The 55,856-nt window shown below is 60.5% G+C and carries 55 protein-coding genes and 1 pseudogene (2 of these 56 only partly in view); 19 read left to right on the plus strand and 37 right to left on the minus strand.

The window, feature by feature from the left end; genetic code table 11:
* The 7 genes in view from flgA to JL2886_RS11560 are tightly spaced (at most 26 nt apart) and all read right to left on the minus strand, a layout consistent with a single transcriptional unit that may run on beyond the window.
* On the minus strand, positions 1–172 hold the beginning of the coding sequence (flgA, locus tag JL2886_RS11530) for a flagellar basal body P-ring formation chaperone FlgA (RefSeq protein WP_065272135.1). It extends 248 nt beyond the left edge of the window; only the first 172 of its 420 coding nucleotides appear in the window; its start codon is at positions 170–172; its stop codon lies beyond the left edge, outside the window.
* A complete protein-coding gene (gene flgG / locus JL2886_RS11535; RefSeq protein WP_065272136.1) occupies positions 172–957 on the minus strand; it encodes a flagellar basal-body rod protein FlgG in 786 nt (261 codons plus the stop codon). The genes flgA and flgG overlap by 1 nt, the downstream gene beginning before the upstream one ends.
* A 10-nt stretch (positions 958–967) precedes the next feature.
* The gene (locus JL2886_RS11540) at positions 968–1,681 is read right to left on the minus strand and encodes a flagellar hook-basal body complex protein (protein WP_065272137.1); all 714 of its coding nucleotides are present in this window, start codon (positions 1,679–1,681) and stop codon (positions 968–970) included.
* The gene (gene fliQ, locus JL2886_RS11545) at positions 1,681–1,953 is read right to left on the minus strand and encodes a flagellar biosynthesis protein FliQ (RefSeq protein ID WP_065272138.1); all 273 of its coding nucleotides are present in this window, start codon (positions 1,951–1,953) and stop codon (positions 1,681–1,683) included. Before fliQ ends, JL2886_RS11540 begins: the two co-directional genes overlap by 1 nt.
* Before the next feature lie 3 nt (positions 1,954–1,956).
* Positions 1,957–2,253, minus strand: coding sequence for a flagellar hook-basal body complex protein FliE (gene fliE, locus JL2886_RS11550; RefSeq protein WP_065272139.1), 297 nt, complete (start codon positions 2,251–2,253; stop codon positions 1,957–1,959).
* 26 nt (positions 2,254–2,279) lie between these two features.
* The gene (flgC, locus tag JL2886_RS11555) at positions 2,280–2,672 is read right to left on the minus strand and encodes a flagellar basal body rod protein FlgC (RefSeq protein WP_065272140.1); all 393 of its coding nucleotides are present in this window, start codon (positions 2,670–2,672) and stop codon (positions 2,280–2,282) included.
* A gap of 15 nt (positions 2,673–2,687) precedes the next feature.
* On the minus strand, positions 2,688–3,077 hold the full coding sequence (locus JL2886_RS11560) for a FlgB family protein (protein WP_065273662.1): 390 nt from the start codon (positions 3,075–3,077) through the stop codon (positions 2,688–2,690).
* A gap of 87 nt (positions 3,078–3,164) precedes the next feature.
* Between JL2886_RS11560 and JL2886_RS11565 the strand changes: the two genes are divergently transcribed.
* On the plus strand, positions 3,165–4,496 hold the full coding sequence (locus JL2886_RS11565; RefSeq protein ID WP_065272141.1) for a FliI/YscN family ATPase: 1,332 nt from the start codon (positions 3,165–3,167) through the stop codon (positions 4,494–4,496).
* A gap of 123 nt (positions 4,497–4,619) precedes the next feature.
* Here JL2886_RS11565 and JL2886_RS11570 read toward each other — a convergent pair whose 3' ends face one another.
* The 6 genes from JL2886_RS11570 to JL2886_RS11590 all read right to left on the minus strand — a co-directional run bounded on the left by JL2886_RS11570 (position 4,620) and on the right by JL2886_RS11590 (position 9,856).
* Positions 4,620–5,435, minus strand: a complete 816-nt coding sequence (locus tag JL2886_RS11570; protein WP_237028363.1) for a DUF1217 domain-containing protein — start codon at positions 5,433–5,435, stop codon at positions 4,620–4,622.
* Positions 5,432–5,836 (minus strand): flagellar biosynthesis repressor FlbT, encoded by a 405-nt coding sequence (gene flbT / locus JL2886_RS11575; protein ID WP_065272142.1) that lies wholly within the window; start codon positions 5,834–5,836, stop codon positions 5,432–5,434. Before flbT ends, JL2886_RS11570 begins: the two co-directional genes overlap by 4 nt.
* Before the next feature lie 3 nt (positions 5,837–5,839).
* Entirely contained in the window at positions 5,840–6,211 is a 372-nt protein-coding gene (gene flaF / locus JL2886_RS19230; RefSeq protein WP_082996068.1) for a flagellar biosynthesis regulator FlaF, read from the minus strand.
* An 82-nt stretch (positions 6,212–6,293) separates the two neighbouring features.
* Positions 6,294–7,118 (minus strand): flagellin, encoded by an 825-nt coding sequence (locus JL2886_RS11580; RefSeq protein ID WP_065272143.1) that lies wholly within the window; start codon positions 7,116–7,118, stop codon positions 6,294–6,296.
* 352 nt (positions 7,119–7,470) lie between these two features.
* A complete protein-coding gene (locus JL2886_RS11585) occupies positions 7,471–8,295 on the minus strand; it encodes a flagellin (RefSeq protein ID WP_065272144.1) in 825 nt (274 codons plus the stop codon).
* Between the two features lie 736 nt (positions 8,296–9,031).
* On the minus strand, positions 9,032–9,856 hold the full coding sequence (locus JL2886_RS11590) for a flagellin (RefSeq protein WP_065272145.1): 825 nt from the start codon (positions 9,854–9,856) through the stop codon (positions 9,032–9,034).
* A gap of 502 nt (positions 9,857–10,358) precedes the next feature.
* Here JL2886_RS11590 and JL2886_RS19855 point away from each other — a divergent pair.
* A pseudogene (locus JL2886_RS19855) lies at positions 10,359–10,527 on the plus strand (integrase core domain-containing protein); the annotation flags it as partial.
* Here JL2886_RS19855 and JL2886_RS19455 read toward each other — a convergent pair.
* The 7 genes from JL2886_RS19455 to JL2886_RS19725 form a co-directional block, all read right to left on the minus strand.
* Positions 10,517–10,765: a hypothetical protein gene (locus tag JL2886_RS19455; protein ID WP_133245356.1), complete on the minus strand. Its 249-nt coding sequence runs from the start codon at positions 10,763–10,765 to the stop codon at positions 10,517–10,519. The pseudogene JL2886_RS19855 and the gene JL2886_RS19455 sit on opposite strands and share 11 nt — an antisense overlap.
* Before the next feature lie 57 nt (positions 10,766–10,822).
* Entirely contained in the window at positions 10,823–11,647 is an 825-nt protein-coding gene (locus tag JL2886_RS11600; RefSeq protein WP_065272147.1) for a flagellin, read from the minus strand.
* 442 nt (positions 11,648–12,089) lie between these two features.
* Entirely contained in the window at positions 12,090–12,914 is an 825-nt protein-coding gene (locus JL2886_RS11605) for a flagellin (protein ID WP_065272148.1), read from the minus strand.
* A 496-nt stretch (positions 12,915–13,410) separates the two neighbouring features.
* Complete coding sequence (locus tag JL2886_RS11610; RefSeq protein ID WP_065272149.1) at positions 13,411–14,244, minus strand: flagellin; 834 nt, start codon at positions 14,242–14,244, stop codon at positions 13,411–13,413.
* Positions 14,245–14,987: 743 nt separating this feature from the next.
* Positions 14,988–15,821, minus strand: a complete 834-nt coding sequence (locus tag JL2886_RS11615; protein ID WP_065272150.1) for a flagellin — start codon at positions 15,819–15,821, stop codon at positions 14,988–14,990.
* A gap of 214 nt (positions 15,822–16,035) precedes the next feature.
* Positions 16,036–16,395, minus strand: coding sequence for a flagellar export chaperone FlgN (locus tag JL2886_RS11620; protein WP_065272151.1), 360 nt, complete (start codon positions 16,393–16,395; stop codon positions 16,036–16,038).
* Positions 16,392–16,685, minus strand: a complete 294-nt coding sequence (locus JL2886_RS19725) for a rod-binding protein (protein ID WP_065272152.1) — start codon at positions 16,683–16,685, stop codon at positions 16,392–16,394. Before JL2886_RS19725 ends, JL2886_RS11620 begins: the two co-directional genes overlap by 4 nt.
* 369 nt (positions 16,686–17,054) lie before the next feature.
* On the opposite strand from JL2886_RS19725, the gene JL2886_RS11630 reads away from it, so the two are divergent.
* The 3 genes from JL2886_RS11630 (at position 17,055) to JL2886_RS11640 (ending at position 20,174) form a co-directional block, all read left to right on the plus strand.
* Positions 17,055–18,542 carry a flagellar hook-length control protein FliK gene (locus tag JL2886_RS11630; RefSeq protein ID WP_065272153.1) on the plus strand — a complete coding sequence of 496 codons (1,488 nt, stop codon included), beginning with the start codon at positions 17,055–17,057 and terminating at the stop codon, positions 18,540–18,542.
* A gap of 3 nt (positions 18,543–18,545) precedes the next feature.
* The gene (locus JL2886_RS11635; protein ID WP_065272154.1) at positions 18,546–19,226 is read left to right on the plus strand and encodes a FlgD immunoglobulin-like domain containing protein; all 681 of its coding nucleotides are present in this window, start codon (positions 18,546–18,548) and stop codon (positions 19,224–19,226) included.
* 171 nt (positions 19,227–19,397) lie between these two features.
* Positions 19,398–20,174 carry a phosphotransferase family protein gene (locus tag JL2886_RS11640; protein ID WP_082996070.1) on the plus strand — a complete coding sequence of 259 codons (777 nt, stop codon included), beginning with the start codon at positions 19,398–19,400 and terminating at the stop codon, positions 20,172–20,174.
* On the opposite strand, the gene JL2886_RS11645 is transcribed toward JL2886_RS11640, so the two are convergent.
* The 5 genes from JL2886_RS11645 to JL2886_RS11665 form a co-directional block, all read right to left on the minus strand.
* A complete protein-coding gene (locus JL2886_RS11645) occupies positions 20,147–21,469 on the minus strand; it encodes an NAD(P)/FAD-dependent oxidoreductase (protein ID WP_197492314.1) in 1,323 nt (440 codons plus the stop codon). The two genes, JL2886_RS11640 and JL2886_RS11645, sit on opposite strands and share 28 nt — an antisense overlap.
* Positions 21,469–22,284, minus strand: coding sequence for an ABC transporter permease (locus JL2886_RS11650; protein WP_065272157.1), 816 nt, complete (start codon positions 22,282–22,284; stop codon positions 21,469–21,471). Before JL2886_RS11650 ends, JL2886_RS11645 begins: the two co-directional genes overlap by 1 nt.
* Positions 22,281–23,162 carry an ABC transporter permease subunit gene (locus JL2886_RS11655; RefSeq protein WP_065272158.1) on the minus strand — a complete coding sequence of 294 codons (882 nt, stop codon included), beginning with the start codon at positions 23,160–23,162 and terminating at the stop codon, positions 22,281–22,283. Before JL2886_RS11655 ends, JL2886_RS11650 begins: the two co-directional genes overlap by 4 nt.
* Complete coding sequence (locus JL2886_RS11660; protein ID WP_065273664.1) at positions 23,162–24,289, minus strand: ABC transporter ATP-binding protein; 1,128 nt, start codon at positions 24,287–24,289, stop codon at positions 23,162–23,164. The genes JL2886_RS11655 and JL2886_RS11660 overlap by 1 nt, the downstream gene beginning before the upstream one ends.
* 111 nt (positions 24,290–24,400) lie before the next feature.
* Positions 24,401–25,486 (minus strand): polyamine ABC transporter substrate-binding protein, encoded by a 1,086-nt coding sequence (locus JL2886_RS11665; protein ID WP_065272159.1) that lies wholly within the window; start codon positions 25,484–25,486, stop codon positions 24,401–24,403.
* Positions 25,487–25,627: 141 nt separating this feature from the next.
* On the opposite strand from JL2886_RS11665, the gene JL2886_RS11670 reads away from it, so the two are divergent.
* The 6 genes from JL2886_RS11670 to JL2886_RS11695 all read left to right on the plus strand — a co-directional run bounded on the left by JL2886_RS11670 (position 25,628) and on the right by JL2886_RS11695 (position 33,397).
* Positions 25,628–26,314, plus strand: coding sequence for a GntR family transcriptional regulator (locus JL2886_RS11670; protein WP_116560328.1), 687 nt, complete (start codon positions 25,628–25,630; stop codon positions 26,312–26,314).
* A 65-nt stretch (positions 26,315–26,379) separates the two neighbouring features.
* Entirely contained in the window at positions 26,380–27,774 is a 1,395-nt protein-coding gene (locus JL2886_RS11675) for an aspartate aminotransferase family protein (protein WP_065272160.1), read from the plus strand.
* Between the two features lie 347 nt (positions 27,775–28,121).
* Positions 28,122–29,222: an ABC transporter ATP-binding protein gene (locus JL2886_RS11680; RefSeq protein ID WP_065272161.1), complete on the plus strand. Its 1,101-nt coding sequence runs from the start codon at positions 28,122–28,124 to the stop codon at positions 29,220–29,222.
* 84 nt (positions 29,223–29,306) lie between these two features.
* Positions 29,307–30,407 carry an extracellular solute-binding protein gene (locus tag JL2886_RS11685; RefSeq protein WP_065272162.1) on the plus strand — a complete coding sequence of 367 codons (1,101 nt, stop codon included), beginning with the start codon at positions 29,307–29,309 and terminating at the stop codon, positions 30,405–30,407.
* A 129-nt stretch (positions 30,408–30,536) separates the two neighbouring features.
* The gene (locus JL2886_RS11690; protein ID WP_065272163.1) at positions 30,537–32,216 is read left to right on the plus strand and encodes an ABC transporter permease; all 1,680 of its coding nucleotides are present in this window, start codon (positions 30,537–30,539) and stop codon (positions 32,214–32,216) included.
* 5 nt (positions 32,217–32,221) lie between these two features.
* Positions 32,222–33,397: an ABC transporter permease gene (locus tag JL2886_RS11695; protein ID WP_065272164.1), complete on the plus strand. Its 1,176-nt coding sequence runs from the start codon at positions 32,222–32,224 to the stop codon at positions 33,395–33,397.
* 77 nt (positions 33,398–33,474) lie between these two features.
* Here the strand turns inward: JL2886_RS11695 and JL2886_RS11700 are convergent, their stop codons facing one another.
* From JL2886_RS11700 to dapE, 5 genes are all read right to left on the minus strand, one after another.
* The gene (locus JL2886_RS11700; RefSeq protein ID WP_065272165.1) at positions 33,475–34,821 is read right to left on the minus strand and encodes a lytic murein transglycosylase; all 1,347 of its coding nucleotides are present in this window, start codon (positions 34,819–34,821) and stop codon (positions 33,475–33,477) included.
* Positions 34,822–34,952: 131 nt separating this feature from the next.
* Complete coding sequence (gene rnr / locus JL2886_RS11705; protein WP_065272166.1) at positions 34,953–37,238, minus strand: ribonuclease R; 2,286 nt, start codon at positions 37,236–37,238, stop codon at positions 34,953–34,955.
* A gap of 50 nt (positions 37,239–37,288) precedes the next feature.
* A complete protein-coding gene (locus JL2886_RS11710; RefSeq protein WP_065272167.1) occupies positions 37,289–37,909 on the minus strand; it encodes a TIGR04282 family arsenosugar biosynthesis glycosyltransferase in 621 nt (206 codons plus the stop codon).
* Between the two features lies 1 nt (position 37,910).
* Entirely contained in the window at positions 37,911–38,336 is a 426-nt protein-coding gene (locus tag JL2886_RS11715) for a GNAT family N-acetyltransferase (protein ID WP_065272168.1), read from the minus strand.
* The gene (gene dapE / locus JL2886_RS11720) at positions 38,333–39,478 is read right to left on the minus strand and encodes a succinyl-diaminopimelate desuccinylase (protein WP_065272169.1); all 1,146 of its coding nucleotides are present in this window, start codon (positions 39,476–39,478) and stop codon (positions 38,333–38,335) included. Before dapE ends, JL2886_RS11715 begins: the two co-directional genes overlap by 4 nt.
* 364 nt (positions 39,479–39,842) lie before the next feature.
* Here dapE and JL2886_RS11725 point away from each other — a divergent pair, with 364 nt between their 5' ends.
* Entirely contained in the window at positions 39,843–41,414 is a 1,572-nt protein-coding gene (locus JL2886_RS11725; protein WP_065272170.1) for a Hint domain-containing protein, read from the plus strand.
* A gap of 168 nt (positions 41,415–41,582) precedes the next feature.
* A complete protein-coding gene (locus tag JL2886_RS11730) occupies positions 41,583–42,611 on the plus strand; it encodes a transporter substrate-binding domain-containing protein (protein ID WP_065272171.1) in 1,029 nt (342 codons plus the stop codon).
* A 21-nt stretch (positions 42,612–42,632) separates the two neighbouring features.
* On the opposite strand, the gene JL2886_RS11735 is transcribed toward JL2886_RS11730, so the two are convergent.
* Entirely contained in the window at positions 42,633–42,980 is a 348-nt protein-coding gene (locus tag JL2886_RS11735; RefSeq protein ID WP_065273666.1) for a hypothetical protein, read from the minus strand.
* Positions 42,981–43,166: 186 nt separating this feature from the next.
* Between JL2886_RS11735 and JL2886_RS11740 the strand changes: the two genes are divergently transcribed.
* Positions 43,167–44,738, plus strand: coding sequence for a choice-of-anchor L domain-containing protein (locus JL2886_RS11740; protein ID WP_065272172.1), 1,572 nt, complete (start codon positions 43,167–43,169; stop codon positions 44,736–44,738).
* Between the two features lie 15 nt (positions 44,739–44,753).
* Here the strand turns inward: JL2886_RS11740 and JL2886_RS11745 are convergent, their stop codons facing one another.
* Both JL2886_RS11745 and JL2886_RS11750 read right to left on the minus strand, forming a co-directional pair.
* Positions 44,754–45,455: a GntR family transcriptional regulator gene (locus tag JL2886_RS11745; RefSeq protein WP_065272173.1), complete on the minus strand. Its 702-nt coding sequence runs from the start codon at positions 45,453–45,455 to the stop codon at positions 44,754–44,756.
* A gap of 77 nt (positions 45,456–45,532) precedes the next feature.
* Entirely contained in the window at positions 45,533–46,900 is a 1,368-nt protein-coding gene (locus JL2886_RS11750) for a formimidoylglutamate deiminase (protein WP_065272174.1), read from the minus strand.
* 74 nt (positions 46,901–46,974) lie between these two features.
* Between JL2886_RS11750 and hutI the strand changes: the two genes are divergently transcribed.
* Genes hutI through hutU form a run of 4 tightly spaced genes read left to right on the plus strand, consistent with a single transcriptional unit; the run spans position 46,975 to position 52,152 of the window.
* Positions 46,975–48,189: an imidazolonepropionase gene (gene hutI / locus JL2886_RS11755; RefSeq protein ID WP_065273667.1), complete on the plus strand. Its 1,215-nt coding sequence runs from the start codon at positions 46,975–46,977 to the stop codon at positions 48,187–48,189.
* Complete coding sequence (gene hutH, locus JL2886_RS11760) at positions 48,186–49,709, plus strand: histidine ammonia-lyase (protein ID WP_065272175.1); 1,524 nt, start codon at positions 48,186–48,188, stop codon at positions 49,707–49,709. The genes hutI and hutH overlap by 4 nt, the downstream gene beginning before the upstream one ends.
* Positions 49,706–50,488, plus strand: coding sequence for an N-formylglutamate deformylase (hutG, locus tag JL2886_RS11765; protein ID WP_065272176.1), 783 nt, complete (start codon positions 49,706–49,708; stop codon positions 50,486–50,488). The genes hutH and hutG overlap by 4 nt, the downstream gene beginning before the upstream one ends.
* Complete coding sequence (hutU, locus tag JL2886_RS11770) at positions 50,485–52,152, plus strand: urocanate hydratase (RefSeq protein WP_065272177.1); 1,668 nt, start codon at positions 50,485–50,487, stop codon at positions 52,150–52,152. The genes hutG and hutU overlap by 4 nt, the downstream gene beginning before the upstream one ends.
* Positions 52,153–52,207: 55 nt before the next feature.
* On the opposite strand, the gene dapD is transcribed toward hutU, so the two are convergent.
* From dapD to JL2886_RS11785, 3 genes are all read right to left on the minus strand, one after another.
* Entirely contained in the window at positions 52,208–53,035 is an 828-nt protein-coding gene (dapD, locus tag JL2886_RS11775; RefSeq protein ID WP_065273668.1) for a 2,3,4,5-tetrahydropyridine-2,6-dicarboxylate N-succinyltransferase, read from the minus strand.
* Positions 53,036–53,143: 108 nt separating this feature from the next.
* The gene (locus tag JL2886_RS11780) at positions 53,144–53,743 is read right to left on the minus strand and encodes a GntR family transcriptional regulator (RefSeq protein WP_065272178.1); all 600 of its coding nucleotides are present in this window, start codon (positions 53,741–53,743) and stop codon (positions 53,144–53,146) included.
* A gap of 38 nt (positions 53,744–53,781) precedes the next feature.
* Positions 53,782–54,711 (minus strand): threonine/serine dehydratase, encoded by a 930-nt coding sequence (locus JL2886_RS11785; RefSeq protein ID WP_065272179.1) that lies wholly within the window; start codon positions 54,709–54,711, stop codon positions 53,782–53,784.
* Positions 54,712–54,856: 145 nt separating this feature from the next.
* Between JL2886_RS11785 and JL2886_RS11790 the strand changes: the two genes are divergently transcribed.
* On the plus strand, positions 54,857–55,705 hold the full coding sequence (locus JL2886_RS11790; RefSeq protein ID WP_065272180.1) for an LOG family protein: 849 nt from the start codon (positions 54,857–54,859) through the stop codon (positions 55,703–55,705).
* A 65-nt stretch (positions 55,706–55,770) separates the two neighbouring features.
* Here the strand turns inward: JL2886_RS11790 and JL2886_RS11795 are convergent, their stop codons facing one another.
* Positions 55,771–55,856, minus strand: partial view of a hypothetical protein gene (locus JL2886_RS11795; RefSeq protein ID WP_065272181.1) — the end only. 133 nt of this gene lie beyond the right edge of the window; 86 of the gene's 219 nt are visible here — the last part of the coding sequence; its start codon lies beyond the right edge, outside the window; the stop codon is at positions 55,771–55,773.

The following is a 55,856-nucleotide window of genomic DNA, read 5'->3' on the forward strand; positions in this document are numbered from 1 at the left end:
GACCGATCACCTCTTCGGGGTCGGACAGGGCACCCAGAACCTCGCCGGGTTTGAGCGCCAGATCCGATGCCGTCAGAATTTCCTTGGGGCGCACCGTGCGGACCGGGACCAGGATATCGGCCCAGGCGGTCTGCGCGATCAGCGTCACAAGGAGGGCGAGCTTGAGTTTCATCAGCGGACCTGTGTGGTTGCGCCCATCATCTGGTCGACTGCGGAGATGACCTTGGCGTTCATTTCATAGCCGCGCTGCGCTTCAATCAGTTCGGTGACTTCGCGCACCGCATCGACCGAACTGGCCTCCAGATAACCCTGGCGCAGGGTGCCAAGACCGTCTTCGCCTGCGGTGGCAACCAGAGGTGCCCCGGAAGCTTCGGTCTCAGTGAAGAGGTTGCTGCCGATCGCCTCCAGTCCCTTGGGGTTGGAGAAACCCGCGAGGGTCAGCTGGCCCAGGATCTGACCTTCGGCGGTTTCGTCGAAATAGGCGTAAACTTCACCTTCGGCGTTGATCGAAATGCTGCGGGCATCATCGGGAATGGTGATTTCAGGAGAAACGGTATAGCCGTCAGAGGTGACGATCAGCCCTTCTCCAGATTGTTTCAAGGCACCATCGCGGGTGTATGCGGTCTGACCAGAGGGCAGGGTGACTTCCAGATAACCTTTGCCGTCGATGGCCACATCCAGGTCATTGTTGGTTTCCTGCAGCGGCCCCTGCGACAGATGAACCGAGATGGCAGCGGGACGCACACCAAGGCCAACCTGAACACCGGTGGGAAGAACGGTCCCATCCGAGGCATTCACCGTGCCCGCCCGCGACACCTGCTGATAGTGCAGGTCGGCGAACTCCGCCCGCCGCGCGTTGTAGGCGGTGGTGTTCATATTCGCGAGGTTGTTCGAAATGGTTTCGACACGCAGCTGCTGCGCGCTCATACCGGTGGCCGCGATTTTAAGGGCACGCATGGTGTTTCTCCTACTTGATCAGGTTCTTGATGGCGGCGCGGATGCGCTCGTCTTCGGTTGTCAGAAAGCTTTGGCCCATTTCATAGGCCCGTTGGATTTCGATCATGCGCGACACCTGTTGAATGGCATTCACGTTCGATCCTTCGAGAAATCCTTGCAGAACCCGGCCTTCAAGTGCGGGTTCGATTTCGCCATCGACGCGGAACATCACCCCGTCTTCGCGGGACATGGTGTGCATCTCGACCGGCTTGAACAGACCGATCTGGCCCAAGGGCTGGCCATCGGCACTGAGCGTGCCGTCAGAGCCGACCTGGAAGGATTCGGCATCCGTCGGCACAAACAGCGGTGCGCCACCGGCATCCATCACCCGGTGGCCATCCATGGTGACCAGATCCCCCTGGGCATTGGATGAAAACGCGCCGGAGCGGGTCAGCCGCTGACCTTGCGGGGTTTCGACCATGAAGAAGGCATCGCCTTCGATCGCAAAATCGAAGGTGCCGTTGGTCTTGGTCAGCTGGCCCTGCTCCATCGAGGTGTTGTGAATATTCGCGCGTGCCATCGACATGGATTGCTGCCCTGGCGCTGACTGCACGTATTCCGAAAAAATCAGCCCTTCGGAGCGATAGCCCGTGGTTGCGGAGTTGGCGATATTGTTCGCCACCACCCGCATTTCACGCATCAGGCCGGTTTGACGGGACAGTGTTGCATACCCTGCGGTTTCCATCACGAACCTCCGGAAATCATTGGAATGACGTGGCCGTTGAAAAACGCCACGAGTGTTTGTGTCATGAAGCCCATCGACATCCAGAAGACGATGAGGATCGCGACGAGTTTGGGCACGAAGGTCAGCGTCATTTCCTGAACCGATGTCAGAGCTTGAAACAGGCCGACGGCCAGGCCGACGACCAGTGCCACGACCAGAATCGGCGTCGACATCACCACGGCTGCCCAAAGGGCCTGCCGCAACGTGTCGTAGAAAACGCCCTCACTCATCATGGCTTAGACCGGCATCCGCAGGATTTCCTGGTAGGCTTCGACCACCTTGTTGCGGACGGTCACTGCGGTTTCTACCGCCAGTTCCGTTTGTGCCAGCGCCTGCACCAGCGCGTGGGGGTCGCCGTTGCCAGTCATGGCCTGCACGGACATCTGTTCACCCTGCTGCAGCGTATTGGTGAAGTTTTCAAAGCTCGCCTTGGCCCGTTCACCCGGCGTGGCGCCGGTGAATTCCGGATCTGCCTGCGTTGCTGGGCGGGCGGCGGCATAGCCGGTTGCGGCGGAAAGAGTGCGAATATCCATTCTGGATCTCCTGGTTCAGGGGGAGTTTATTTTCTCAACAGGTCCATCAAGGACGAGGACATCTGCCGGGTCTGGTCGAACATTTTGAGGTTAGCTTCGTAGCTGCGCTGGGCTTCACGGGCGTCTGCGATTTCGATCATCAGATCTACGTTGGAGCCCTTGTAGTGGCCACTTTCATCGGCAAGCGGGTGCGAGGGGTCATAGACCTGTTCCAATTCGCTGCGGTCCAGCGACACGCGGCCGACCTTGACACTTTCGACATCGGTGTTGATGTCGCGCACGGCCTGGAACGGCACAGTCTTGCGGCGGTAACCGGGGGTGTCGGCGTTGGAAATGTTCTCTGATACGTGACGCAGACGTTTGGCTTGGGCCTGAAGGCCGCTGGCGGTTACGCTCAGGGATTTGGCAAATTCGCTCATGGATCAGCCCTCGGTCTAGGTGGTGCGGATGCTGGTGCGCAGGACGTTCATCGACGACTTGTAGATCGCCAGTGCCCGATCGTGCTGGCGCTTCGTTTCGACCCCTTTCAGAATCTCTGTCTCGATCGAAACGGAGTTGTCGTTGGGGTCGCTGCCATCTACCGATTCTGTCACGGCCCAATCCATGCCGCCGCCGGAGGCGCCATTCAGATGAGAGCCGCGGCTGGCGATCATGTCGCCGGGCCGTGCCTTTGCAGCGTAGACTTCCTTGAAGGGTTTGATGTCCTTGGCATGATAGCCAGGGGTGTCCGCATTCGCGACGTTCTGCGACACCAGAGCCTGGCGCTTACCCGCATGGGTCGCCATGGCATATGCAATTTTGAAAACATTCAGTTCCGTAAACACCGGGGCTTCTCCCTCGATCAATTTCAATCAAGGCTTAACCCCGATTCCTTTAGAAATTGTTGCAGGAAACAATTGGAGGCCAGGACAATGATTGCTGAGCTGAAAGCCATGACTGAAGAAATCGCCAGCAAACGGCTGTCGACGCCGGTCGGGCGTGTGATTGGTATTGTTGGCGGTGAGATCGAGATTTCAGGCCTGCAGAATATCGCCCGCATCGGGGATCGCCTGGTGTTGCGGCGCGGTCCAAATGACGAACTTCATGGTGAGGTTCTGAAGATTGAATCAAGCAAAATCAGTATGTTGTCAGATAAAACTCCGGATCGTGTCGCGATCGGGGATGCGGTTCTTCTCTATCCTGCGCCGCAGTTTGCACCAAGTGACAACTGGATCGGGCGCGTTATCGATCCTTTCGGAGAGCCCCTTGATGGGCGGCCATTGTTGCGCGGGTCACAAGCACGTGACCTGATGACGCCGCCGCCAAAAGCCGCCGGACGCCGCCATATGGGAGAGCGTCTGGATACGGGGTTGTCGGTGTTCAATACGATTCTCCCGATTGTGCGTGGTCAGCGGATTGGCCTTTTTGCGGGGTCTGGTGTTGGTAAATCGACGCTTTTGGCAAAATTGGCACAGCATATGGAGGCCGATGTGGTCGTCATGGCGCTGATCGGGGAGCGTGGGCGCGAAGTAAATCACTTTGTTGAGCAGGTTCTGGGGCCGGAAGGCATGCGCCGCGCGGTTGTTGTTGCCGCGACATCCGATCAATCGCCGCTGGTGCGGCGGCGCTGTGCCTGGGCGGCGATGACGATTGCGGAACATTTCCGCGACCAAGGCAAGAACGTCCTGCTGCTGGCCGACTCGGTTACGCGTTTTGCCGAAGCCCACCGCGAAATCTCGGCGGCTTCGGGCGAAGCGCCGGCCCTGCGCGGCTTCCCACCCTCGGTCACGCCGCTGATCACGGGCATGTGCGAACGTGCAGGGCCGGGCACCGGGGATCAGGGTGATATTACCGCGGTCTTCAGTGTTCTGGTTGCCGGCTCCGATATGGATGAACCGATTGCCGACATCCTACGCGGGGTTCTGGACGGACATATCGTGCTCAACCGCGAAATCGCCGAACGCGGCCGGTTCCCGGCGATCGATGTGTCGCGGTCGGTGTCACGAAGCCTGCCAGCCGCGGCGACCAAGGAAGAGAACGATCTGATCCTCGACGTGCGGAAATACCTCGGCTCTTATGAACAGTCCGAAGTCATGATCCGCGCTGGCCTTTATTCAGAAGGGACGGATCCGGTTCTCGATACGGCAGTGAAACTCTGGCCAGAGCTGGACGGCTTCTTTGGCCGCGACGACCCCAATGGTGTGAAGAGCAGTTTCGACCGCCTGAAACTGCTCTTGCGCCGCGCCGCAGCAGGCGCGCGCTGAAACGGAACCAGGCGCGGCCGACACGCCGTGCCTGAATGGTCTCAATAGGATGGCAAAAAACAAAGGCGCCTGTCGAACAATACCGACAGGCGCCTTTTGCATGGTTTGGACGTGTCTTGTCGCCTAGGAGCCAAGGAGCAGCCGCAACGCGGTCGAGGCACTTGATTGCGAGGATTGGTAATCGGCAAGCTGCGCCTGAGCCAGGTAGCGTGTTGTCAGTTCTTCCATCTTTTCCGGATCGGCATAGACACTCAGATCGTCGGTCCCAAGAAAGTTCTGCGCGCGATCCTTGTAGATTTCGAGCTGACGGTCCACGTCCAGCTGAATAAAGCTCGGCGGCAGGTGGAACGTTGTCTGGAACATCTTCTGAAGGGCGGGCTGACCGATGATATTGTACCATTTGGTATCAATGGAGGTTGGCTCGCCGTCCTCGTTTAGGTCGGTTGCGATATTGACCAGTTCGCGCTCGGCAAACAGCGCAATCCGCATGGATTCGTTCTGTACGCCGACCGCGGCTTCGAAAGACTGGGTCTTGTTGGAGAAGATGATGTTCTCCATGTCCTCTACGGACCCGGTTTTGACTGTGTCACCGGGACCGAAACCGAATGCTTCGGTGAAGGCAACCCAGCGGTCGTCTCCCAATCTGTTCGCCAATGCATCATCCGCCGAAGACCCCTCCTCCAGAACCTTCTGGACGAGGGCCTTCATAGGGAGCTGATCGTCAAGGCCGAAAGCCCCCAGAGCGATGCCCAGCAAGCGGGTGTCTTTCACCAAATCGCCAGCTGTTTTGATATTTCCGATATTTTCGCGGAAATAGTCGCTCTCGCGTTTGAGCAGGGTGTCGTTGGAGAACGTTTCGAACTGCTTGTCGTAGGTCGCCTGCAGAATTCTCCATCCAACAATCCCGTCGGCGGGTATGATTGGCTGGTAGAGGATCATGACGGGCGAATGGCCATCAGGCGTTCTTCGCGCGGCAGCAAGGCCCGCAGCGCTTTCAGGCAGCGATAATGGTTGTCATTCAGCAGAGATTCCGTGGCCTCGGCCAGTGCCGCACGGCTGTCGGAATCGGTGAAAACCTGGCTGAGCTCTTCGATGCGGCGCAGCATCGGCAGGCGGTCTTCTTCGGGATTGCTGTCACCTGTCAGGACCAACTGCGCTGCATAGCAGACGCGGCGGACGGGGGTATTTGCCTCTTCGGGACGGATCGCGTCCCTGAGACGCAGGATGTTTGCGTCTGGAGTTACAATCGAAAGGCGGCTACGACGATCCCCGTTTTCAATAACAGCGCCGTTAACAAGAACGCGCTCTTTCGGGGCGAGTTTCAGAACAAGTCCACTCATATTTTAGGTTGCTCCACTGCGAAGGCCACGCATGATGGCTGTGTTGATTTCTACCAAGGGGCCAATTCCCGATTTACGGGAGAGTACTTGGCTGGTGTGTTGGCTTGTGAACGCTGCGAGATATACGATTTGTTCTTTAAGTTCTTCTGGAAGCCCATTGTCCGAGTCGGTGACATCCGAGCGGAAAATCTGCCAAAGTTTTCGGTTGTCATGGAGAGCTTCGGCAAGTGAAGTGAAGCCTTTTGACCCTTGTTTGGAAGCACTGATCATACGGTGCGTGATCCGGGCGATTGCCTCGAACTCCAGGTCTTTTGGTGTGCGGGTCGGGGCTTTCGCCGCCGAATAGGCGCGCTTCGCATTCAGAAGGGCATTCACGTGTTATCCTAACGTACTATTTCTTCAGGTTCTCTGAGAATAAAGGACCGGGGCGCGTCTGGCGCGCCCCAGATCAGGCCGTTTAACGGAACAGCTGCTGCAGGGTCTGTGGTGCCGAGTTGGCAATCGACAGAGCCTGTACACCCAGCTGTTGCTGGGTTTGCAATGCTTTCAATCGGGCGGATGCTTCTTCCATATCAGCGTCCACCAGCGCACCGATGCCGCTCTTCATCGCATCAGTCACCTTTGAGACGAATTCGGATTGCTTCTCGATGCGGGCTGCCGAAGCACCCAGGGCGGCGGCGCCGTCGACCGCAGTCTGGATCAGAGCTTCAATATCGTCGATGGAAGCTTCAGCGTTAGCGGGAGTGTCGACCATTACGGTTGTCAGGTCTAGGCTGGCTTCAAAATTAACCGAGCTTACGGTGATGTTCGACGCGGTCACCGTACCGGTGGAATCGCGGTCCAGCGAGGACAGAACGGTCAGGTCGCCACCAGCAGTGTTCAGCAGGTTCGCACCGTTGAACTGCGACGATGCGATGATCGAGGTGATCTGGTTTTTCAGCTCGGTAACTTCGGCTTCGAGTTTCCCGTTTTCCACGTTCTCCCCGGTCGCATTGACCACTTTTTCCTTCATCTCTTTCAGGAGCTCGGTGATCTGTTCAGCACCGGCTGTCGCAACAGCAACAGTGGATTCCCCCAGAGCCAGGGAGTCGCCCACGGCGTTGAAACCTGCAACGTCCGATTCCATGACTTTCGAGATCGCCCAGATGGCCGAGTTGTCCTTGGCCGTTGCGACGTCCTTACCGGTGGAAATCGCGTTCTGGGTATTCTCCAGGTTCATGTTGATGGAGTTCAGGGTCTGCAGAGCGACCATTGCGCCGTTGTTCGTCAGAATGCTGGTCATAGCTTTCATTCCTTTAGCGTTTTGAGACGTTTCGTCCCGAGTTTTCCCTGCCCCGAAGGGCATCTCTGACGTCTTTCTGACTGTGCGTTCTGCCGTTCGGCTTGCGCGCCACCCCGTTTTCCAAGGTGCAAGTGGACATTGCCGCGATATTTGCTAAGGGAGTGCTAATTCGGAGAGGCCGATTCTGTAGAATTTTCTGTAATTGCCAGCGGCAACATCTCTAAGTTGTGCGCGGCTTTCCTTTGCGTCCCGAAGGAGCTGGCGGTTCTGGTCGGCAATAACTGTTGAGCTCATCCATCAGGGGGGAGCGAAAAGGACCGGGGCACGTCTGGCGCGCCCCGGATCAGGACGTTTAACGGAACAGCTGCTGTAGGGTCTGTGGCGCCGAGTTGGCAATCGATAGCGCCTGTACGCCTAGCTGTTGCTGGGTCTGCAACGCCTTTAATCGCGCGGATGCGGCTTCCATATCAGTATCCACCAGCGCGCCGATGCCGCTCTTCATCGCATCAGTCACCTTTGAGACGAATTCGGCCTGCTTCTCGATACGGGCTGCCGAGGCACCCAGGGCGGCGGCGCCGTCAACCGCAGTCTGGATCAGATTCTCGATCACCGAGATGGAAGCGTCAGCCTCTGCCGAAGTGCCGACTTTGACGTCGGTCAGAACCAGACTGTCCGTAAAGTTGACCGATTTTACGGTGATGTTCGACGCGGTGACCGTGCCGGTGGAATCGCGGTCAAGGGAGGACAGAACGGTCAAGTCACCACCGTCCTTGTTCAGCAGGTTCGCACCGTTGAACTGCGACGATTTGATGATCGAGGTGATCTGGTTTTTCAACTCGGTGACTTCGGCATTGAGTTTCCCGTTTTCCACGTTCTCCCCGGTTGCAGTGACCACTTTTTCCTTCATCTCTTTCAGAAGCTCGGTGATCTGTTCGGCACCGGCCGTTGCAACCGCAACAGTGGATTCCCCCAGAGCCAGCGAGTCGCTTACCGCGTTGAAGCCGGCAACATCCGACTCCATGACCTTCGAGATCGCCCAGATGGCCGAGTTGTCCTTGGCCGTTGCGACGTCCTTACCGGTGGAAATCGCGTTCTGGGTATTCTCCAGGTTCATGTTGATGGAGTTCAGGGTCTGCAGAGCGACCATTGCGCCGTTGTTCGTCAGAATGCTTGTCATAGCTTTTTGTCCTTTAGCATTAGGAGACGTTTCGTCTCGCGTGTTTGATGCCCCGAAGGGCGTCTCTGACGTCGTTCTGACTATGCGTTAAGCCGTGCGGCTTCCGCGCCCCCCCCGTTTCCCGAGGCGCGATTGTACCTTTCTGCAATAGTTTCTAAGAGAACATTAACAGCGAGAGTTGGGATCTCTAGAAATCCGCTTAAGTTGTGCAGGCTTGCGCATGCCTCTCGAATATTTGATCCAATCCGATGCCGAGCGGATCTTGCGTCCTGCGCCTTCGTATGGATCCGGACCTGTCCGAATGACCCGCTCGCCGCAGGACGCGCGGTTTTTCTTCGCTCTTGTCAAGGTTGGGGGCTCAACTGGCCTTTGGTGAGACCTGTACGGGGGAGCTCATCTAGGCTTGTGTGTGGGGGCCACTGATTGCAATCGCCCCGCAACTGGCACAGGTCCGCCCTTCGTGCTGCGACTGAGCGAATGCCCCCATGGCGTTTTCGATGGGTCCTGATCGCGCGTGACCTTGCCTCACGCCGTCGAAAAGGGCTGGCGTTTCAGGTCGGCAAAACTGTTGAGCGCTTCGATCGCCTGTTCTTTTTGCACGAGGACGGCTTTTCTCTTTTTCAAAGCGCCATCCATCATGGCAGTACGCCCTTCGCCGAGGCCGACATTTCGTTCATTGATGAGGGGCTAAGGATAAGAAACCGGGGCGCGCCTGGCGCGCCCCGGATCAGGCCGTTTAACGGAACAGCTGCTGCAGGGTCTGTGGCGCCGAGTTGGCAATCGATAGCGCCTGTACGCCTAGCTGTTGCTGTGTCTGCAACGCCTTTAATCGCGCGGATGCGGCTTCCATATCAGTATCTACCAGCGCGCCGATGCCGCTCTTCATCGCGTCGGACACCTTTGAGACGAATTCGGACTGCTTTTCGATGCGGGCTGCCGAAGCACCCAGGGCAGCGGCGCCGTCAACCGCAGTCTGGATCAGTTTCTCAATGTCATCGATGGAAGCTTCAGCGTCTGCAGAAGTACCGACTTTGATGGTTGCCAGGTCCAGGCTGGCTTCAAAATTGACCGAGCTTACGGTGATGTTTGACGCGGTGACTGTGCCAGTCGAATCGCGGTCCAGCGAGGACAGAACGGTCAGGTTACCGCCGGCGGTGTTCAGCAGGTTCGCACCGTTGAACTGCGACCCTTTGATGATCGAGGTGATCTGTTTTTTCAGCTCGTCGACTTCGGCTTTGATTTTGTTGTGATCCACGTTCTCCCCGGTTGCAGTGGTCACTTTTTCCTTCATCTCTCTCAGAAGGTCGGTGATCTGTTCGGCGCCGGCCGTTGCAACCGCCACCGTGGATTCACCCAGAGCCAGAGAGTCGCCCACAGCGTTGAAACCTGCAACATCCGATTCCATGACTTTCGAGATCGCCCAGATGGCCGAGTTGTCCTTGGCCGTTGCGACTTCCTTACCGGTGGAAATCGCGTTTTGGGTGTTCTCCAGGTTCATGTTGATGGAGTTCAGAGTCTGCAGAGCGACCATTGCGCCGTTGTTCGTCAGAATGCTGGTCATAGCTTTTAGTCCTTTAGCAATATGAGACGTTTCGTCTCGCGTGTTTGATGCCCCGAAGGGCGTCTCTGACGTCTTTCTGACTATGCGTTAAGCCATCCGGCTTCCGCGCCCCCCCGTTTCCCGAGGCGCGGTTGGACATTGCCGTGACGTTTGCTAAGGGAGTGCTAACCGGTAGATCACGCCTCTGTGAAATCCCTCAAGGGTTGTGTTTTCTTGCGTGCGCCTCTCCAGCTTTTGATCCAACTCGGGCGCCAAAGCGGGTCTTGCGGCCTGTGCTGTCGTATAGCACCGGACCTTTGCGTTGCCGACGCAGGCCCGCTATCCGTGATCCGTCTGAGCGGATTGGAGTGGCCCCCGGAAAGGGGGTTAAACTCACGTAAATTTCTCCCAAATTTGAGGTATCAACGATGGCTGGAAACGAAAAATACTTGAAGAGCCTGCATCGAAATTTCGACAGGTTGAAGTGCTGTAGGGGCAGGGGGCAGCGCTTGTCGGGGACGAATACTGCGAGACCTTCAATGTCCGTTGCCGCGGCGAGTTGGTAAATGGAGAGATCTTCTACAGTCTGCGGGAAGCCCAATGCGGATTGAGCAATGGCGCACTCAATACAACCTGGTCGGGGCGCAGAGCGCTATCGGCCGCCAGTGCCCGAATGTATTGTCATGGTGGATCAGATTCAGATGATAAAGTGCCACTTACATCGGAACACTCAATGCGGGCACCCGAGGATACCCTCAATGGTATTTTTCGATGGGGGGTCTGAATGCGGGTGATCTTGCCCTGCACCTGTGAATGGGACTGGCGTTCTAGATCGGAAAAACTGATGAACTCTTCGATCAGCAGTTTCATTGCGAAAATGACTTTGTTCTTTTTCAGTGCGTCCTTCGCCGAGGCCGACACTTCGTTCATCGATGACGGGCTAAAGAAAAGAAACCGGGGCGCTTGGCGCGCCCCGGATCAGGCCGTTTAACGGAACAGCTGCTGCAGGGTCTGCGGTGCCGAGTTGGCAATCGACAGAGCCTGCACACCCAGCTGTTGCTGCGTCTGCAGGGCCTTCAATCGCGCGGACGCTTCTTCCATATCTGCATCCACCAGCGCACCGATGCCGCTCTTCATTGCGTCAGTCACCTTTGAGACGAATGCGGACTGCTTTTCGATGCGGGCTGCCGAAGCACCCAGGGCGGCGGCGCCGTCGACCGCAGTCTGGATCAGAGCTTCAATGTCGTCGATGGAAGCTTCAGCGGCTGTCGAAGTGCTGACGTCGACGCTGCTCAGAGTCAGGGTGGCTTCAAAATCAACCGAGGTTACGGTAATGTTCGAAGCGGTCACTGTGCCAGTCGAATCCCGGTCAAGGGAGGACAGAACGGTCAGGTCACCACCAGCGGTGTTCAGCAGGTTCGCACCGTTGAACTGCGACGATCCGATGATCGAAGTGATCTGGTTTTTCAGCTCGGTGACTTCAGCGGAGAGTTTCCCGCTGTCCACGTTCTCGCCGGTTGCATTGATCACTTTTTCCTTCATCTCTTTCAGAAGGTCGGTGATCTGTTCGGCGCCGGCAGTTGCAACCGCAACAGTGGATTCACCCAGGGCCAGGGAGTCGCCCACGGCGTTGAAGCCGGCAACGTCCGATTCCATGACTTTCGAAATCGCCCAGATGGCCGAGTTGTCCTTGGCAGTTGCGACGTCCTTACCGGTGGAAATCGCGTTCTGGGTGTCCTCCAGATTCATGTTAATGGATTTCAGGGTCTGCAGAGCGACCATTGCGCCGTTGTTCGTCAGAATGCTGGTCATAGCTTTTATTCCTTTAGCGTTTTGAGACGTTTCGTCCCGAGTTTTCCCTGCCCCGAAGGGCATCTCTGACGTCTTTCTGACTATGCGTTCAGCCGTCCGGCCTCCGCGCCCCCCCGTTTCCCGAGGCGCAGAAACACTTTGCCGTGATGATTGCTAAAGGAATCCTAATGCGTGGAGTTTGGCTTCGTAAATTTTTCCCTAAATTTCCCTGGAGTTTTTCTTAAGTTATAAAGGCACGCAGCGTTCTCCAGCTTCTGATCCAAGGCTTTTGGTTCAATCGGGCGGCCCCAATGGCGCTTTCCGATGGGTTTTGATTGCGCGTGACCTTCCTTAGAACTTCCAGAAGGGCCGGGCGTTTCAGATCGGAATGCGTGTTGATCTCATCAATGAGCGTTGAGAATAAGAAACCGGGGCGCGTCTGGCGCGCCCCAGACCAGGCCGTTTAACGGAACAGCTGCTGCAGGGTCTGTGGCGCCGAGTTGGCAATCGATAGCGCCTGTACCCCTAGCTGTTGCTGCGTCTGCAACGCCTTTAATCGCGCGGATGCGGCTTCCATATCAGTATCCACCAGCGCACCGATGCCGCTCTTCATCGCGTCAGACACCTTTGAGACGAATTCGGCCTGCTTTTCGATGCGGGCTGCCGAAGCACCCAGGGCGGCGGCGCCGTCAACCGCAGTCTGGATCAGAGCTTCAATCTTCGCGATGGAAAGTTCAGCCTGTGTTGAATCACTGACATTGACGTCGCCCAGCGTCAGTGTGGCTTCAAAATCAACCGAGGTTACGGTGATGTTCGACGCGGTGACTGTGCCAGTCGAATCCCGGTCAAGGGAGGATAGAACGGTCAGGTCATCACCAGCGGTGTTCAGCAGGTTCGCACCGTTGAACTGCGACCCCTTGATGATCGAGGTGATCTGTTTTTTCAGCTCGTCGACTTCGGCTTTGATTTTGTTGTGATCCACGTTCTCCCCGGTTGCAGTGGTCACTTTTTCCTTCATCTCTCTCAGAAGGTCGGTGATCTGTTCGGCGCCGGCCGTTGCAACCGCAACAGTGGATTCCCCCAGAGCCAGGGAGTCGCTCACGGCGTTAAAGCCGGCAACATCCGATTCCATGACTTTCGAGATCGCCCAGATGGCCGAGTTGTCCTTGGCAGTTGCGACGTCCTTACCGGTGGAAATCGCGTTCTGGGTATTCTCCAGATTCATGTTGATGGAGTTCAGGGTCTGCAGAGCGACCATTGCGCCGTTGTTCGTCAGAATGCTGGTCATAGCTTTCATTCCTTTAGCAATATGAGACGTTTCGTCTCGCGTGTTTGATGCCCCGAAGGGCATCTCTGACGTCTTTCTGACTATGCGTTAAGCCATCCGGCTCCCGCGCCACCCCGGTTCCTGGGACGCAAGTAGACATTGCCACGAAAATTGCTAAGGGAGTCCTAATAGGGAGAGTGGGTGGTGGTTAAATCGTCGCAAAGTTGTGCAGCCTTTCGCAGGATTTTCCAGTTTCTGATCCACCCGGATGCTATAGCGGATCTTGCGGTCTGCGCTGACTTATACCGCCAGACCTTTGCGCAGCCGACGCAGGTTCGCCATCCGTGCTGCGGCTGAGCGAATGCCCCCATGGCGTTTTCGATGGGTCCTGATCGCGCGTGACCTTGCTTAGCGCTTCCGAAAGGGGGGGCTCCAGGTCTGAGACATTGTTGAGCGCTTCGATGAGGGGCCGGGGATAAAGACCGGGGCACGTCTGGCGCGCCCCGGATCAGGCCGTTTAACGGAACAGCTGCTGCAGGGTCTGTGGCGCCGAGTTGGCAATCGATAGCGCCTGTACGCCTAGCTGTTGCTGTGTCTGCAACGCCTTTAATCGCGCGGATGCGGCTTCCATATCAGTATCCACCAGCGCGCCGATGCCGCTCTTCATCGCGTCAGACACCTTTGAGACGAATTCGGACTGCTTCTCAATACGGGCTGCCGAAGCACCCAGGGCGGCGGCGCCGTCAACCGCAGTCTGGATCAGAGCCTCAATCTTGGCGATGGAAAGTTCAGCCTGTGACGAATCACTGACATCAATGCCGCTCAGGGTCAGGTTATCCTCAAAGTTGACCGAGGATACGGTGATGTTCGAAGCGGATACTGTAGAGGATGTGCCAGTCCCATTGCGGTCAAGCGAGGACAGAACTGTCAGGTCACCACCGTTCTTGTTCAGCAGGTTCGCACCGTTGAACTGCGACCCCTTGATGATCGAGGTGATCTGTTTTGTCAGTTCGTCGACTTCAGCTTTGATTTTGTTGTTATCCACGTTCTCCCCGGTTGCAGTGGTCACTTTTTCCTTCATCTCTCTCAGAAGGTCGGTGATCTGTTCGGCGCCGGCCGTTGCAACCGCAACAGTGGATTCCCCCAGAGCCAGCGAGTCGCTTACCGCGTTGAAGCCGGCAACATCCGATTCCATGACCTTCGAGATCGCCCAGATGGCCGAGTTGTCCTTGGCCGTTGCGACGTCCTTACCGGTGGAAATCGCGTTCTGGGTATTCTCCAGGTTCATGTTGATGGAGTTCAGAGTCTGCAGCGCAACCATTGCGCCGTTGTTCGTCAGAATGCTGGTCATAGCTTTTTGTCCTTTAGCAATATGAGACGTTTCGTCTCGCGTGTTTGATGCCCCGAAGGGCGTCTCTGACGTCGTTCTGACTATGCGTTAAGCCGTGCGGCTTCCGCGCCCCCCCCGTTTCCCGAGGCGCGATTACACCTTTCTGCAATAGTTTCTAAGAGAACATTAACGGCGAGAGTTGCGGTCTCTAGAATTCCGCTTAAGTTGTGCGGGCTTGCGCATGCCTCTCGAATATTTGATCCAATCCGATGCCGAGCGGATCTTGCGTCCTGCGCCTTCGTATGGATCCGGACCTGTCCGAATGACCCGCTCGCCGCAGGACGCGCGGTTTTTCTTCGCTCTTGTCAAGGTTGGGGGCTCAACTGGCCTTTGGTGCGACCTGCACGGGGGGAGCTCATCTAGGCTCGTGTGTGGGGGCCACTGATTGCAATCGCCACGCAACTGGCACAGGTTCGCCATTCGTGCTGCGACTGAGGGAATGCCCCTCCCCAATGGCACTTTTCGATGGGTTCTGAATGCGCGTGACCTTGCCTCACGCCGTCGAAAAGGGCTGGCGTTTCAGGTCGGAAAAACTGTTGAGCGCTTCGATCGCCTGTTCTTTTCGCACGAGGACGGCTTTTCTCTTTTTCAGAGTGCCATCCATACTGGCAGTACGCCCTTCGCCGAGGCCGACATTTCGTTCATCGATGAGGGGCTAAGGATAAGAAACCGGGGCGCGTCTGGCGCGCCCCGGATCAGGCCGTTTAACGGAACAGCTGCTGCAGGGTCTGTGGCGCCGAGTTGGCAATCGATAGCGCCTGTACACCTAGCTGTTGCTGTGTCTGCAACGCCTTTAATCGCGCGGATGCCGCTTCCATATCAGTATCCACCAGCGCGCCGATGCCGCTTTTCATCGCGTCAGACACCTTTGAGACGAAGTCGGCTTGCTTCTCAATGCGGGCTGCCGAAGCACCCAGGGCGGCGGCGCCGTTGATTGCAGTCTGGATCAGAGACTCAATCTTCGAGATGGAAAGTTCAGCTTGCGTTGAATTTGAAACATCGATGGTCCCCAGGGACAGGTTATCCTCAAAGTTGACCGAGGCTACGGTGATGTTCGAAGCGGATACTGTAGAGGATGTGCCAGTCCCATTGCGGTCAAGCGAGGACAGAACAGTCAGGTTGCCACCATTTTTGTTCAGCAGGTTTGCACCGTTGAACTGCGATCCTTTGATGATCGAGGTGATCTGTTTTTTCAGCTCGTCGACTTCGGCTTTAATTTTGTTGTGATCCACGTTCTCCCCGGTTGCAGTGGTCACTTTTTCCTTCATCTCTCTCAGAAGGTCGGTGATCTGTTCGGCGCCGGCCGTTGCAACCGCCACCGTGGATTCACCCAGAGCCAGCGAGTCGCCCACGGCGTTGAAGCCGGCAACGTCCGATTCCATGACTTTCGAGATCGCCCAGATTGCCGAGTTGTCCTTGGCCGTTGCAACGTCCTTACCGGTGGAAATGGCGTTCTGGGTATTCTCCAGGTTCATGTTGATGGAGTTCAGGGTCTGCAGAGCGACCATTGCGCCGTTATTCGTCAGAATGCTGGTCATAGCTTTTAGTCCTTTAGCAATATGAGACGTTTCGTCCCCGAGTATTTCCTGTCCCGAAGGACATCTCTGACGTCTTTCTGACTATGCGTTAAGCCATCTGGCTCCCGCGCCACCTCGTTTCCCGAGGCGCAAGCGGACTTTGCTGTGGAGTTTGCTAAAGGAACCCTAATTACGAGATCAAGCTTCTGTGATATCAACCTTTGGTTGTGTACCTCTACGCACGCCTCTCGAGTTTTTGGTCCAAACGGGTGCCATAGCGGGTCTTGCGGCCCGCGCTGTCATATACGTCCAGACCTTTGCGAACCCGGCGCAATTCGGCCATACGTGTTGCGACCGAGCGGATGCCTTCCATGGCGCTTTCCAGAAGGTCCTGATTACGCGTGACCTTGCTTTGCACCTTCGAAAGGGTTTGGCGTTCCAGATCGGAAAAACTGTTGAGCGCTTCGATCGCCTGTTCTTTTCGCGCAAGGATGGCTTCCATCTTTTTCAGATCGCCGTCCATAAGGGCAGCGCGCTCTTCGTCGAGGATGGTATCCAGTTCATCGATGAGGGTCTGGGGATTTTGGTCAGTCATTTCTGAGATTCCTTCAGTGCGTGATAGAGTGATTCGGCGAGCCCGATGCCGCCGGCTTTTGCAATTTGTTCTGCCTGGGCACGGACCAGAAAGCTGGAAAACTGTTCTTCTCCAGCACCGCCGCCGCCAAGTCCTTCGCGTGATTCACCAAGCCCCGCAGATTTCAACATTTCCGCCAAAAATGAAGCTTCTAGCTCGAGCGCGGCCTTGCGCAGAGGGTCATCTTGCGGGGGCTGGGGCTTGGCCTGCGACAGGCCCTGTGACAGGGGGGATATGGTTGCATTCGGCATTTTGGCCTCGGTCTGACAGAAACTACGAATTGCTTCGATTTTTCTGAGACTGCGACATAACCGGTTAAAATTGCCGTAACCGCTTTGAGGTAGAAGGGGGTATCGAGATAGAACGTCTGGAAACCCATGCATACCACATCACTCATAGGTCAGGCCCTTGGCGGAGCCACAGGCAGCAAGACCTCCCCAGCGCAGGATGCTCCGAAAAAGACTCAGGATCGTTCGTTCGCAGATCATGTAAATGACGCAGCCTCCAAGCAGGAGGCGGCACAGTCCCAAACGTCAGAAACAATCGATAGCGGCATAGCGGATCAGGTTGATTCTCAGGCTGCTGTTGAGGCGGATAACGCGTCCGTCAGATCAGAGGACATGGTTGCCGACCAAGCGACGGGCGATTCGACCGAGAACGCCGTGGGAGAGGACGTTGAAACGCCGAGCGAAGCGGCCATTGCGGCAGAACATGCGGCTCTGGATGCGGAAAAACGGTCTGCCAGGTCTGCAGATCTGCCTGAAGGGGCGCGCGTGGGGCAGAAGATAGGTCAGGGAGCTGTCGCCGGATCGGCGGTGGTAGAAGACGGCGAAGCAGCCGCTTCAAAAGCGGCCGGGAACACGACAGCTCAGACGGCAGGCGAGGAAAAAGCGCAAGGTCCGGCTGCCGCAGGCGCAGCCTTTGCCGGACGAGACACGATTGAAAACCAGGCCCCGGCGCGGGCGGCACAGTCAGATGGTAAAGCCACCGCGGGCGGTGGCGATGTGAAGGTCGGCGAACAGTCGGCCATGACGGTCAATACCGAAGCGGCCCAGGAAGAGGGAGCAAGCCCCGCCAGAACGCAGACCGGAGCCGCAGATCAGGCCGTCGCCAGAGTGGCTCAGGACAAGCCAGGCGCTGCGGCGGCAACTCCGGCCAGCCCTGCAACCGCGGCTGACGCGACCAAATCCGCGACACCGGCCAGTCCGGCAGAGGCGAAAGCATCGTTGAAAGCAGAAGAAAAGGCGGCTGACGCCCGGATGGCTGCAGCAGACAAGGCGACGCCCGCTGCCGCTGCCGCCGCGAGCAAGACGTCTTCCGCCGACAGCCTGCCGAAGTCTGTGTTCCAGATGCAGGTCGAAAACGCAGAAGCCGGGGATTCCCGCAAGGCGCGCTATCGCACCCGCAATGGTGATGCGCAGGCCGCTGCCGAAGTGGCCAAGGCATCCACTGCCGCTGCGGGTGTCCAGACAAACGCGGCCACTGCAGTCAACGCAACCACCAATTCCGCCATTGCAATGATGCAGGCGTTGCAGGCAGACACCATGAAACTGTCGCAGGCGCCGGGGCTGCTGGGGGATTCATCGGGTAGCGGGTTGAGCATGACAGCAGATCTTCCGGGATTGCCGCAGCTTCTGACCGAAGCGGTGTTCCAGCCCGGAATCACGCACCGCCCAGAAACCCCGCGTATGATCGCTTCGCAAATGGCCGAAGCATTCGTTGCGAAAGGCGACCGGAACGTGGATGTCTCACTGAACCCCGAAGAGCTGGGCAAGGTGAAGATGCGCGTTGCGACCAGTGAAAACGGCATCACCATGATCATCCAGACAGAACGCCCGGAAACCGGCGATCTGATGCGCCGCCATATCAATGAGTTGGCCGAGGAATTCCGTCGCATGGGGTTCCAGGACATCTCGTTCGAATTCAGCAGCGGTGATTCTGCGGGCGGGCAGGCTCAGCAGGGGCTGGGCGACGGCACTGGCACAGGTGCCGGGAACGGACATGGTGCCTCGACTGGGGCCACCGATATGAGCGCGACCGATGAGGTCGCTGAAACACAGATACAGAACCTCCGGATGGGCACCACCGGCGTTGATATGAGAGTTTGAACCATGACAGATGCTGTAAGCGCGGCCAGTGCCGCGACAACGACCCAGGCCAGCGCCGCGAAAGCCACGCGTCCGACCGGACTGGCTTCGGACTTTGAAACCTTCCTGAAAATGCTGACCGCCCAGGCGCGTTATCAGGATCCGCTGGAACCGCTCGATTCGACGGAATATGCATCGCAGCTGGCGCAGTTCTCGATGGTGGAGCAACAGGTTCAGGGCAACGATCTGCTGCTGGCCATGCAGAATCAGCTGGGCCTGTCCAATATGGCGGCGATGTCCGGCTGGGTGGGCATGGAGGCCCGCGTTGCGGCGCCGGGTTATTTTGACGGATCCTCTCCGGTGGTTGTGGCCCCGAATCCGGCGGCTGCTGCGGATCAGGTGACAATGGTCGTCACCGATGCTGATGGGACCGAAGTCGCGCGTATCAACCTGCCTGTTTCTGCCGAACCCTATTCCTGGGATGGTACCGATCAGGAAGGCAATACGCTCGAACCCGGCAGCTATGCCTTCACCATCGAAAGCAGCCGTGACGGCGATGTTCTGCTGACGGATCTGGCCGAGGTCTATACCAAGGTGACGGAAACCCAGATGCAGGGCGGCGATGTGGTCTTGATCACCGAAGGCGGCTCGGCGATCTTGGCATCCACTGTGACGGGGCTTCGCGACGCTCCGGCCGAGACCTGACAATAGGGCAGGGAACGCCGGAACATCGGGGGGCATCGTCCCCTGATACCCTCGCATTTCGCCGGGGGATGAAGACTGGAGCGGACCCTGTCAGCCAAATCGCCTGAATTTCACAGCAGATTCTTTACGTATCTGAACGCCTCGGGATTTGAGGCGCGCGCCCCCCGGATCCTGACCGGGGGGCGTTCGAATCATGTCTGGCGCATGGGCGATTTGGTGGTGAAATTGTTCGAGCGGGGACGAAAAAATCCGCTGTTTGCCAATGATCCCTTGCGGGAAATTGCAGTGCTTTCGGCCTTGTCCGGGACCGGAATGGTGCCGCATCTGGTCACTTCTGGTCATTTCGAGGGGCGCCATTGGTTGGCCTATTCCCATATTGAGGGCGCTCCCTGGCAGCGCGGTGCTGCCGAAGTGGCCCGGCTGCTTGGCCGGTTGCATGATCAGCCGGTTTTCGCAGGCGTTCCCGCAGGCGTGAATGGCAGCGCGATGCTGACGGCGCAGACCGAAAGCATCCTGTCCCAAACCCAAGGTGGCGCGGATCTGCGCGCGTTGCGCCCCGCAGGACAGGTGCCGCCCGCCTCCGGCACCAGCCTGATCCATGGTGACCCGGTGCCGGGCAATCTGGTGGCGCATGACGGAACACTGACCCTGATCGACTGGCAATGCCCGCAGAAAGGCGACCCGGCCGAGGATCTGGCACTTTTTCTGTCGCCCGCAATGCAATTCCTGTACCGCGGCAAAGTCTTGAGCCGCGCGGAGGAGGCTGCCTTTCTTGCGGCCTATCCGGATCGGCTGGTCGCCGAGCGTACAGAGGCCCTGAAGCCCTGGTTCCATTGGCGTATGGCAGCCTATTGTCTGTGGAAAGCGGAGCAAGGCGGGGCGCAGGACCGGGCCGCAATGCAGCTGGAGATCGCCGCGCTTCAGTCCATCATCCCCAGCACCGCATAGGCGGGCGGCATTACCACCCGGCGGGCGCGGCCAAAGGGGAATTTCCCCATGCTCTGAACAACGGGTGAATAGGGCAGGCCGGGCTGTTTGCCCTGCACCAGATCGGCCAGCAACCGACCGGAATAGCTGCCCATGGCAACCCCATTGCCGTGATAGCACAGGCCCGCGAACATCCCTTTTTCACCGGGAATCGGCCCGACAAAGGGAACCAGATTGCGCGCCATGGAGACCATGCCAGACCAGAAATGCGTGCCTTCCACTGCGCGCCATTCGGGGAACATGGTGTCAAAATGCTGACGCAGCGCGCGGCGAATCGCGGTTTCGGAACGCGGCGAGGCAAAAAGCCCACCTCGCATGCCAAACAGGAACCGTCGGTCCGGCATCAGCCGGAAATAATGCAGCAGGTTGCGGGTATCAAAGGCCATCTGATCGGTGAACCAGCCCTGCGCCTGTAGCTCCTCATCGCTGAGTGGGCGGGTCACCATCACTGTGGATTGCGCCGGGATATAGCGGCCCGACAGCCAGTCCGGAAGCCCGTCCCAGGAATAGCCGTTCGTGGCCACGATCACCTGATCGGCGTGCAAAGCACCGTCTGGTGTTGTCAGGATATGCACGCCGCTCGATGCGCGGCTGAGCCCGGTTACCGGGCTGTTCTGAAACAGGCTGGCCCCGGCAGATTGCGCGGCGCGGGCGATGCCGAACAGGTATTTGCGGGGATTGAGACCGAATCCCACTGGGGTAGTCAGGGCGCCAAAAAAGCCGCCGTTCATTCCGTTCGCGGCCAGTTCATGCTGTTCCAGCAACTGCGGTGAGCCGCCCGCAGCGGCAATCTCATCGGCCTGTCGGCGCAGCGCCTTCATGGCACGCGGGCTGTGGGCCATCTGGGTTTCGCCATCCGAGTGGGTATCGGCATCAATCTGGTGACGGTCCAGCAGCTGGTGCACCAGATCGACGGCAGCGACCTCTCCGGCATCATAGACGTCGGTGGCCTCGGCGCCGAATTTGCGTCGCATGGCAGCGCCCGACAGCTTGGCACCGCCGATACAGCAAAAACCGCCGTTGCGCCCGGAGGCACCCCAACCGGGCGTTTCGGCCTCAAGTAGGGCGACCTTTGCGCCGGCCTCTGCCAGATGCAGGGCGGCGGACATGCCGGTGAAACCGCCGCCGATAATTGCGACATCGGCTGTCACCTCACCGGACAACCTGGGCCAGTCCGGGGCGGCAATGGTTTCATCCCACCAGCAGCCGTCCCGCGGGCCCGGCCCATAGGCGTAATCAGAGAAGATCCGCCGCATCAGGTCCGCGCCGCCGCCTGTTCGTCCCGTTTCTGTCGCACCATCTGGTGTTTCGTCACCAACGAGGCCGAAATCACGCCGATGGTGACAATGGCGATCATGATGGTCGACAGCGCGTTGATCTCTGGGGAGACCCCAAGGCGCACTGCCGAAAAGATCTTGATCGGCAGGGTGGTGGCTGCTGGTCCCGAGGTGAAAGAGGCAATGACCAGATCATCGAGCGACAGGGTGAAGGCGAGGAGCCAGCCCGAGATCACCGCAGGTGCGATGATGGGCAGGGTCACCAGACGGAATGCCTCGGCCGGGGAACAGCCCAGATCCAGCGCGGCCTCTTCCAGCGACCGGTCGAATGTCACCAATCGCGAGGAGACCACCACCGAGACGTAGCACATGGAGAAGGTGGTATGCGCCAGAACGATGGTCAGAATCCCCCGGTCCAGCCCAATGCCGATGAACAGCAGGAGCAGCGACAGACCGGTGATTACCTCGGGCATCACGAGGGGTGCGTAGATCATCCCGGAAAACAGGGTGCGGCCAAAGAACCGCCCGCCGCGCACCATCACATAGGCGGCCATGGTGCCAAGAACCGTCGCGATGGTCGAGGAGAAGACTGCGACCTTGATGGTGACCCAGGCGGCGTTGAGGAAGGCCTCGTTCTGCATCAGCTCGCTGTACCATTTGGTCGAAAAGCCCGCCCAGACGGTGACCAGCTTGCTTTCATTGAAGCTGAAGATGACCAGAATCACCATCGGCACATAGAGAAAGGCAAAGCCAAGCGTCAGCGAAACGGTATTGAACCAGCTCATCCTGTTCATTGTTCGGCCTCCTGCTGTTTCTGCTGGTTGCGCTGGAACAGCACGATGGGAACGATCAAGAGGAGCAGCAGCACCACCGCCACGGCCGAGGCAACCGGCCAGTCCCGGTTCGAGAAGAACTCCTCCCACAGAACCTTGCCGATCATCAGCGTGTCCGATCCGCCCAAGAGCGACGGGATCACGAACTCGCCCAAGGTGGGGATGAAGACGAGGAAACAGCCCGCGATGATGCCGGGTTTCGACAGCGGGATGGTCACCAGCCAAAAGGCGGAGAGCCGCGAACAACCCAGATCCTCGGCCGCTTCGATCAGCGATTCATCCATCCGCTCCAGCGCGGAATAGATCGGCAGGATCATGAAGGGCAGGTAGGTATAGACCACGCCGATATAGACGGCGGTATTGGTGTTGAGGATGGTCAGCGGCTCGTTGATGATCCCCAGCCACAACAGCAACTGGTTGAGGAACCCTTCGTTCGACAGGATGCCCATCCAGGCGTAGACGCGGATCAGGAAGCTGGTCCAGAATGGCAGGATCACCAGCATCATCAGCGTCGCGCGCCATTCGGACGGCGCCCGCGCCATGCCGTAGGCGATCGGATAACCCGCCAGCAGCGTCAGCACAGTCGAGAAGAAGGCGATCTGCAGCGAGCTGAGATAGGCTTTCCAGTATAGATCGTCCTGTGTCAGCCAGACAAAGTTTTCAAAGTCCAGCTCGGACAGGAAGGTCCAGATGCCCGTCGCCCAGTCGAATTGCGGCATATAGGGCGGGCGCGCCAGCGCCACATCCGAAAGCGAGATTTTCAGGACGATGGCAAAAGGCACCAGAAACAGCGCAAAGAGCCACAGGTAGGGGACAATGATCAGGGCAAAGCGGCGCATCAGTTCGCCAGCAGGACGCCTGCCGTGGCGGTCCAGGACAGCCAGACAGTGTCTTCCCATGTAAAGGCCCGGCGCGAGATGCGGCGGGTATTTGCAGCCTGCGCCTTGATCACCGCGCCAGAGGGCAGTTCAACGTGATAGGTCGAGATATTACCGAGATAGGCAATGTCGAGGATCTTGCCCTGCACCGCGTTATCGGCGCCTTCGGGGCGGTCTGCGGTGATGGTGACCTTTTCCGGGCGGATGGCCAGATGTGCGGTCTGCCCGTCCGAGAACGTGTTGGGAGTTTTGACCGTCAGCGGTTCCTGCCCTTCTTTCCAGTTCAGGGCATAGCTGTCTTCGCCGGTGGGCGTGACGGTGCCGTCGATGATGTTCACATCACCGATGAAATCGGCGACGTAAACGGAATTGGGGGTCTCGTAGATGCGATCCGGGGTGGCGACCTGCATGATCTTGCCGTTGTCCATCACCGCAACGCGGCTGGCGACGGTCATCGCCTCTTCCTGGTCGTGGGTGACGATGACAAAGGTGGTGCCAGTCTTCTCCTGAATGTCCATCAGCTCGAACTGGGTGTCCTGGCGCAGCTTCTTGTCGAGCGCACCAAGGGGTTCGTCCAGCAGCAACAGTTTTGGGGCCTTGGCCAGCGACCGCGCCAGTGCCACCCGCTGCCGCTGTCCACCCGAGATCTGGTGCGGTTTGCGGCGGGCGAATTTTTCCAGCCGGGTCAGGCGCAGCATGTTCTCCACCCGCTCGCCGATGTCGTCCTTGGGCATGCCTTCGCGTTTGAGCCCGAAGGCGATATTGTCCCAGATGCTGAGATGCGGGAACAGCGCGTAGGACTGGAACATCATGTTCACCGCGCGCTTGTTCGGCGGCACCGGGGCGATATCCTGACCGGCGAGATAGATCTTACCTTCGGTCGCGGTTTCAAACCCGGCGAGCATCCGCATCAGCGTGGTCTTGCCGCAGCCCGAGGGGCCAAGAAGCGCGAAGAACTCCCGCTCGTATATACCGATTGTCAGATCGTCGATTGCGGTGAACTCACCAAAGCGTTTGGTGACATTTTGGAACTCGATCAGAGGCTTGGCCTCGGGGTCGTTCCAGGGTTCAAAAACGGGAAGTGTCAATCCGGCCCCCTGCGCGGTCCAGGTCCAAAGCGGCACTGGCCCCTTTGGAAGGTGTATTGGCATAGCCCGGCAGGGCACAGGGTGCGCCCTGCCGGATCAGGCGATATCGGATCAGGTGCCCGACTTGATCTTGGTCCACAGACGGGTCACGACGCGCTGCACCTTGGGGGCATAGGGCGTGGTGGTGAACAGGTTGGCCAGGGTGGCTTCATCCGGGTAGATCGCCGGATCGCCGATCACGTCCTCAACCAGGAATTCCTGCGATGCCTTGTTGCCGTTGGCGTAGTAGACGTAGTTTGATGCCGCAGCCATGTTCTGCGGGTCCATGATGAAGTTCAGGAACACATGCGCCGCATCCGGGTTCGGGGCGTCGACCGGAATGGCCATCTGGTCGAACCACATCTGGGCGCCTTCGACGGCCGCGTGATAGGCGATTTCGACGCCATTGTCGGCTTCGGCGGCGCGGTCGCGGGCCTGCAGCACGTCACCGGACCAGCCCACTGCCACGCAGATGTCACCATTCGCCAGCGCGTTGATGTATTCGGAGGAATGGAATTTCTGGATATAGGGGCGCACCGCCATGAAGACGCCTTCGGCCTTGGCGATCACGTCCGGGTCATGGCTGTCGGGATCTTCGCCGATGTATTTCAGCGCAGCGGGGATCATTTCTGCCGGGGCATCCAGGAAATGCACGCCGCATTCGGCCAGTTTTTCCATGTTGTCGGGGTTGAAGACCAGCTCAAGCGAGTTGATCGGGGCATCGTCGCCCAGCAGTTCCTTGACCTTGCCGACGTTCACACCGATGCCGGTGGTGCCCCACATGTAGTTGATGGAATAGGCGTTGTCCGGGTCGTACTGTTCGGTACGGTTTTCGACCACATCCCACATGTTCTTGTGGTTGGGCAGCTTGGACATGTCCAGTTTCTGGAAAGAGCCTGCCATGATCTGGCGCTGCAGGAAGGTGCCGCTGGGCACCACCACGTCATAGCCCGACCCGCCGGCCAGCATTTTGGTTTCCAGAAGCTCGTTGCTGTCGAATACATCGTAGATCAGATCGATCCCGGTCTCTGCCTCGAACTTTTCCAGAAGGGCTTCGTCGATGTAGTCGGACCAGTTATAAACGCGCACCTCTTCCGCGATGGCGGCCGTGCTGCTAAGGGCAACGACGGCGGTCAGTGTCATCGTCTTGAGTGTCATGAGTATCTCCCTGTGCCTGCCGGTTTCATTGCCCGGCTGGGGTGGATTTGATCAAGTTTTGCCTCGTGGGGCAATACTGTTTATGTTTTCACCGGGTGGTTCTTGGTGCAAGCTGCCCAAAAACTAGGAGGATACCCCAAGGTGACAGAGATCACATCTTCGGCCCAGAATGCAGAAGACGGCGCGGCGAAAACGCCGGCCCATGAGGCCGTGTATCAAAAGCTGCGCGCGCAGATCCTGTTCGGTGAACTGGCGCCGGGGCAGGCGGTAACGATCCAGGGTTTGACTGCGGCTTTGGGGGTTGGGATGACACCGGTCCGCGAGGCGATCCGTCGACTTATCTCGGATGGGGCGCTGGTGTTTCAGGGTAACCGGCGTGTTTCCGTTCCCCTGCTGCGGACATCGGATGTCAAAGAGATTATTTTCGCAAGAAAAACAATTGAGTGTGAGCTTGTCAGGCTCGCAACAACACAGGTTTCGGACGCCGATATCGCTGAGCTGGAGCGTATCGACACGGCGCTGGATCAGGCGATTTCCGCAGGCGATGTGCCGGGGTATCTGGCGCAGAACTACAGTTTCCACACCGCATTATACAGTCGCGCCGCCGCTCCGATCCTGACCGATCTTGCGGACCGCCTGTGGCTGCGCTTTGGCCCGTCCCTGCGGGTGGTCTGTGGCCGCTTTGGCACCCAGAGCTTTCCGGACCGTCACAAGGACATCCTTGAGGCCTTGCGTCGCAGGGATCCCGAAATGGCTGCTTTGGCGATGGAGCGGGACGTTTGTCAGGGCATGGATCAGGTCAGCATGGGGCTGGATCCGGACAACTGATTCGATTGACACCGTGAAATTTGATCATATTCTGGGGCCAATCTCTTATTTTTGGAGCGACTCCCATGAATGCGATCACCAACCACATGCCGACGGCCGAATTGCAGGCCCTGGACGCCGCGCACCACATGCATCCCTTCACCGCCAATGGTGAACTGGCGGAAAAAGGCGCCCGGATCATCACCCGCGCGAGCGGCGTCACGCTGACCGATAGTGAAGGCAACGAGATCCTCGACGCGATGGCGGGCCTGTGGTGCGTCAACATCGGCTATGGCCGTGACGAGCTGGCCGATGTCGCCGCCCGTCAGATGCGCGAGCTGCCTTATTACAATACCTTCTTCCAGACCTCGCATGTGCCGGTCATCGCTCTGGCCAACAAGATTGCGGAACTGGCGCCCGGTGATCTCAACCATGTATTCTTTGCCGGGTCGGGATCTGAGGCGAATGACACCAACATCCGCATGGTGCGTCACTACTGGGCGCTGAAGGGCAAACCGACTAAATCCATCATCATCAGCCGCAAGAACGCCTATCACGGCTCTTCGGTTGGCAGCGGCAGCCTGGGCGGGATGTCGGCGATGCATGAACAGGGCGGCCTGCCGATCCCGGATATTCACCATATCAACCAACCGCATTGGTGGGCTGAGGGTGGTGACACCTCCCCCGAAGAGTTCGGCCTGCAGCGCGCGCAGGAACTGGAAGAGGCGATTCTGGAACTGGGCGAAGACCGCGTTGCAGCCTTTATCGCCGAACCAGTTCAGGGTGCGGGCGGCGTTATTGTGCCGCCGGAAACCTACTGGCCGGAAATTCAGCGCATCTGCGATAAATACGAGATCCTGCTGATCGCGGATGAGGTGATCTGTGGCTTTGGCCGCACCGGAAACTGGTTCGGCAGCCAGACCATGGGCATCCGCCCGGACATCATGACCATCGCCAAGGGGCTTAGCTCGGGCTACGCGCCGATCGGTGGCTCGGTGGTGTCGGATGAGGTCGCCGCCGTGATCGCGAGCGACGAATTCAATCACGGCTATACCTATTCCGGGCACCCGGTGTCCTCGGCGGTGGCGCTGGAAAACCTGCGCATTCTCGAAGAGGAAAACGTGGTTGGTCACGTGCAGGATGTGGCTGCGCCCTATCTGAAAGAGAAGTGGGAGGCGCTGATTGATCACCCGCTGGTGGGTGAGGCCAAGATCGTTGGTATGATGGGCTCAATCGCACTGACACCGAACAAAGAAGCGCGGGCTGCCTTTGCTGCACCTGCCGGAACGGTGGGCTATATCTGCCGCGAACGGTGCTTTGCCAATAATTTGATCATGCGCCATGTGGGCGACCGGATGATTATCTCTCCTCCGCTGGTCATGACCCCGGCCGAGATCGATACCCTGATCGAACGAGCTCGCCTGTCGCTGGACGAATGCTATGCCGCACTGAAAGAGCAGGACCTGCTGCACAGCGCCTGAACTTAAGCGCAAACACCGAATTTCGGCAGGAAAGCGGTGTTTGGCATGCATTATTTGCCTGAAAAACAGGCCCTGCGCCGGAATCAAAGGATCTTCCCGGCGCAGGGCCTTTTCTTGCACATTTTCGTGAATGGGAGCCCGTGGCAGAGGATTCTCCTGTATGATCATTTAAAATATGCCGCAAATTCTGCTTTTGCGGTCGCAATCGGTCCGATCCGCTGAAAGCTAGTCCCTAAGCTAGTTTCAAGCACTGAAAGGACGATCCGGTTGCATCCACCATGGTGGGTATGTTTACATCAGTGCAACGAGTGCAGACCAAACTGCCAAATTAACACGGGGAGCCTGTTTTGGCTGATGCGTCAAACAGTGATGCGTTCGTTGAATTCGAACGTGTCCAAAAGAGTTATGATGGCGAAACGCTCGTCGTCAAAGGCCTTAACCTGGTGATGCCTAAAGGTGAGTTTCTGACAATGCTTGGGCCGTCTGGCTCTGGCAAGACAACTTGCCTTATGATGCTTGCCGGATTTGAAACCGCCACCCACGGGGATATCCGTCTGGGCGGTGTTTCGATCAACAACATTCCGCCGCACAAGCGTGGCATCGGCATGGTGTTCCAGAACTATGCGCTGTTCCCGCATATGACCATCGCCGAGAACCTCAGCTTTCCGCTGGAAGTCCGCAAGATGGGCAAGTCCGAGCGTGAAGAGAAGGTCAAGCGTGCGCTGGACATGGTGGAAATGGGCGCCTTTGGCGGCCGCCGCCCTGCGCAGCTTTCGGGTGGTCAGCAGCAGCGGGTCGCTCTGGCACGCGCGCTCGTGTTCGAACCCGAACTGGTTCTGATGGACGAACCGCTGGGCGCGCTGGACAAACAGCTGCGCGAAAAGATGCAGTTCGAGATCACCGATCTTGCCCACCGTCTGGGCATTACCGTGGTCTATGTGACCCACGACCAGACCGAAGCGCTGACCATGTCAGACCGCGTTGCTGTGTTCGACGATGGCCGTATTCAGCAGCTGGCGCCGCCGGATCAGCTTTATGAAGAGCCGGAAAACAGCTTCGTCGCGCAGTTCATTGGTGAGAACAACACCCTTGAAGGCACCGTGAAAGAGATCAACAACGGTCTTGCTCTGGTGCAGCTGGATGGTGGCGAATTGATCGACTGCAAGCCGATCAACGTGTCCCAGCCTGGCGAGCGCACCCGCGTTTCCATCCGCCCCGAACGGGTCGAATACAACAAGGAACGCCTGCAGGAAGGCGCCCACACCCTGAAGGCCGAAGTGCTGGAGTTCATCTACATGGGTGACATCTTCCGTACCCGTCTGCGGGTGGCGGGAAATGACGAATTCATTATCAAGACACGGAACGCACCGGACCAGGTTCGCCTGAAGCCGGGCCAGCAGATTGAAATCGGCTGGCTGCCCGAAGACTGCCGCGCGCTGGACGCCTGACGACGGCGCGCGCTTTGAAACCCCCGGCGGCCAAGTGACCGGGGGATCACAGTTAAATTCAAGATCAACAAGGAGAGAGTGTTTATGAAACTCACCAAACTGACAGCCCTTGCCGCCACGACGGCGCTCTGCGCGCCGATGGCGTTCGCAGAAATGGCAGACGAGATGACCATTGTGTCCTGGGGTGGCGCATATTCGAACTCCCAGCTGAAGGCCTATCACGAGCCCTATGCTGAAAAGACCGGCGTCAAGATCATCAACGACGAAAGCTCGGCCGAAGCGGTTGCGAAGCTGCGCGCGATGAACGAAGCGGGCAACGTGACCTGGGACGTGGTTGACGTGGTTGCTGCGGACGCGATGCGTCTGTGCGACGAAGGTCTGGCGATGGAAATCGACGCGGATGAGCAACTGGCCGCCGCGCCCGATGGCACCCCGGCCTCCGAAGACTTCGGCGAACTGCTGGTGTCCGACTGCTTCATCCCGCAGATCGTTTACTCGACCACCTTCGGCTACCGCACTGACATGGTAGGCGATACGCCTCCGGATGACATCTGCGACGTCTTCGACCTGGAAGCCTATCCGGGCAAGCGCGCTCTGGAGAAGCGTCCGATCAACAACATGGAATGGGCTCTGCTCTGCGACGGCGTTGCAAAGGACGAAGTCTATGACGTGCTGGAGACCGAAGAAGGTCAAGAGCAGGCCCTGGCCAAGCTCGACACCATCAAGGACAGCGTGATCTGGTGGTCTGCTGGCGCCGACACTCCGCAGCTGCTGGCTGACGGCGAAGTCGTGATGGGCTCCACCTACAACGGTCGTCTGTTCTCGGTCATTGAAGAGCAGAAGCAGCCCGTCGCCATGATGTGGGACGCGCAGGTGTTCGACCTGGACGGCTGGATCATTCCGGCAGGTCTGTCCGACGAGCGTAAAGCACGCGCGCTGGACTACATCATGTTCGCAACCGACACTCAGCGTCTGGCGGATCAGGCCAAGTACATCTCCTACGGTCCGGCCCGTGCGTCCTCCGCTCCGCTGGTTGGCAAGCACGCCGAACTGGGCATCGACATGGCGCCGCACATGCCGACCGATCCGGCAAACGCAAAGAACACGTTCCTCTACAACTACGAGTTCTGGGCTGACTACCGCGACGACATCGACGCCAAATTCCAGGCGTGGCTGGCCAAGTAAGCCGGTCTGAAGACCTCGCCAGAGAGCGCCCGCCGCTCTCTGGCACCCACTCTTCGTATCAGGTCGCATCTGAACGACCGGAAGAGCAAAACCCGCGGGCGATACAGCGGGCAAAACACAGGGATAGATATGAGCGACACCACCCAATCCGGCCCGGTTCTGGCGGCTGACGGCACGCCATTGAAGCGCAGCCTGGCCCGCGCCCTGAGAATGCAAAAGATGCGTGCGCTGATGCTGATCGCACCGCTTCTGCTCTTCATCCTTCTGACCTTCATTCTCCCGATCGGCGACATGCTGTTCCGCTCGGTCGAGAACCGGATCGTTTCGGACACGCTTCCCAAGACCGTGGTCACCCTTGCCGACTGGGACGCCAAAATCGGTGAAGCCCCCGGCGACGCGGTATATGAAGAGCTATATTACGATCTATTTGTGGCGGCAGAGGCCAAGGAGCATACCAAGCTCGGCACCCGCCTGAACTATGAACAGACCGGTATTTCCTCCCTGTTCCGCAGCAGCGGCCGCAAGGTTGATGACATCGGCAAAGATCACGTCAAAGCCATCGAACGCGCTGCAGATCGCGCCCTCAAGGATGAGGCGCTCTGGTTCGAAATCATGACCGGCGGCAGTGGCGCGGCGGGCAATTCCGATCTGCTGACCGCACAGCGCGAAAAGATGCGCAATCTCACGGATGAGGTTTTCCCGGCCGATATCGGCTTTGTTCCCGGCGCCGAGATTTCCGAACTCTTCCCGCGCATGGCGACCGCCTATACCGATTTCGCGCTGTTCACGGCGATCATCGATCAGGATGTCGTGGCCGAAGAAGATCCCTGGGAAAGCGTTTTCGTGGCTTTTGCCACCGAAGTACAGGCCCCCGGTGGTGCTGAAAAACTGGCCAGCTACAGCGGCCCCGGCGCGGCTGAATTGCAGGCCGCAGGCGCAGCACTGGCCGATCTGGAGCCGATTTCCTTCAAGGCAGCCTTCCTCGACATCGACGAAGACTGGGGCGATGTCGACAACTGGCGCACCGTCCAGACCTACAGCCCGAAATATACCAGCGGCTATTTCCTGAACTCCATCGACATGCAGAAAGGCCCGGATGGCGCCGAAGCGCGTCCCGAAAACCAGCAGATCTATATCACGCTGCTCAAGCGTACGATGTTCATGTCTCTGGTGATCACGGGTTCCTGCATTCTGCTAGGGTACCCGGTGGCCTGGATCCTTGCGAACCTGCCGACACGCTCGGCCAACTTGCTGATGATCCTGGTGCTGCTGCCTTTCTGGACCTCGCTTCTGGTGCGGACATCGGCGTGGAAGGTGATGCTGCAGCAACAGGGCGTCATCAACGACGTGCTGGTCTGGCTGGGGCTTGTGGCGGATGACGCCCGGCTGGTGATGATCAACAACCAGTTCGGTACCATCGTGGCGATGACCCACATCCTGCTGCCCTTCATGATCCTGCCGATGTATTCGGTGATGCAGACGATCAACCCGTCCTACCTGCGCGCGGCGAAGTCGCTGGGCGCGACCAACTGGACGGCCTTCTGGCGGGTATATTTCCCGCAGTCGGTGCCCGGTATCGGCGCTGGGTCGATCCTCGTCTTCATTCTGGCCATCGGCTACTACATCACCCCGGAAATCGTTGGCGGCACCAAGGGTGTCTTCATCTCGAACCGGATCGCCTATCACATCTCGTCTTCGCTGAACTGGGGCCTCGCGGCTGCACTTGGCGCGATCCTTCTGGTCGTCGTTCTGGTGCTCTACTGGGCCTATGACAAGATCGTCGGCATCGACAACGTGAAACTGGGATAATCGACATGGCATTGACTCCTGTTACAAATCAAACCCCCGGTTTCACCGCTGCCGTGGCAGCCGGCGCCGGAGCCTTCTTTGGTCTCTTCGTGGGCACCGCTCAGGCCACCGGCCTGATCGGGATCCTCGTCGGCGGCGCCATCCTGGGCGTACTTGGATTTGTCTTTGCGGGTATGACCGACAAGGAAAAACCGCTGCGCTGGGCGACCTTTGCGCTGTTCCTGGTGCTGGGCTACCTGTTCGGCGGGCTGCCCGCCGCGGTGGTGGGCGGCTTGTTCGGCTGGTTCGCGGGCTGGTTCATCTTCTGGCTGGCGACCTCGCGCTACCGGGCGCATCTGCCGCCCTATCTGACCCCCGGTCAGGTGCTGTGGCACTATAGCTTCCGGGTGATCTGCGGCGTTATCTTCGTCTTCCTGATCACGCCGATCCTCGTGGTGATGCCGCTCAGCTTCAACGCCGAGAACTTCTTCACTTTCACTCCGGAAATGCTGCGCTTTGATCCGGCTGGCTATTCGCTGAAGCACTACAAGGACTTCTTCAGCAATGATGACTGGCAGCAGGCGCTGTGGAACTCGATCAAGATCGCGCCGATGGCGACGATCCTGTCGGTGAGCTTCGGCACTCTGGCGGCAATCGGTCTGAGCCAGCCGCACGTACCCTTCCGCCGCGCGATCATGGCGATCCTGATCTCTCCGATGATCGTGCCGCTGATCATCTCGGCTGCGGGCATGTATTTCTTCTACAGCCGCATCGGGATGCAGGGCACCTATTTCGGCGTGGTTCTGGCCCACGCGGCGCTTGGCATTCCCTTCGTGATCATCACCGTGACCGCGACACTGGTCGGCTTTGACCGCTCGCTGACCCGTGCTGCGGCGAACATGGGCGCCGATCCGGTGACCACCTTCTTCCGGGTGCAGATGCCGCTGATCTTGCCCGGTGTGATTTCCGGTGGTCTCTTTGCCTTCATCACCTCCTTTGACGAGGTGGTCGTGGTGCTCTTTGTCGGCTCCGCCGGTCAGAAGACGTTGCCGTGGCAGATGTTCACCGGCCTGCGCGAACAGATCTCGCCCACCATTCTGGCGGTTGCGACCATCCTTGTGGGGATCTCAATCTGCCTGCTGACGGTGCTGGAACTGCTGCGTCGCCGCTCCGAACGTCTGCGCGGCATGAGCCCGGGCTGATTCGCCACAGAACGCTGTTTTAAAGAAGGCCCCGCAGAGGATGCGGGGCCTTTCTTTTGCTCGTCTTGAGGTGTGGCTCAGCGCAGGCGGCGCAGCAGTTTGAGCGAGGCATAACCATCCGGGATCAGACCTTTGGAGGCCTGATAGCTGCGGATCGCGGCCAGCGTCTTGGGGCCGATCTTCCCATCGACGCCGCCGGTGTTGAAACCGGCCCGCGACAGGCGCTGCTGCAGCTCCTTGCGTTCCCGGAAATTCAGCGACCGGTCCCCGCGCGGCCATTTCGCCTGGATCGCCGGTCCGCCTGCGATGCGGTCGGACAGGTGCCCCACCCCGATCACATAGGCATCGGCGGCGTTATAGCGCTCGATGACCGAGAAATTCTTGAAGATCATGAAGGCCGCGCCATTCCCGCCGGCGGGCAGCAAGATCGAGGCCGTGCCATGGTTGGGAACGGCGCGCCCGTTGGTTCCAACGACACCCAGCCGGGCCCATTCCGCGGGAGATTTCTTCACCGATCGGCTGGCCAGACCATAGTTGAACCCGCGCGGTAGCTGCACTTCAACGCCCCAGGGCTGGCCTTTGACCCAGCCGAACCGCTTCAGATAAGCAGCGGTCGAGGCCAGCGCATCAGAGGGGTCTTCCGACCAGATGTCGCGTTTGCCATCGCCAGTGAAATCCACAGCATAGGCCAGATAAGAGGTGGGTATGAACTGGGTGTGCCCCATGGCCCCGGCCCAGCTGCCGGTCATCTTGCGCGGTGCGACATCGCCCGATTGCAGGATCTTCAGCGCTGCGATCAGCTGCTTTTCAAAGAACCGCCCGCGGCGACCGTCGTAGGCCAGCGTCGCCAGTGACTGAATGACGTTCATATTGCCGCGGTGGTTGCCATAATTGCTTTCCATGCCCCAGACGGCGATCACGACCTCCTTGTCGACGCCATAGGTGGCTTCGATCCGGTTCAGCCGCCGCCGCTGTTCACGCAGGGCCTTTTTGCCGTTCTTGACCCGGGAGTCCGAGACGGCGCTGTCTAGGTATTCCCAGATCGTCTTGGTGAACTCGGACTGGTTGCGGTCGCGGCGAATGACGTCGTTGTCATACTCCACCCCGCGAAAGGCGCGGTTCAGTGTCGAGGAGGAAATCCCTTGCGCCATGGCCCGGCGTCGGAAGCCGTTGATCCAGGCCTGAAAGCCACTGTTGGCGGCGACCGGTTCGACCTGATCGTCCTGGGCAATTCCCGGCGCTAGCCCGTTCGGGCGGCTCAGGGGGCGCAACGAGATCGCCGCCGCCAGCTGGTAAGAGCCGTCGGGCGCCGGGGCGCCGCGTTCGACAGGGCGCTCCGGGGGGCGCAGCGATTCGTCGGGTCCGGCCTGTGCTGCAACTGCGCCGGTCGCGGCAAGGGCTGCCGCCTTCATCCAGATCCGCATGGGAATACTACCTTGGTTCAGTGTCTGCTCAGCTTGAATGTAATCATTGCAGGTCCATCGCAAAAGGGTGCAATCGGGAGGCGCGCAAGGCGCCGCCGAACCGGCGTAGCAGGCCGGATCTATTGACTGTTTTACTTGCGGCGTTTGCGTTCGACCTTGCGCTTGGTCTTGGCGGCCTTGTGTTTGGATTTTGCCGCCTTGCGTTTGACGGTGCGGCCCGCCGGGCTGCGTCGTCCGCGCCCACTGCCACCTTTGGGCAGGGCCTGATCCTCGATCGACAACAACTCCAGCTCCAAACCGCCGGTGACCGGCGCGGCCTGTGTCAGCCTGACTGTGACGCGCTGACCGATGGCAAGCGTGAGACCGGTATCGGCCCCCATCAGCGTCCCGGCATCAGCATCGAAATGGAAGAACTCGCGTCCGATGGTGCGCACGGGAACCAGCCCGTCGGCATGGGTTTCATCCAGTTTCACGAAGGCGCCGAACCGAGCAATGCCGCTGATCCGGCCGGTAAATTCATTGCCGACCCGTTCCGACAGGTAGGCCGCCAGATAGCGGTCCGTGGTGTCACGTTCCGCGATCATCGAGCGGCGCTCGGTCTCGGAAATATGAGTGGCGGTGTCGTCCAACCGCTCGATTTCATCAGGGGTGAGGCCATCCTTGCCATTGTCTGGCCCCCAGCCATGGGCGGTAATCAGCGCCCGGTGCACGATCAGATCCGCATAACGCCGGATGGGGGATGTGAAATGCGCGTAGTTGCGAAGGGCCAGCCCGAAATGGCCAAAGTTTTCAGGGTTGTAATAGGCCTGCTGCATCGACCGAAGGGTCGAGATATTGATCAGCTCTGCATCGTCCGTGCCCGCCGCCGCATTGAGCAGCGCGTTCAGATGCCGGGTTTGCAGCACCTGTCCCTTGGCGAGGTTCAGACCTGCCGCCTGCGCTGTTTCGCGCAGCGCTTCCAGCTTCTCCGGCGCCGGTTCTTCGTGGACGCGGAACACCAGCGGGGTGCGTTTCTTGATCAGGGTCTCGGCAGCCGCGACATTGGCAAGCACCATGAATTCCTCGATCAGTCGGTGCGCCTCCAGCCGGTCACGGAAATTGACCGAGGCGACCTGTCCGTCTTCATCCAGCACGATGCGCCGTTCCGGCAGGTCCAGATCCAGCGGCTGGCGCGCGGCGCGGGCCTTGGTCAGGGCGCGATAGGCGGCATAAAGCGGCTTGATCACGTCCTCCAGAAGGGGCTCGGTCTTCTCGCTGGGGCGCCCGTCCATGGCGTCCTGCACTTCTTGATAGCTGAGCGCGGCGCTGGAGTTTATCAGCGCCCGCATGAAGCGATGGCCGATCTTGTTGCCCTCGGCGTCGACCTGCATCCGCACCACCACAGAGGCGCGCGGCACGTTTTCGTGCAGCGAGCACAGATCGCCCGACAGCCGGTCCGGCAGCATCGGCACCACGCGGTCAGGGAAATAGCTGGAGTTGCCCCGTTTGCGCGCCTCGCGGTCCAATGCGGAGCCGGGGCGCACATAGGCGGCCACATCGGCAATCGCGACCCAGATCACATGCCCGCCGGGGTTCTTGGGATCGGTGTCGGCTTCGGCGAAACAGGCATCGTCGCGGTCGCGCGCATCCACCGGGTCGATGGTGATCAGCGGCAGATCACGCAGGTCTTCGCGTCCTTTCAGGCCAATGGGTTTGGCGGCGTCCGCCTCGGCCATGACCTGATCGGGGAATTGATCGGGAATGCCGTGCTGGTGGATCGCGATCAGCGATACCGCCTTGGGTGCCGATGGATCGCCCAGACGTTCGACGACGCGCGCGCGCGGCAGGCCCAGACGGGTCTTGGGACCGGCCTGTTCGGCCTCGACCAGTTCACCATCCTTGGCGCCGCCCGTTGCATCCGGCGCCACGCTCCATTCGGTCGAGCTGGATTTGTCGATCGGAACGATCCGGCCCCCTTCGGCACCGGTGCGAAAGACGCCAAGCACCCGTTTGGGGTTGGTACCGATACGGCGGATCAGCCGGGCTTCGTAATTGTGATCCGCGCCTTTGACGGCGGTCAGCCGGGCCAGGATCCGGTCGCCCTCCCCCAATGCGGGATCCGAGGCGCGCGGCATCAGCAGGATAATGGGTTCCACCCCTTCGCCGTGCCATTCCATCGGGCGGCCAAACAGATCGCCGTCCCGGTCCGGACGTTTGACCGTCAGGATGGTGACGGGCGGCAATTGTTCTGGATCGCGGTAGGTTTTCCTGCGCTTCTCTAGGTGCCCTTCGGCCTCCAGTTCCTTCAACACGCGCTTGAGGTCGATACGGTCAGCCCCCTTGATGCCAAAGGCCTTGGCAATGTCGCGTTTCGAGTTCTGGGTCGGGTGGGCGGAAATCCAGTCGAGGATTTCGGCCTTGGAGGGGATACGGGTCATATCTCCCGCGTATCATGACCCGAAGACAAGGTCATGATGAAAAGAGCGGGTCAGCTGCGGCTTTGGCGCAGATCTGCTGCCGTGTCCACGTCGTTCAGGATGTCTGTCTGCGCAATGCGCCATCCCGGAAGCGTCGCGACAGAATCGGCCAGCGCGTGCTCGCTGGACCAGCGCACGTTCTGAAACAGGGTTTGCGGCAGGCGGGCCGGGTGTTTTGCTCCGACCAGCCAGTAGCCGCCATCGGTGGCTGGGCCGAACACCGCATCCGAATGCCCCAGCGCGGCAAAGGCACGGGCGATATGGGCGCGGGTGATGCCGGGAATGTCGGCGCCGATCAGGCAGACAGGACCGTGCACCGGGGCGCGGCCCAGCCTATCGACCGGGACAGAGCACGCCGCCTTGAGCATCCGCTTCATGCGCTGTCCCAGATCGCCGCCGCCTTGCGGCAGACGCGGTAGATCAGCGGGCCAGACGCGGGAGGTGACGGCCCGGTCCGGGGCTACCGCCAGAACGATCTGCCAACGTGGATCACGCAAGGATCGGATCAATCGGGCCGATTGATGCCGGAACCACCAGGTGGCGGGGATCACGCCGATCCCCTGTCCCAGCCGCGTTTTGACCCTGCCCGGGCGCGGTTCCTTGATCATGATGACAAGGGTTTGGCGTTTCATCTTAGTTCAGGTCCAGAACCATATCACGGTGATCGATCCCGGCGTCATCATAGACGGGGCCGGTGGCTGTGAAGCCCAGCTTTTCATAAAAGCCGAGGGCGTGCAGCTGGGCGCCCAGCTTGGCGCGGGACATACCGGGTGTCTGGCGGGCGATCTCCACCGCCTTTTCGATCAGCGCCTTGCCGAGACCGGTTCCCCGGCCAGCCTGTGTGACGCAAACCCGCCCGATCTTGGCGGTGTCACCGGCAAAGACGATGCGGGCGGTGCCGATGGGCTGTCCATCCTGCGTGGCCAGAAGATGGGTTGCCACATCATCCAGCGCGTCGATCTCTTCCTCGACCGGCACGCCCTGTTCCGTGACGAAAACGTCGAACCGCAGGCGAAAACAGGCCTCGCGGTCCTCGGTGACCGCAATCTGCGCCGTCATGCGAAATAGTCTTTCAGGATGCGGGAATAGATGGCTTTCAGCTGGTGAATCTGCGCGATTTCAACGTTTTCATCCACCTGATGCATGGTCTTGCCCACGAGGCCGAACTCCACCACCGGGCAGTGCGATTTGACAAAGCGCGCGTCTGAGGTGCCGCCTGTGGTGGACAGCTCCGGCGTGACGCCGGTTTCCGCCGCCACTGCGGTTGAGACCAGATCGGAGAGCGCGCCCGGCGGCGTGATGAAGCTTTCGCCCGAGATTTTGACCTGCATGTCGATGGTGGTGCCGAACTCGGCTTCGACCTTGTCGGCCTCTGCCCGCAGCCATTCCGTCAGGCTGGCGCCGCTGTGGGCATCGTTGAAGCGGATGTTTACGGTGGCGCGGCTTTGCGCCGGGATCACGTTGGTCGCCGGGTTGCCGGTGTCGATGGTGACAACCGCGAGCGTCGAGGCGTCGAAATGCTCGGTGCCCTGATCCAGCTCGTGACTGGCGAGACGATCCATCAGCCGCGCCATGGCGCTCAGCGGATTGTTGGCCCGGTGCGGATAGGCGGAATGGCCCTGTTTGCCGGTCACGGTGAACCATGCCGACAGCGATCCGCGGCGCCCGATCTTGATCATCTCGCCCATGGTATTGGGGCAGGTGGGCTCTCCCACCAGGCAGACCGACATGGCCTCCCCCTGTTCCTGCATATAGTCCAGCAGCGCGGTGGTGCCGTCCAGCGCATCGCCTTCTTCATCGCCGGTGATGGTCAGGATGACGGCGCCGTCGGGCGGGGTGGTGTGCACAAAATCGATGGCAGCAGCGGCAAAGGCGGCAACGCCCGATTTCATGTCGGTGGCGCCCCGGCCATAAAGGATGCCGTCTTTTTCCTCGGCGCCAAAAGGATCGACGGTCCAGGCCGCTTCATCGCCCACGGGCACCACATCGGTGTGACCGTTGAAGCCAAAGGTGCGGGCGTGGCCTTTTGCACCCCAGCGGGCAAACAGGTTGCTGATCCCGCCGCGGTCTGCCCGGGCGCAGTCAAAGCCTGCTGCGCTTAGAATCTGTTCCAGCAGCTCCAGCGCGCCGCCCTCTTCCGGGGTGACCGACGGGCAGCGGATCAGATCGGCGGTCAGGCGGGCGGGATCGGTCGGGGACATGCGGTGGGCTCCTGAAATTCCGGTTTGTCATGGCCTAGCGTGGATCCCGGCAAGGTGCAAACCGCCAGAAGGTCGCCAAGGGGGCAGGTCATGGGACTGTGAAAGGGCGGAGAGGGGGCGAAACGTGGCGCAAAAAAGGTCATTTTGTGTATCCCCCTCAGAGGCGGGGACAGGCAAAAAGAATCGTGTTAATAATCCATTAACCAAGAAGACCTGAGGCAGGTCACCAACGCGCAGTACAGGTCCATGTGGCCACTGCATCCCGGAAAACAGGACCCGGAAGGGTCTTTACCCCGCATGGCGCCGAAAAGGCGTTTCAATGCGCCGGATGGTCTGTCTCATCGTTATGAGTGAGGGCAGGGCAATGGTGGCAGCGTCTGAACTGAACTACAATCTGGCGGCGTCTGCCGATCAGATGGCGGAAGAGATCTTTGGCACCGGCGTCACGGTGGTCAGCGCGAGCTATTCCGGTGACAGTCGTTCCTCTGCAATCTACTCGGGGGGCGATACAATAGCCCCCGGTGCAACGCCGGGCGATACTGGGGTGATCCTGTCGACGGGCCGCGCGGATGACTACACCAATTCCAGCGGCGAGGCGAACCAGCGGGCCAACCAGTCCACCAATACCAGCGGTGAGAACGACAACGCCGATTTCAACGCGGCTGCTGGCGCGCGGACCTATGATGCCTCCTATCTGGATGTGAGTTTCATTCCGGATGGCGAAGTGATGACGATGCAGTTCATCTTCTCCTCAGAGGAATTTCCGGAATACCAGGATTCGATCTATCAAGACTCGGTCTCGGTCTGGATCAATGGCGAACAGGTACAGTTGGAGGTGGGTAGCGACACCGCCAACCCGGACACTGTCAGTTCTACCAACAATCAGAACCTCTATCTCGACAATACCGGCGATGCCTATAACACCGAAATGGACGGGCTGACGCTCACCATGACGCTAACGATGGTGGTCAACCCGGATGAGGTGAACACCCTGCGCATCGGTATCGCCGATGTGGGCGACAACAAATACGATAGTAACCTTCTGATCGCTGGGGATTCGATCCAGACAGATCTGGTGGCGCAGACGGATCTGGCGCACGTGCAGGCCGACGGCAGCAAGACGATCGATGTGCTGGCCAACGATACAAATGTGTCGGGCAGCACGCTGACGATTACCCATCTGAATGGTGTCGCGGTCACAGCAGGATCGCTGGTGACGCTGAGCACTGGACAGACGGTCGAGCTGAACGATGATGGTACGCTGACCTTGGTCGGGGATGGCGACGTGGAGGATTTCACCTTCACCTATACCGTCAGCAACGGGACCAATTCAGATACCGGGGTGGTGAATGCGACTTCGATCCCCTGCTTTGTGGCGGGGACGCTGATCCGCACCCCGCGCGGCGAAGTGCCGGTCGAGAGCCTGATGCCCGGGGATCTGGTCATGACCCGCGATGACGGGCCGCAGCCGGTGCGCTGGACCGGATCTCGCCGGGTTGCCGGGACCGGGGAATTGGCACCGGTACGGATTGCTGCGGGCAGCTTTGGCGCGCACCGGACATTGTCCGTCTCTCCGCAGCACCGGGTGCTGGTGCGCGGCGCTGCCGCGGAACTGCTGTTTGGCGAACCCGAGGTTCTGGTGGCGGCGCGGGATCTGATCAATGACAGAACGGTCCGGCCCTCTCCCTGCCGCGAGGTGGAGTATGTCCACCTGATGTTCGACCGCCATCAGGTGATCTATTCTGAGGACCTGCCCAGCGAAAGCTTCCTGCCCGGTCCGGAAACCCCGAACCTGTTCGAACGGAGGGTGCTGGATGAAATCTGCGCCCTGTTCCCCGAGTTGGACCCGGAAACCGGCACCGGCTATGGACCTGCGGCCCGGCGGGCCCTGTCCGGGGCTGAGGGGCGTTTGCTGTCGGCTATGCAGATCGGCTGAGCAAGTAGTCTGCCTCCTGTGCCGCGCCATTGGGCAGGGCAGAGCATGACCCGAGGGGAGCGCGCGGCATCACGCTTGCGTGAAGCTATTATACGGCCTAAGACATTTCTGATTTCCTTAATCCAGGGTCGTGATTTCGACGTGTCTTTCTTCCGTCTTCTTCCATTGATGATGTTTGCCCTCTGGGGACAGGTTAGCCTGGCCCAGATGCTGACGGTCAACACCGTGACGCGGCCGCCGTTTTCAATGGTGGAAAATGGGGTCGATACCGGATTCTCGATCGAGCTGGTGGAGGCGATGGCTGATCGCCTTGGCTGGAACTACGAGATCAACCGGACCGAGACCTTTGCCGAGATGCTGGAGGGCGTGCGCAACGGCACGGTGGATATGGCGGCGGCCAATATCTCGATCACGGCGGCGCGCGAAACCGAAATGGATTTCAGCCAGCCAGTGTTCGAAAGCGGGCTGCAGATCATGGTGCATGCCGAGGACGTGCGGGCGCCGTCGCTGTGGCGGGCCATGCTGTCCTGGGATCTGGCGATTGCCATCGGTCTGGCGTTCCTGCTGCTGTTCGGGGGTGGCATGCTGATGTGGACATTCGAACGCCGCGCCCAGCCCTATTTCGACCGACCGCTGAAAGAGGCCTGGTTTCCGTCCTTCTGGTGGGCGCTGAATCTGGTGGTGAATGGCGGTTTTGAAGAGCGGGTGCCTCGCACTCCTATCGGTCGCCTGTTCGGGGTGCTGCTGGTGATTTCATCGCTGTTCGTGGTGTCGGTCTTTGTCGCAAAGATCACCACGGCGATGACGGTCGAGGCGATCACCGGCAAGGTGAATTCCGTCAATGACCTTTATGGCCAGCGGGTTGGCACCATCGAGGGTTCGACGGCGTCGGGTTTCCTGCAGCGGCGGGATATCGATTTCTATGGCTACCCGGGGCTGGAAGAGCTGATCGAAGCTTTTGAGGGGCGCAAGATCGACGCGGTGGTCTTTGACGCGCCGGTGCTGAATTACTACGTCACACACGAAGGCGAGGCCCACGGGCGCACTATCGGGTCTGCTTTCCTGCGGGAGAATTACGGTCTTCTGTTCCCGCAGGGCTCAGAGCACACGGAAGAAGCCAACCGCGCGCTCTTGGCACTGCAAGAAGACGGCACTTATGATCAGCTTTATAAACGCTGGTTCGGCGGATCGAGGTGATCTGGACCCCCGGTTACGCGTTCAGTGGATGGTGGGTTCTTCCCCGTCAAAGAACGGCGTCATCTGAGCGACGATAACGGCGTTCTCCGCCAGTGCGCGGTCCATCAACTCGCGCTCTTCCTCACCGATCTCGTGACCTTCGGCTTCGCGCTCGGCCAGGGTGCCGTATCCGGTCACATCCAGCGGCGCGGTGTCGGCCTGTTTCAGGATCGCCACGGTTTCGCGCACGGCTTCGGCTTCATCCACGCCCGAGGCATAGACCATCAGCGCAGCGCCCGAGGCGCCATCGGGCAGCCCGTCGCCTTCTTTGCGGCCAATCTGAACCAGCAGCGTATAGACCTGCTGGCGGGAGGGTTTCTTCTTTTCCATGGCGCAGGCCATACGCGGGGCGCGCTGCGCGGTCAATCGTCTTAGAGCCTGCAGAAGTGGTCTGCGCGGTTGTCATTTGCGCTGGTTTACCGATCCTCAACTCCGGGTCTGCTAAGGGAGGCGGGGCCGGTTCTCACGCGCCGGGCCGATTTTCTGTTTTGCTCATGCTTTTTCAGGACCGATCTTATGCCCATTGCATCCGAGTTGCCCGTCGATACCTCAGCCTCTGCGGCGCAGATGGCGGATGCGATGTTCGGCAGCGGAATTACCGTTCTCAATGCCAGCTACACAGGCGCCAAAGACGCCTCAGGCATCTATTCGGATGGCGACACGGTTGCCTCTGAAATCACCCCCTCGGACACCGGCGTGATCCTGTCGACTGGCAATGCGGCGGATGTGACCAACAGCAGCGGTGACGTGAACACCAGCTCGCGGACCACGACGCGCCACGGAGAAGCGGGCGATTCCGACCTGACCGATCTGGCGGGTATGCAGACCTATGATGCGGCGGTGTTCGAGGCTAATTTTATTCCCGCGGGCTCGACGCTGACCATGCAGTTCGTGTTCTCCTCGGAAGAGTATTTGGAGTACGTCAACAAGGGGTTCAACGACGCGGTCGGGGTCTGGGTCAACGGCGAGCAGGCCGAGCTGACGATTGGCAGCGGTGACATTTCCATCGACAATATCAACGATGGGTCGAACCAGGATCTTTATGTCGACAACAACCAGCATGACGACACCTACAATACCGAAATGGATGGCTTCACCATCACGTTGACGCTGACCGCGCCGGTCAAGCCGGGGCAGGTGAACTCGATCAAGATCGGCATCGCGGATGCGGGTGATGATAAATACGATTCCAACCTGCTGATCGCTGGGGACTCTATCCAGACCGCGCTGGTGGCAGGGGATGACGCAATCACGCTGGATGAGGGCAGTTCGGACACGCTGGATGTGCTGACCAATGACAGCCACACGCCCGGCACGACGCTGACCATCACCCATATCAACGGCCAGCCGGTGGTGGCGGGTAGCACCGTCACCCTGTCGGGCGGCCAGCGCATCACCCTGAATGACGATGGCACCTTTGACATTGCCGCGCAGGATGATGTCGACGATCCCGAGACCACGACTTTTACCTATACGGTTGCCGATGGGCTGGGGAATACCGACACGGGTCTGGTGAAAATGACCACGGTCCCCTGTTTCGTGGCCGGGACGTTAATTGATACCGCCGCGGGGCTGCAGCCGGTGGAGAGGCTGGAGCCGGGTACTCTGGTTCATACCCGTGACAATGGATTGCAGCCGCTGCGCTGGGTCGGCCGCAGCCACCGCCGCGCAGAGGGCGCCGATGCGCCGGTTGTCCTGGTCGCAGGCGCGCTGGGCGATCACGCTGCGCTAGAGCTGTCGCCCTGCCACCGGGTTCTTGTGTCCTCGGATCGGGCAGAGCTGTTGTTTGGTGCGCCGCAGGTTCTGGTCAAGGCCAAGGATCTGGTCAACGGCGACAGCATCCGCATGCGCCGTGATGGCGGCCCGGTGACCTATGTGCACCTGCTGTTTGACCGGCACGAGATCATCCGGGGCAACGGGTTGGAGAGCGAAAGCTATCATCCCGGCCTTGAAACCGCTGCCAGTTTTGATGGTGAAACGCGGGCGGAGATCCTGCACCTCATTGGCGGCGACTGGTCCGCCTACGGCCCTTCTGCCCGTCCGGCGCTGAAAGGATACGAAAGCCAGCTACTGCTGAAGGCTGGCTAAGGTTCAGGTGCGGGATCAGTACTGGGTGCGCATCCGGTAGCCCGGGTGAAAATGCATCCGGACAAAAGTCACCGGCTGCTCCTGAAACCAGGTTGCCCGTTCCATGAGGAACAGTGGCGTGCCCTCTTGCGTGCCAAGGAATCCGGCCAGCGCGGCATCCGCCGCCACCGAGGACAGGGTGATTTCGGCATTGGAAAAGGGGACCCGTGACAGCAGCCATTCGTTCGGTCCGGTCTGCGAAAAATCCGCCTCCGCGACATCCGGTACCGCGTCGATATTGATCCAGCGGTCCTCGAACTGAAAGGGGCTGTTGTCGGCGTAATGCATGCATTGCAGATGCAGGACCTCTGCCCCCGCCATCAGCCCCATCTGCGAGGACAGCCACCCCGGCGCGGGCACGGCGGCACGGCTGACCAGCCGGTAGCGATACACCGCATTCATGTCCTCGACCTGCTGGCGGGTCACGGTGATTTCCAGCCGCGCCTGTTTCACCGGCGCGATGGCAACGCGCGTGCCGCTCTTGCGCTTGCGGTCGATGATGCCACGTTCGGCCAGTTCGCGCAGCGCGCGGTTCACTGTGGCGCGGGCGCAGCCGAATTCCTCGGACAACTCCTGTTCAGTGGGGAGTAGGGCACCCTGATCCCAAACCCGGTCCTGAATGCGGCGCAGCACCTCGTCCCGGATATCCTGAAAACTGGTTTTCTTTTGTGGCTGCACCGGCTGTCCTGCTGCTGGTTGTGGCGAAAGGGTCGACCCGTTCTCGGCGCCCGGGCGCGTTTTGTAAAGTCGCGCGGTCAGAGTGCGGCGCGCAAGGACTGCACTGTGTCGCGGAAGGCGGCCAAAATCTGCTCCCGGCCCACGTGGCGCCCCTGTTTCACCTGATGACGTCCGGCGCTCCAGACATCGGTGACGGCGCCGTCACCCGCGGCGAAGCACAGACCGTCCAGCAGTTGTTCGGGCGTCAGCGCACAGAGAGCAGGCAGAGAGGTGTCGACGGCAATAAGATCGGCCAGCGCCCCGGTTTCGATCTGCCCGGCGGCGCGGCCCAGCGCCTGCGCCCCGCCCCGGGCGGCGCCCAGATACAGGGTGTCGCCGACGGACCCCGGTCCCGGGGTCATCACGTTGCGGGCCAGATCGCGCAAGCGCTGGGAATACTCCAGCTGGCGCAGTTCTTCGGACAGGGCGATGCGGATATTGGAATCCGATCCGATCCCGAAGCGCCCGCCATTCCCCAGATACTCCGCCCCATTAAACGGGCCATCGCCCAGATTTGCTTCGGTGATCGGGCACAGCCCCGCGACCGCGCCTGATGTGGCCATCGTCCGCGTTTCCGCCTCAGTCATATGGGTGGCGTGGATCAGGCACCAGTCCTTGCCCACCGGCGCGTTGTTCAGCAGCCATTCGACAGGACGAGAGCCCAGCCAGTCTTGGATATCCTTCACCTCGGCGGGTTGTTCGGCGATATGGATATGGACCGGCGCGCCGTCTTGGATCTTCAGGACCTCTGCCAGATCTTCGGGGCTGGTGGCGCGCAAGGAGTGCGGAGCGATGCCAACGCGGGTGTCGGCGGGCAGGTCTCGGTCAGCATTTCTGCGAACCTGCGCCACAAGATCGGTAAACCCGTCCACCGAATTGCCGAACCGCAATTGTCCACCTGTCAGAGGCTGCTGCCCAGCCCCGCCATAGGAATACAAAACCGGCAGATGCGTCAGGCCGATACCGGTCTCGGCAGCGGCGGCAAAGACTCGGTTGCTCAGCTCGGCAGGGTCGTCATAGGGGGCGCCGCCGGGTTGATGGTGGACATAGTGGAATTCCCCCCCGGCGGAGTACCCGGCTTCCAGCATCTCCATGAAGGTCAGCGCCGCGATGGTCTGATACTGTTCAGGGCTGAGGTGATCGAGGAAGCGATACATCAGCTGTCGCCAGGTCCAGAAACTGTCCTGCCCGGCGGCGCGGTATTCGCTCATCCCCGCCATCGCCCGCTGAAAACTGTGCGAGTGCAGGTTGGCCAGCCCCGGCAGTAGCGTGTCGACGCGGGCATCCCCATCGCCGGGCGCCGCATTGGCGGTGATCTTTGCAATGGCTCCATTCTCAATCCTCAGCCGGACGTTCTGGACCCATCCCGATGGGGTGCGGGCCTGCCGTGCAAAAATTGTCTGCATCTGATCACCTTATGTATAGACATAATATGAATATGCTCATATCAATCCTGCATCAAGAACTTTGTGAGGGGCTGATGACTGACGCATCCCGATATGTGCTGACCGGAGGATCCGCTGCCACGATGGTGCAGGGTGATGTGCCTTATGGGCTGATTTCCGCAGCGGCTGTCGCGATCAGGGAGGGCCTGATCGACTGGGCCGGGGCCGAGGCTGACCTGCCGGACACCTACGCAGACTGGGACCGGCAGGATCTAGAAGGGCGGTTGCTGACGCCTGCACTGATCGACTGCCACACCCATCTGGTGTTCGGCGGAGACCGGGCGCGGGAATTTGAAATGCGCCTGAACGGCGCATCCTATGAAGAACTCGCCCGTGCCGGGGGCGGCATCGTCTCGACCGTTTCGGCCACTCGCGCCGCGTCAGAACAGGAACTGGTTGCGAGCGCCCTGCCGCGTCTGGATGCGCTGATCGCCGAAGGGATCACCACGGTCGAAATCAAATCCGGCTATGGGCTGGACCGCGAGGCTGAGCTGACAATGCTGCGCGCCGCCCGTCGGTTGGGGCAGATGCGCCCGGTGACAGTCATCACGACCTTTCTGGGCGCCCACGCCGTGCCGCCGGAATACACCGGCCGTGCTGGGGCCTATCTGCAGGAGGTCTGCTTGCCCACCCTGCGCGCGGCCCATGATGAAGGGCTGGTCGATGCGGTGGACGGGTTCTGCGAAAACATCGCTTTCTCCCCGGCTGAGATCGAACAGGTCTTTGCCTGCGCGCAGGAACTGGGTCTGCCGGTCAAACTGCATGCCGAGCAGCTGAGCCGTCAGGGCGGCACCGCGCTGGCCGCGCGTTATGGGGCGCTGTCGGTCGATCACCTTGAATATGCCAATGCGGCGGATGCTGCGGCAATGGCCGAGGCAGGCAGTGTCGCGACCATCCTGCCCGGTGCCTATTACACGATCCGGGAAACCCAGGCGCCGCCCATCACGCTGTTTCGTGACCACGGCGTGCCGATGGCGCTGGCAACGGACTGCAATCCCGGTTCCTCGCCGATGACCTCGCTTCTGATGGCGATGAACATGGGTTGCACCCTGTTCCGCATGACCCCGGAAGAGACACTGGCCGGGGTGACCTGCCACGCGGCACAGGCGCTGGGCCTTTCGGACCGGGGCCGCATCGCGGCGGGCCTGCGCGCCGATCTGGCCATCTGGAACGTTAGTCGCCCGGCCGAGCTGTCCTATCGCATCGGTTTCAACCCGCTCCACGCACGTATTTTCGAAGGCAGACCATGATTGAGATGACCCCGGGCGCGGTGACGCTGCAAACGCTCGAAACCCTGTATCGCTCTGACACCCCGGTCCGGCTGGACCCGGCGGCGCGCTCCGCTGTCGAGGCTGCGGCCCGGATGGTGGCAGAGGCCGCAGCGGGCGATGCGCCGGTCTATGGCATCAACACCGGATTCGGCAAACTCGCCTCGACCCGGATCGCGCCAGAAGACACGGCCACGCTGCAACGCAATCTGATCCTCAGCCATTGCTGCGGTGTTGGCGATCCGCTGCCCGCAGACCGCACCCGCCTGATGATGGCGCTGAAATTGCTCTCGATGGGGCGGGGCGCCTCTGGTGTGCGCTGGGCGGTGATCGCCCAGATCGAGGCTATGCTGGCATGCGGGGTCATTCCCGTTGTACCCTCGCAAGGCTCTGTCGGCGCCTCGGGCGATCTGGCACCGCTGGCGCATATGGCGGCGGTGATGATCGGCGAAGGCGAGGCTACCTATGACGGGGCGCGCATGCCCGGCGCCAGGGCGCTGGAACTGGCGGGGCTGGAGCCGATCGTTCTGGGGCCAAAGGAGGGGCTGGGCCTGATCAACGGCACCCAGTTTTCCACCGCCTGCGCTCTTGCCGGATTGTTTGATGCCTGGCGTCTGGCCGAAGCCTCCATCGTGGTGGCGGCGCTGACAACGGATGCGATCATGGGGTCCACCGCGCCGCTGATCGCGGATATTCACGCACTCAGGGGGCATGCCGGACAGATCGACGTGGCCCGCGAGATGCGCGCCATCATGAGTGGTAGCGAGATCCGCGAAAGCCATCGCGATGGCGACAGCCGTGTGCAGGATCCCTATTGCATCCGCTGTCAGCCGCAGGTGCTGGGCGCGGCGCTGGACGTGCTGCGGATGGCTGCCGCAACGCTGGAGATCGAGGCAAACGCGGTCACCGACAATCCGCTGGTGCTGGTCGAGGCCGGAAAGATCGTGTCGGGCGGCAATTTCCACGCCGAATACGTTGGCTTCGCCGCTGATCAGATTGCCCTCGCCGTAGCGGAGATCGGTGCCATCGCGCAGCGCCGCGTGGCGCTGATGGTGGATCCGTCGCTGTCCTTTGACCTGCCGCCCTTCTTAACCCCCGATCCGGGGCTCAATTCCGGTTTCATGATTGCCGAGGTCACGACTGCGGCCCTGATGAGCGAGAACAAGCATCTCGCCAATCCCTGTGTCACCGATTCCACTCCGACCTCGGCCAATCAGGAAGATCACGTGTCGATGGCCGCCCATGGTGCGCTGCGGCTGGGGCGGATGAACGCGAACCTGTCGGTGATCCTTGGGGTCGAATTGCTCTGCGCTGCGCAAGGGGTCGAGGCGCGGGCGCCGTTGGTGACCTCTGACCGGCTGACGGAGGTGCTGCAGGCGCTGCGGGCGGAGATCCCGCCGCTCGCCGAAGATCGCTACCTCGCCCCCGAGATTGAGGCCGCCAGCGCCATGATCCGCAGCGGTGACATCGCCCGGGCCGCCGGAACCGAGGTGGTGCGATGATCGAGGTTACCCGTGGCTCTTCCCCTTTGGTGCTGGGACTGCCGCATACCGGCACCGACGTCCCGGAGGGCATCCGGGCGGGGCTGAACGAGACGGGCCGGGCACTGGCCGATACCGACTGGCATATTCACGACCTTTACGCGGGGCTGGTGGAAGAGGTCACCACCGTGCGCACCCCGGTCCATCGCTATGTCATCGACGTGAACCGCGATCCGGCGGGTGTCAGCCTGTATCCCGGGCAGAACACCACGACGTTGGTGCCGCTGACCGATTTCGACGGCCGCCCGATCTGGACAGCAGGGGCGGAGCCGGACAAGGCAGAGATTGCCCGCCGCCGCGACGCCTATCATGCGCCCTATCACGCCGCGCTTGCGGCAGAGCTGGAGCGGGTCAGGGCACAGCACGGCTTTGCCATTCTCTATGACTGCCATTCGATCCGGGGCGAAATTCCCTTCCTCTTTGACGGGCCGCTGCCGGATTTCAACGTGGGCACCAATATGGGCACGACCTGCGATCCGGAGATCGAGGCGCTGACCCTGGCCCATTGCGAGGCGGCGGAAGGCTACACCGCGATCCTGAACGGGCGCTTCAAAGGTGGTTGGACCACCCGCCACTATGGCCGCCCGTCCGAGGGCCTGCATGCGATCCAGATGGAACTGGCGCAGCGCTGCTATTGCCTTGAACAGGCGCCCTGGACCTATGACATCGCGCGCGCCGACCGGCTGCGGGCGCATCTGAGCCGCATTCTGACCGATCTGAAAAACTGGAGGCCGACATGAGCGATCCCCGCAAGAACAACCGCGATATCTATCCACCCACCGGCCCCGAGATCAGCGCAAAAAGCTGGCTGACAGAGGCGCCGCTGCGGATGCTGATGAACAACCTGCATCCCGACGTCGCCGAAAACCCGCACGAGCTGGTGGTCTATGGCGGCATTGGCCGCGCCGCGCGGACCTGGAAGGACTTCGACCTGATCGTCGACAACCTGCGCGCGCTCGAAGAAGATCAGACCCTGCTGGTGCAATCGGGCAAACCCGTTGGCGTCTTCCAGACCCACAAGGACGCGCCGCGCGTGTTGATTGCCAACTCGAACCTGGTGCCGCATTGGGCGAATTGGGACCATTTCAACGAACTCGATAAAAAGGGGCTGATGATGTACGGCCAGATGACCGCCGGGTCCTGGATCTACATCGGCACCCAGGGCATTGTGCAGGGCACCTATGAAACCTTTGCTGAGGCAGGTCGCCAGCACTATGGCGGCGATATGCGTGGCAAGTGGATCCTGACTGGCGGCCTTGGCGGTATGGGCGGGGCGCAGCCTCTGGCAGCCGTCTTTGCGGGCGCCTGCTGTCTGGCGGTGGAATGCAACCCTGACAGCATCGATTTCCGCCTGCGCACGAAATACCTCGACGAGAAGGCCGAGACCCTGGACGAGGCCCTGGCGATGATCGACCGCTGGACTGCCGCCGGAGAGGCGAAATCCGTTGGCCTTCTGGGCAATGCGGCAGATGTCTTTGCCGAGCTGGTCGCGCGCGGCGTCCGCCCCGATCTGGTGACGGACCAGACCTCGGCCCATGACCCGGTGAATGGTTACCTACCGCAGGGCTGGGCCATGGGCGAGTGGAAGCAGAAGCGAGAAACAGACCCTAAAGCGGTGGAAAAGGCCGCTCGTGCTTCAATGAAGGTGCAGGTCGAGGCGATGTGCCAGTTCCACGCGATGGGCATTCCCACAGTCGATTACGGCAACAACATCCGCCAGATGGCGCTGGAGGAGGGGCTGGAAAACGCCTTTGACTTCCCCGGTTTCGTGCCCGCCTATATCCGCCCGCTGTTCTGCCGGGGCATTGGTCCCTTCCGCTGGTGCGCCCTGTCGGGCGATCCCGAGGATATCCGCAAGACCGACGCCAAGATGAAAGAGCTGTTCCCCGAGAACGAGGGCCTGCATCGCTGGCTTGATATGGCAGAGGAACGGATCGCCTTTCAGGGCCTGCCTGCGAGGATCTGCTGGATCGGCCTTGGCGACCGGCATCGGGCCGGGCTGGCCTTCAACGAGATGGTTCGCAATGGCGAGTTGTCGGCGCCGGTCGTCATCGGCCGCGATCACCTCGATAGCGGCTCGGTCGCCTCGCCCAATCGCGAGACGGAGGCGATGATGGATGGATCCGACGCGGTGTCGGACTGGCCGCTGCTGAATGCGCTGCTCAATACCGCCTCGGGGGCGACCTGGGTGTCGCTGCACCATGGCGGTGGGGTTGGGATGGGCTTTTCGCAGCACTCCGGCGTGGTGATCTGCTGCGATGGCAGCGAGGACGCCGACCGCCGTATCGCACGGGTGCTGTGGAACGATCCGGCCACCGGCGTCATGCGCCACGCCGATGCAGGATATGAGATCGCCAAGGACTGCGCGCGTGAGCACCAGCTGAACCTGCCGGGCATCCTCTAACGAAAAACGCGCCCCGGAGGGGGCGCGTTTCCAACAGTGCCAGTCAAGGCCGGGATCAGTCGCGCAGCAGCTCGTTGATGCCGGTCTTGGAGCGGGTCTGCGCATCGACGCGCTTCACGATTACCGCACAGTAAAGGTTGATGCCGTTCTTCGACGGCATGGAGCCGGAGACCACGACCGAGTAAGGCGGCACTTCGCCATACATCACTTCGCCGGTTTCACGGTCGACGATCTTGGTCGACTTGCCGATGTAGACGCCCATGCCCAGCACCGAGCCTTCGCGCACGATGCAGCCTTCGACCACTTCGGAACGGGCGCCGATGAAGCAGTTGTCCTCGATGATGGTGGGGCCGGCCTGCATGGGTTCCAGAACGCCGCCGATGCCGACGCCGCCCGACAGGTGAACGTTCTTGCCGATCTGTGCGCAGGAGCCGACGGTGGCCCAAGTGTCGACCATGGTGCCCTCATCGACGTAGGCGCCGAGGTTCACGAAGGAGGGCATCAGGACCACGCCCGGCGCGATGAAGGCGGATTTGCGCACGACGCAGTTCGGCACGGCGCGGAAGCCTGCGGCCTTCCACTGGTTTTCACCCCAGCCTAGGAATTTGCTGTCGACCTTGTCCCACCAGCCAGAGCCCTGCGGGCCGCCGGACTGGATTTCCATGTCCTTGATGCGGAAGCCCAGCAGCACGGCCTTCTTGGCCCATTGGTTCACATGCCAGTCGCCGTTTTCCAGCTTTTCGGCCACGCGCAAGCTGCCGCTGTCGAGCGCGTTAAGCGTATCTTCGATTGCTTCGCGCTGCTCGCCGGTGGTGGCGGGGGTGATGGTGTCACGAGCCTCCCAGGCGGCTTCGATTGCGGTTTCCAGCTGTGCGTTGGACATGCGTGTATCTCCGGCAAGAATGTCGTTTCGCGCTTTCATAGCGGTATTCGGGGGGAAGGTCATGTGCGGATTGCGGTGAAACAGCGGCTTTGAGCGTCCTCAGACGATCTATCGCACCCGGCGCAGGTGGCGGCGCAGGATTTCGCAGGCCGCTGCCGCATCGCGGCGCATCATCGCCTGCACGATGGCGGCGTGGTCCTTGTCGGCGCGCTGCCGCCACTGGTGCTGCCAGTTGGCAAACAGGTGCCGGGCCGCTGCGATGTGCAAATCGTCGATCGAGGCCAGCAGCCGCGGCATCCCGCAGGGTGCCAGGATGATGCGGTGGAACTGGCGGTTGAGCCGTTCCCAGCTGGCCATGTCCTCGGCCTCGTCGCAGGCGATACGGGCTGTGTCGGCGGCGGCGATGTCGGCGTCGCTGAGCCGGGGGAAGGCATGGGTCAGCGCCAGCACCTCCAGCGCCACCCGCATTTCGATCACCTCGCGGATCTCGGCCGGATCCAGCGCGCTGACGCGGGTGCCCCGGCGCGGCTCTGACCGTGCCAGCCCGTGCGCCTCAAGCCGCAACAGCGCCTCGCGCACTGGCACATGGCTGGTGTCGAATTCGCGGGCGATGTGGTCCTGACGCAGCTTTTCGCCCGCGGGCAATTGCCCGGTGACGATGCGCTCGCTCAGCGCGCTATAGATCCTGTCTGCGATCGTGGCGGTCATGGCCCTGCGATAGGGTGCCTTTGGCCCTGCCGCAAGCCTTAGCCCTGCGGCTGAAGCGGATCTGGGGCGATATTGCCACCACAGACCAGCACAGCCACACGTTCGCCGGGGGCAGGCTGGTAGGCGCCGGACATCAGCGCCGCCAGTGCGGTTGCGCCCGCCGGTTCGGTCAGGATGCGCCGCTCGCGCCACAGGGCATGCTGCGCGCGGGTGATGGCCTCGTCCGGAACCGTGACCGATGTGACGCCGCGCGCCTGCGCCAGATCATAGCAGATCGACCCGATGCGTTTGGCGCCAAGCGCGTTGGCGGCGACGCCTGAAACCTCGACATCGATCGGTGCCCCGGCGGCCAGTGCGGCATTGAGCGCGCAGGAGGTGTCGGGTTCGACCGCGACGATCTTCTTGGCGCCATTGAACCAGGCCAGCGCCCCGGCGATCAGCCCGCCACCGCCGACCGCGATCACCACGGTGTCGGCTTCCAGTCCCTGATCCTGCCATTCGGCGAAACAGGTGCCCTGACCGGCCACGGTGCCGGGCGCATCATAGGCATGCACCTGCATGGCGCCTGTTTCCTGTTCATAGGCCTGCGCCAGTTCCAGCGCGTTGGCATAGGCGCCGGGCACCACCTGAAGATCGGCGCCGGTGTCGCGGATCAGTGAAATTTTCGCGGGGCCTGCCATCTCGGGCACGTAGATGCGGGCGCGATGACCCAGTTTGCTGGCGGCATAGGCCACTGCCGCGCCGTGGTTCCCGCCCGAGGCTGCGACGATGCCTGCCTCTGGAACATCACAGCTGAGCAGGGTGTTGAAGGCGCCACGCGCCTTGAAGCTGCCGGTATGCTGCATGTGTTCAAGCTTCAGCTCGATCGGCCGGTCCAGATCAAACCCTTTCGTCTGCAACACGGGGGTCACCTGCACGTGGTCCCGAATGCGCTCTGCCGCTGCTGCGATATCGCTTGTCCAATCCATGTCGTCCGCCTTTTCTTGTCTTTCGGCGGGAGACTACGCCACTTCGCTCCGGGTGCAAGAGCCGAGCGGTGCGCGTGGGCTGGCGCCGGGGGCAGGGCAGCGATAGACAGGGCATCAGTTGAGCATAACACGCAGGTCTTTTCACATGAGCGACGATCGCAAAAGCCGGTTTCCAGACGCCCAGTCCGACCGGAGCCGGGCCGAACATCTGCCGCATACGCCGCAGACCCGGTCCCCGTCCTACCGGCTGGCCTTTGACGACAGCGATTTCATGCTGCGGGACGAGCTGCGCCCTGTGCGGTTGCAGCTGGAACTTTTGAAACCGCAGTTGCTGCTGGATGAAAAGGGGATCGAAAGCACCATCGTCATGTTCGGCGGCGCGCGCATTCCCAGCCCGCAAAACAAGGAGCAGGCCCGCACGCAGACCCTTGCGGATCTTTCTCATTTCTACGACGAGGCGCGGGAATTTGCCCGGCTGATGACGCTGACATCCCTGGAGACTGTTGGACAGCACAATGTCATCGTGACGGGCGGCGGGCCGGGCGTGATGGAGGCAGGTAACCTCGGTGCCAGCGATGCCGGGGGGCATTCGATCGGCCTTGGCATCGTTCTGCCGCATGAGCAGGCACCGAACCTCTATGTGACGCCGGATCTCAGCTTTAACTTCCACTATTTCGCGGTGCGCAAGATGCACTTTTTGATGCGGGCCCGGGCAATCACCGTCTTTCCGGGTGGCTTTGGTACCCTGGATGAGCTGTTCGAGAGCCTCACCCTGATCCAGACCGGCCGTATGGAACGGGTGCCCTTCATTCTATTCGGGCGCGCGTTCTGGGAAAAGATCATCAACTGGGAGGCCCTGGCGGATGCCGGGACCATTTCCGATCAGGATCTTGATCTGTTCCGGTTCGTCGAAACGGCACAAGAGGCCGTGGAGATTATCGATAACTGGGAGCCTGCTCCGGCGCGCGGCGCTTTGCCGGACCGCGATCTGTAGTCAGGCTGTCGATCCAAATTTGGCTGCACCGCATCCGTCACCAATGCGTGGGGGATGCGGGCTGCTCAGAAAAACTCCGGCGGCAACACGCCAACCGCGATGCCCTGGGGCAGACGGGTCAGGATCTGTTCGCCTTCGATCGTCTTGATGC

This window comes from Phaeobacter gallaeciensis (assembly GCF_001678945.1).
GTDB classification, from domain to species: Bacteria; Pseudomonadota; Alphaproteobacteria; order Rhodobacterales; family Rhodobacteraceae; genus Phycobacter; species Phycobacter gallaeciensis_A.

Bases quoted from the DNA above. Each gene is read 5' to 3' on its own strand.
- flgG (WP_065272136.1), bottom strand. From the start codon at position 957: ATGCGTGCCCTTAAAATCGCGGCCACCGGTATGAGCGCGCAGCAGCTG.
- JL2886_RS11540 (WP_065272137.1), bottom strand. From the start codon at position 1,681: ATGGAAACCGCAGGGTATGCAACACTGTCCCGTCAAACCGGCCTGATG.
- fliQ (WP_065272138.1), bottom strand. From the start codon at position 1,953: ATGATGAGTGAGGGCGTTTTCTACGACACGTTGCGGCAGGCCCTTTGG.
- fliE (WP_065272139.1), bottom strand. From the start codon at position 2,253: ATGGATATTCGCACTCTTTCCGCCGCAACCGGCTATGCCGCCGCCCGC.
- flgC (WP_065272140.1), bottom strand. From the start codon at position 2,672: ATGAGCGAATTTGCCAAATCCCTGAGCGTAACCGCCAGCGGCCTTCAG.
- JL2886_RS11565 (WP_065272141.1), top strand. From the start codon at position 3,165: ATGATTGCTGAGCTGAAAGCCATGACTGAAGAAATCGCCAGCAAACGG.
- JL2886_RS11570 (WP_237028363.1), bottom strand. From the start codon at position 5,435: ATGATCCTCTACCAGCCAATCATACCCGCCGACGGGATTGTTGGATGG.
- flbT (WP_065272142.1), bottom strand. From the start codon at position 5,836: ATGAGTGGACTTGTTCTGAAACTCGCCCCGAAAGAGCGCGTTCTTGTT.
- JL2886_RS11580 (WP_065272143.1), bottom strand. From the start codon at position 7,118: ATGACCAGCATTCTGACGAACAACGGCGCAATGGTCGCTCTGCAGACC.
- JL2886_RS11585 (WP_065272144.1), bottom strand. From the start codon at position 8,295: ATGACAAGCATTCTGACGAACAACGGCGCAATGGTCGCTCTGCAGACC.
- JL2886_RS11590 (WP_065272145.1), bottom strand. From the start codon at position 9,856: ATGACCAGCATTCTGACGAACAACGGCGCAATGGTCGCTCTGCAGACT.
- JL2886_RS19455 (WP_133245356.1), bottom strand. From the start codon at position 10,765: ATGAACGAAGTGTCGGCCTCGGCGAAGGACGCACTGAAAAAGAACAAA.
- JL2886_RS11600 (WP_065272147.1), bottom strand. From the start codon at position 11,647: ATGACCAGCATTCTGACGAACAACGGCGCAATGGTCGCTCTGCAGACC.
- JL2886_RS11605 (WP_065272148.1), bottom strand. From the start codon at position 12,914: ATGACCAGCATTCTGACGAACAACGGCGCAATGGTCGCTCTGCAGACC.
- JL2886_RS11610 (WP_065272149.1), bottom strand. From the start codon at position 14,244: ATGACCAGCATTCTGACGAACAACGGCGCAATGGTTGCGCTGCAGACT.
- JL2886_RS11615 (WP_065272150.1), bottom strand. From the start codon at position 15,821: ATGACCAGCATTCTGACGAATAACGGCGCAATGGTCGCTCTGCAGACC.
- JL2886_RS11620 (WP_065272151.1), bottom strand. From the start codon at position 16,395: ATGACTGACCAAAATCCCCAGACCCTCATCGATGAACTGGATACCATC.
- JL2886_RS19725 (WP_065272152.1), bottom strand. From the start codon at position 16,685: ATGCCGAATGCAACCATATCCCCCCTGTCACAGGGCCTGTCGCAGGCC.
- JL2886_RS11630 (WP_065272153.1), top strand. From the start codon at position 17,055: ATGGTTGCCGACCAAGCGACGGGCGATTCGACCGAGAACGCCGTGGGA.
- JL2886_RS11635 (WP_065272154.1), top strand. From the start codon at position 18,546: ATGACAGATGCTGTAAGCGCGGCCAGTGCCGCGACAACGACCCAGGCC.
- JL2886_RS11645 (WP_197492314.1), bottom strand. From the start codon at position 21,469: ATGCGGCGGATCTTCTCTGATTACGCCTATGGGCCGGGCCCGCGGGAC.
- JL2886_RS11650 (WP_065272157.1), bottom strand. From the start codon at position 22,284: ATGAACAGGATGAGCTGGTTCAATACCGTTTCGCTGACGCTTGGCTTT.
- JL2886_RS11655 (WP_065272158.1), bottom strand. From the start codon at position 23,162: ATGCGCCGCTTTGCCCTGATCATTGTCCCCTACCTGTGGCTCTTTGCG.
- JL2886_RS11665 (WP_065272159.1), bottom strand. From the start codon at position 25,486: ATGACACTCAAGACGATGACACTGACCGCCGTCGTTGCCCTTAGCAGC.
- JL2886_RS11675 (WP_065272160.1), top strand. From the start codon at position 26,380: ATGAATGCGATCACCAACCACATGCCGACGGCCGAATTGCAGGCCCTG.
- JL2886_RS11685 (WP_065272162.1), top strand. From the start codon at position 29,307: ATGAAACTCACCAAACTGACAGCCCTTGCCGCCACGACGGCGCTCTGC.
- JL2886_RS11690 (WP_065272163.1), top strand. From the start codon at position 30,537: ATGAGCGACACCACCCAATCCGGCCCGGTTCTGGCGGCTGACGGCACG.
- JL2886_RS11695 (WP_065272164.1), top strand. From the start codon at position 32,222: ATGGCATTGACTCCTGTTACAAATCAAACCCCCGGTTTCACCGCTGCC.
- JL2886_RS11700 (WP_065272165.1), bottom strand. From the start codon at position 34,821: ATGCGGATCTGGATGAAGGCGGCAGCCCTTGCCGCGACCGGCGCAGTT.
- rnr (WP_065272166.1), bottom strand. From the start codon at position 37,238: ATGACCCGTATCCCCTCCAAGGCCGAAATCCTCGACTGGATTTCCGCC.
- JL2886_RS11710 (WP_065272167.1), bottom strand. From the start codon at position 37,909: ATGAAACGCCAAACCCTTGTCATCATGATCAAGGAACCGCGCCCGGGC.
- JL2886_RS11715 (WP_065272168.1), bottom strand. From the start codon at position 38,336: ATGACGGCGCAGATTGCGGTCACCGAGGACCGCGAGGCCTGTTTTCGC.
- dapE (WP_065272169.1), bottom strand. From the start codon at position 39,478: ATGTCCCCGACCGATCCCGCCCGCCTGACCGCCGATCTGATCCGCTGC.
- JL2886_RS11725 (WP_065272170.1), top strand. From the start codon at position 39,843: ATGGTGGCAGCGTCTGAACTGAACTACAATCTGGCGGCGTCTGCCGAT.
- JL2886_RS11730 (WP_065272171.1), top strand. From the start codon at position 41,583: ATGATGTTTGCCCTCTGGGGACAGGTTAGCCTGGCCCAGATGCTGACG.
- JL2886_RS11735 (WP_065273666.1), bottom strand. From the start codon at position 42,980: ATGGAAAAGAAGAAACCCTCCCGCCAGCAGGTCTATACGCTGCTGGTT.
- JL2886_RS11740 (WP_065272172.1), top strand. From the start codon at position 43,167: ATGCCCATTGCATCCGAGTTGCCCGTCGATACCTCAGCCTCTGCGGCG.
- JL2886_RS11750 (WP_065272174.1), bottom strand. From the start codon at position 46,900: ATGCAGACAATTTTTGCACGGCAGGCCCGCACCCCATCGGGATGGGTC.
- hutI (WP_065273667.1), top strand. From the start codon at position 46,975: ATGACTGACGCATCCCGATATGTGCTGACCGGAGGATCCGCTGCCACG.
- hutH (WP_065272175.1), top strand. From the start codon at position 48,186: ATGATTGAGATGACCCCGGGCGCGGTGACGCTGCAAACGCTCGAAACC.
- hutG (WP_065272176.1), top strand. From the start codon at position 49,706: ATGATCGAGGTTACCCGTGGCTCTTCCCCTTTGGTGCTGGGACTGCCG.
- hutU (WP_065272177.1), top strand. From the start codon at position 50,485: ATGAGCGATCCCCGCAAGAACAACCGCGATATCTATCCACCCACCGGC.
- dapD (WP_065273668.1), bottom strand. From the start codon at position 53,035: ATGTCCAACGCACAGCTGGAAACCGCAATCGAAGCCGCCTGGGAGGCT.
- JL2886_RS11780 (WP_065272178.1), bottom strand. From the start codon at position 53,743: ATGACCGCCACGATCGCAGACAGGATCTATAGCGCGCTGAGCGAGCGC.
- JL2886_RS11785 (WP_065272179.1), bottom strand. From the start codon at position 54,711: ATGGATTGGACAAGCGATATCGCAGCAGCGGCAGAGCGCATTCGGGAC.
- JL2886_RS11790 (WP_065272180.1), top strand. From the start codon at position 54,857: ATGAGCGACGATCGCAAAAGCCGGTTTCCAGACGCCCAGTCCGACCGG.